This window comes from Bradyrhizobium sp. 154, from assembly GCF_023073875.1.
GTDB lineage: Bacteria > Pseudomonadota > Alphaproteobacteria > Rhizobiales > Xanthobacteraceae > Bradyrhizobium.
In genome coordinates, this window is sequence record NZ_JADPKG010000068.1 from 1 (window position 1) to 52,831 (window position 52,831).

Consider the following 52,831-nt stretch of genomic DNA (forward strand, 5'->3'; position numbering starts at 1 on the left):
ATCCAGCAACGGGCGGTTTTGCGAGAACCGCCCGTTTGCACATTCTGGCAGATTTCCCAGACACAAGAGCGCGACATAAGCCGTTCCAACCATCCGCGCAGGGAAGGCCGGGATGTCTCCGGTTGCCCTGTTGTCCGCTATGCATGAAGCACACGCAATCTGCTCTTGGCATGGCGGTCCATCGGAGCCAACCGGCTCCCGGTCTTCCCTGCGCCTTCTTTCATGAGAGGGCAAGGCATCGAGACAAAGCTCGGGCGAACAAGCCGCGAGGATGCGAAGATGTGTCTGCGATTGAGCTGGGCGTTAGAGGTCGCAATGCCGACGTTGATGCAGTTGCGCGACGCCGCGTCCACTTCAGCATGCGTAGAAGCGCAACCGTCATAGTCTCTAACGCCCACTAACCAACACCTGACTTAAAACTGTCATAATCACCGAACGGAACCTGCGCCTGTGCGCTCTTTACACGCCGTTAAGCGCACCTGCATTGGGATGCGCCCGCATAGTGCGTTGGGGACTGCCATGAGTGCCGCAAAGAAAGTGCCGGGAAAACCGGCCGCCGAAATGTTCGATGACATCCCGGTGCTTCAACGCAAATGGCGTGCCGCGTTGAAGCCGGGCGAACGGCTGCCGCGTTACGAGGACGTGATGCTCGGCAGCCTCGGACGACTCGCCGACCATATTGCGCTGCTGAAAGGTGACGGCGCGCTCGAACTGTCGCGCAGCGGACGTTACGTGCAGAAATGGCTCTGCGAGGAGCGCTGGGACATTCCCGTCGCGGAGCTGTCGCCCGACTGCGCCACAGCGCTGACGGAAGCGGCCGCGATCGCGCTCGCAACGGGGCGGCCGCATCACGCGAGCGCGCATTGCGTGCGCGACGGCATGGTCAGGACCTACGATCTACTGGCGCTGCCGACCGCCTCGCGCTGGAGCGCGACGCTGGTCGGCACCTACATCAACGAGCGCGGGACGCAATATAATCTCCTCGACGCAATTTTTTCCGCGACCGATGACGCGGTCGTCTCGCTGACGACGCTGCGCGACGCAAGCGGCAAGCCGTTCGATCTCCAGATCGTGCACCACAACAAGAGTGCGAGCGCGCTGCTGAAGGCCGCGACCGGAAGCCTGCTATGGCGGCGGGTCAGTGAGGCAGGCACGCTGCTGGCCGCGCCCGAGATTATGGACTTCCTGCTCAAGGCCGTCTCGGGCGGCCGCTGCGAGCAGCTCGAGATCGAGAGCGACGGACGACACCTGCGCCTCGGCACCACCGCCTTCGCCGACGTGGTCTCGTTGACGATCTCCGACGTCACCGCATTGAAGCGGCGCGACGCCTCGTTCCGCCTGCTGTTCGACAACAACCCGATGCCGATGTGGGTGTTCGACGCACAGACTAAGCAATTCCTTGGCGTCAATGACGCCGCGGTCCAGCATTACGGTTACAGTCGCGCCACCTTCCTGCGCATGAAGCTGCACGAGATCTGGCCCGAGGACGAGTGGAAGAGCCACGCCGAGGCGCTCGAGCGCGTCGGCGATGCCTATCATTCCTCGCGCAACTGGCGGCACTTACGCGCCGACGGCAGCGAGATCGAGGTGCTCACCTTCGGCCGGCGCGTCGCCTTCGACGATCGCGACGGCTATCTGGTCGCGGTGGTCGACATCACCGAACGGCGCAAGGCCGAGGCGCGGATCGCCCACATGGCCCATCACGACGGGCTCACGGACCTGCCGAACCGCGAATATTTCCAGGAGCGGCTGAAGCAGGCGCTCGACCAGGCCGGCGGAAAGCGGGTCGGCGTGCTCTACATCGATCTCGACCTGTTCAAGAACATCAACGATTCCTTCGGGCATCCGGCGGGCGACCGCCTGCTCAAGCAAGTTGCCGAACGCCTGACCAATGCGGTTCGCGGTGCCAATCTCGCGGCGAGGCTCGGTGGTGACGAGTTCGCCGTCATCCTGGCGGCCGACGTCTCGCCGAACGAGGCCAGCGCCTGCGCGACCCTGCTGATCGACATGTTGAAGGCGCCCTATGAGATCGATGGCCAGGAGATGGTGATCGGCGCCAGCATCGGGATCGCGCTGTCACCGGGGGATGGCATGACGTCCGAGGAATTGATGCGCAACGCCGACATGGCCCTGTACCGGGCGAAGTCCGACGGCGGCTGCGTGCACCATTTCTTCGAGCGCGAGATGGACCTTCAGGCGCAGAAGCGCCGCGACATGGAGCTCGACCTGCGCCGCGCCTTTGCCAATGGCGAGTTCGAGCTGCACTACCAGCCGTTGGTGTCGATCGCATCCGACCGCATCTCCGGCTTCGAGTCGCTGTTGCGCTGGCGGCACCCGGACAAGGGCATGATCTCGCCCGCCGAGTTCATTCCGGTCGCCGAGGACATCGGCCTGATCACCCAGCTTGGCGAATGGGTGTTGCGCGAGGCCTGCGCCGAAGCCGTCAAATGGCCTGGCGACGTCAAAGTCGCGGTCAATCTGTCGCCGGCGCAATTCCGCAGCCGCAATCTGGTTCAGGTCGTGATCTCCGCTCTGGCGCAGTCCGGCCTGTCGTCGAGGCGGCTCGAGCTCGAGATCACCGAGTCGATCTTCCTGGCGGAGACCGAATCCAACCTCGCCACGCTGCATCAATTGCGCGAGCTCGGCGTCGGCATCTCCATGGACGATTTCGGCACCGGCTATTCCAGCCTCAGCTATCTCCGCAGCTTCCCCTTCGACAAGATCAAGATCGACCGTTCCTTCATCAAGGATCTGGCGCAGCGGCCCGATTGCGGCGCGATCGTGCGCGCGATCTCCGGTCTTGGCCGCAGCCTCAACATCACCACCACGGCGGAAGGCGTCGAGACCGAGGATCAGCTCGACTGGCTGCGCGCCGAGGGCTGCAACGAGGTGCAGGGCTTCCTGTTCAGCGCAGCGCGGCCCGCCGCCGAGATCGCAAAGCTGCTCGCCGATTTCGGCCAGCGCGCCTCACGGGCGGCGTAGATCCGGAGGATAGCAATCGTAGACCAGTGCCTTGAAGGCGGGTGTGATGCGGCTGCGCTCGTTCTGGGTCTGCTGCATCATGAGGTAGGCCATGTCGAGCTTGGGATCGACGCCGAAATAGGTGCCGCTGCCACTGTCCCATTTCAACTCGCCGATCGAGCCCGGCGGCGGCGGTTTCGCGTTGCCGGGATCGGTGCGCACCGCAAGACCGTAGCCATAGCCGAAGCCGTCGCCCGGGAAATAGAAATAGTCGCGTCCGACGCCGGACCCTGGTCCGATGTGGTCGGTCGTCATGGCCTTGAACGCAGCCGGGCTCAGATAACGCTTGCCCTCGAACTGGCCGCCGTTGAGCAGCATCTGCGCGAAGCGCTGATAATCGGTGATGGTCGAGAGCAGCCCACCGCCGCCGGACTGCCATTCGGGATGGTCGAGGCGCTCGCGCTCGGCGGCGAGCAGGATGAAATCGTTCGGCAGCGGCCGCGCCATCCGCGCCAGCTCGTCCTCCGTCGCCAGCGCAAATTTGGTGCTGCTCATGCCGAGCGGATCGAAGATGCGTGCTTTCAGGAATTCGTACAGCGTCTGGCCCGAGATGATCTCGATGACGGCGCCGAGCACGTCGGTGGAATGACCGTAGCGCCACAACGTTCCCGGCTGCCGCGCCAGCGGCAGCTTCGCGATCCGATCGGCGAATTCCCTGTTGTTGAACTGACCTTCGAAGATATTGGCGGCCTTGTAGGCCTGCTCGACCCATTTGCCGCCAATATAATCGTAGCTGATGCCCGAGGTGTGCCGCAGCAGGTCCTCGATGTTGACGGGACGGACCGGCGGCACGAGATCGAGCTCCAGCTTGCCGTCGGGCTTGGTAATCTCGAGGCCCACCTTGGTATCGGCGAAGAGCGGGACGTATTTCGACACGGGGTCGGTGAGCGCGAGCTTGCCCTCATCGATCAGCATCATCGCGCCGAGGCATGTGATCGGCTTGGTCATCGAGTGGATGGCGAAGATCGTGTCCGGCGTCATGGCAAGGCCGGTCCGGACGTCGCGCACGCCGAACGTCTTGAAATAGACCGGCTTGCCGTGCTGCTGGACCAGGATGACGGCGCCCGGCAGCCGGCCGCTCGTTACCTCGTTGTTGAAATATGCGGTGATGCGATCGAGCCCGTCGGGCGACGGGGAAGGGATGTCGGCGGCGCGACCTCGCGCCATCGAGCCGGCGAGCACCGCGGCTCCGACCAGAAACTCACGCCGTCTCATCCGGGCTTCCTCCCTCGGCGGGATCAAAGCCGCAAGACGCCAAGGGCGTCAACAAGACATCGATTAAAAACGCGTCACGATCTCCGCAAGGAACGGTCGCGGACGGTCTTCGCTTGGCTTGGTCGGCGTGCCGATATGGACGAAGCCGGCGAGCTTTTCGTCCGGCTTGAGGCCGAGGCCGTCCAGCACGTCGCGATCGAAGGCGAACCAGCCGGTCAGCCAGCAGGCGCCGTAGCCGAGGGCGGTTGCGGCCGTGACGATGTTCATGGCGCTGGCGCCCGCCGACAATTCCTGCTCGAAGGCCGGCACCTTCGGATGCGGCTTGGTGAAGCTGACGACGCCGATCACCAGCGGCGCGTCGGTGAGGCGCTTGCGCTCGATCTCGATGTCGGCGGTGGGCGCGCCTGGATTCTTCCGGGCAAAGACTTTTGCGATCACCTCGCCGGCGCGCTGGCGGGCATCGCCCTCGAAAATGATGAAGCGCCAGGGCGCCAGCTTGCCATGATCAGGCACGCGCGCGCCGATGGTGAGGATGGTCTCGAGCTCGGCTGCGGAGGGGCCGGGCTCGGTCATTTCGCGCGGCTTCACCGAGCGGCGGGTCTTCAGGAGTTCGATGGCATCGGGCACTGCGATATCCTCTTCAGCTGGTCGGCGAACGTGCACACCCGAGATAGGCATGCACGCCCGCAACCGGAAGCGAATTTAGATCGATTTCAGGGATCAGAGGGCGCCACGCGCCCGCTGGACGTCCGGCGGCGTTGCCTCGTGGACCAGCGCGGCGATCGCCTCCTGCGTCGTCATCACCTTCTGGCCGTCGCTGCCGAGCCGGCGGACCGAGACCGAATGCGTCTCGGCTTCCTTCTTGCCGACCACGAGCAGCGCCGGGATCTTGGCCAGCGAGTGCTCGCGGACCTTGTAGTTGATCTTCTCGTTCCGCAGGTCGATCTCGACCCGAAGGCCTGCGCGCCGCGCCTGCTCAACGACCTGCTTGGCATATTCGTCGGCTTCCGAGGTGATGGTGGTGACCACCACTTGGACCGGCGAGAGCCAGAGCGGGAAGCTGCCGGCATAGTGCTCGATCAGGATGCCGATATAGCGTTCCATCGAGCCGCAAATCGCGCGGTGCACCATCACCGGCGGTTTCTTGCCGCCGTCATGGTCGATGTAGAACGCGCCGAACCGCTCGGGCAGGTTGAAGTCGACCTGGGTGGTGCCGCACTGCCAGTCGCGACCGATGGCGTCGCGCAGCACATATTCGAACTTCGGGCCGTAGAAGGCGCCTTCGCCCGGATTGATCTCGGTCTTGATGTGGTTGTTCTGCGACTGGATCTCGCGCAGCACCGTCGCCATCACACGCTCCGCGTGATCCCACATCGCGTCGGTGCCGACGCGTTTCTCCGGCCGGGTCGAGAGCTTCACGGTGAGATCGCCGGTGAAGCCGAAGTCGGCGTAGGTCGACAGGATCAGGTCGTTGATCTTCAGGCATTCCTCGGCGAGCTGATCCTCGGTGCAGAAGATGTGCGCATCGTCCTGGGTGAAGCCGCGCACGCGCATCAAGCCGTGCATGGCACCGGAGGGCTCATAGCGATGCACCACGCCGAACTCGGCAAGGCGCAAAGGCAGGTCGCGATAGCTTTTCAGGCCGTGCTTGAAGATCTGCACGTGACCGGGGCAGTTCATGGGCTTGAGCGCAAACCAGCGCTTATCCTCGGCCTCGTCGCCGGCCGACTGCGCCGCGAACATGTTCTCGCGATACCAGCCCCAATGGCCCGAGGTCTCCCACAGCACCTTGTCGAGGATCTGCGGCGCGTTGACCTCGCTGTAGTCGCCGGTCAGGCGTCGCCGCATATAGGCGATGAGCTGCTGGAAGATGGTCCAGCCCTTCGGGTGCCAGAACACGACGCCCGGACCTTCCTCCTGGAAATGGAAAAGGTCGAGCTCGCGTCCGAGCTTGCGATGGTCGCGCTTCTCGGCCTCCTCGATCTGCTTGAGGTAGGCGTCGAGGTCCTCCTGCTTGGCGAAAGCGGTGCCGTAGATGCGGGTCAGCATCGGGTTATTGCTGTCGCCGCGCCAATAGGCGCCGGCGACCTTCATCAGCTTGAAGGCATTGCCGACCTTGCCGGTCGAGGTCATGTGCGGGCCGCGGCAGAGATCGAACCAGTCGCCCTGGTAGTAGATCTTGATCGGCTCGTTGCCGGGAATGGCGTCGACCAGCTCGACCTTGAAGGCTTCGCCCTTGTCGCGGAACACCTGTTTGGTCTTTTCGCGATCCCACACCTCCTTGGTGAAAGGTTTGTCGCGCGCGATGATCTCGCGCATCTTCTTTTCGATCGCGGCAAAATCTTCCGGGGTGAACGGCTCGTTGCGGAAGAAGTCGTAGTAGAAACCGTTCTCGATCACCGGGCCGATCGTGACCTGGGTGCCCGGCCACAGCGATTGCACGGCTTCGGCCAGCACGTGCGCGCAGTCGTGGCGGATCAATTCGAGCGCGCGGGGATCATCGCGATGGACGAACTCGATCCGGGCGTCGGCCTCAATCGGGTCGTTGAGGTCGGCGAGCGTGCCGTCGAGTGCCATCGCCACAGTGCGCTTGGCCAGCGACGGCGAAATGCCCTTGGCGATATCGAGGCCGGTGATGCCCTTGTCGAACTGACGCTGGGCGCCGTCGGGGAAGATGAGGGTGACTCTGGGGGCGGGGGTCGCGGGCTTCAGATTGGAGAGGCTGTACTGGAAGCCGGACTCGGATTTGGGCTGGTCGGTCATTGCTTTACTCCTGAGGCTCACTCCTGCGAACGAGCGCAGGTAAGCGGGAACGAGCGATATATCAGCCGATTCGGCCTGCGCAATCCGGCAATTCCAAGAAAGTGGCGCGCAAAAGCCGGGACGGTGCACCAACTATTTCAGACCGTGCCCTTTAACAGACCGCAGCTCTGCTCTACATGCACTTGCATGGAAAGATCGCCTGCTGTCCGCCGCTTCGCGCCAACCGCTCTGATGCTCGGCAACATCGTCACCGGCTGCTCGGTGCTTGCGCCGGCGGGCATGCTGCCGGAATTGGCGACTGGGCTCGACGTCAGCATCCATGCGGCCGGGCTCCTGATCACCTTTGGCGCCATCACGCTGTGCATTGGTTCGCCGCTGACGGCCTGGCTCACCAGTCGCATCGAACGGCGGACGCTGCTCACGACGACGCTGGCCGTGCTTGCTCTCGGCAATCTTGCCTCGGCCTTTGCACCCGATTATGCGAGCCTCCTTGCAATCCGTCTGGTGATGCTCGCGATCGGCGCGCTCTATACGCCGCAGGCTGCCGGCACGGCGGCGCTGATCGTGCCGGTGGAGCGACGCGGCAGCACCATCGCCTACATCTTCCTCGGCTGGTCGCTCGCTGCCGCCGTCGGCCTGCCGCTGATCACCTTCATCGCCAGCCGCTATGGCTGGCGCGCCGCCTATGGCGAGATCGGCGCGCTCGGCTGCATCAGCTTCCTGTTGCTGCTGCTGCGCCTGCCGGCGGGCCTGAAGGGCGCGCCGGTGGACATCAAGACTTGGGCCGAGGTCGCCCGCAGCAGGGCCATCCTGCTCCTGCTCGCGATCACCATGCTGCAAATGTCCGGGCAGTTCGTGGTGTTCACCTTCATGGGCCCGCTGCTCAAGAAGCTCACCGGCGCCGGACCCGATGCCATCGGCATCGTGTTTGCCCTGTACGGGGTCTGCGGCTTCCTCGGCGTCGCCATCGCGACTCGCATCGTCGATACCTGGGGGCCTTATCGCACCTCGCTGCTGTTCACCTGCCTCCTGCTTGCGGGGGTCACGGGCTGGGCGCTCGGCGCCGGCACGCTTGTCTTGATGGCGGGCGCGGTCGCGGTCTGGGGCCTTGGCTTTGCCTCGACCAATTCGATGCAGCAGGTGCGGCTGGTCGCGGCCGCGCCATCACTGGCGTCGGCGACCGTCGCCCTCAACACGTCCGTCCTCTATATCGGTCAGGCGGTCGGCTCGGCCATCGGCGGATTACTGTTCGCCCGCGAGCTCCTGCACACGCTCGGCTTCGTCGCGGTCGGTTTCGTGGTGCTGGCGCTGCTGCTGGTGTTCCTGACCAGGCCCCGGCGAGCCGCCGCCGCAACAGCCTGAATCTCGCAGCTTCCTATGCGCAAGGTGCTTGGCAAACCGAGCATGAGGGCGCTAGAACGCCATGCATGGGGACCAAAGAGAGTTGACTGAAATGAGGATGATTCTGGCGGTTGCCGCGGTGCTCTATTCAGCCTCCGCATTTGCGCAAGCCGACAAGCCACCGATGGTGGGGGACAAGCCGCTGGTGCAGGTCAAGCCCAAAGGGACCAAAGAGGCTGCGGCCAAACCCGCTGCGGCGGCGAAGGGTAAGCCGCAATCGATCGCGGCGCGGCTCCAGGCCTGCCTCGAGATCGACGACGGCACCAAGGACCGCCTCAACTGCTACGACGCCGTGATCCCGCCGGCGCCGAAGCCGAAGCCGGCGAAGGCCAAGGGCTACGCAGACTGCCGTTTCTTCAAGGAAGAGGACGAGCGGCTGGCCTGCTTCAACGGCTTTGCCGAGAGCATTCCGAAGCTGCCGAAAACCTAAGCGAGAGACCGGGCCCCTCGGCGCCTTAGAGTCACGTCCGTTTAGCGGCTCGATGCGGGTGGATTGGTAGAGGCCACGCGCGTGAGCGCGGGCGTCGCCGACATCTTCACCAGCACGTCCTTGAGCGGATCCCGCGTCCAGGCCCTCGTCACGTAGTCGCGATGGGTGATGCCCTCGCCAGTCTCGACGAACACCACGCTGCCGGGCCGCAATGGCTCGTCCATGTCCTCGGAGACGCTGATGCCCTTCTGCCGCAGCAGGCTCATCAGCTCGCGGTCGCGCCGCGCGGTGTAGCGGGTGTAGGCGCTGACGAAGAAGCCGGAACGGTGGCTCTCGATCCAGGCCGCGAACTTGTCCATTTCGCCATAGACGGCGTCGAGCAGCACGACGCCGCGGACGCGGTCACTGATGCCGCCGACCTCCAGGCTCCAAGCCGTCGGCAGGAAGCCGCCGCTATAGCCGACGATCACGATCGGCATGTTGGCGAAGGCCCGCGCGCTGTTGGGATCGCCGGTCAGGCGGGCGAGGTGGTTGGCCGATTCCTCCATGAAGCGCTTGAAGCCGCCCGCCTGCCAGAATTTGCCGGCGCTGGAATCGGCGGCATCGACTGCCATCTGCGGCGCAAGCAGGACGGCATTGGCGCCGGAATCGGTGATCTGCTTCGGCACCAGCTGCCGGTCGCGCACATCGCGCTCGAGCGTGGCGCCATTGCCGTGGAAGAACACCACGATCACGCCCGGCTTGCGAACGTCGAAATGCTCTGGGACGTGCACCAGCACGCGGCTGTCGCTGTAGGTTTCGTCCTGCCAGTAGACGCGCCCCGAATAGCTGCGGTGGCCGCGGCGGTCACCCTTGGAGATGTTGAGGAAGGGTGCGTCGGAGGCGGGGTTGTTGCCGAAATAGGGAAAGGCCGACGACTTCATGCTGACGAGCGTCGTCAGGTCCTCACGGGGCGGGCGCTTGTAGGGGAGCTGCGGCTCGAGCGAAGCGACCTTGTAGGGCGCCTGCTCAGCCTGGGGCTGCTGCTGGACGGCGCGCTTGGGCGAGAAGTCCGACATCTGCCGTTGCAGCAAGCTCTCGCTCGCCGAGGGGAAACGCTCCTTGAACTGCGGGGCCGGAAAGCGATCTTCGAACGTGTCGCCGCTTGCCACCTGCGCATTTGTCTTTGCGACGACCTGCACGTTGGCCTGCGAGTTCGCCGCGAGCGCCGCCGGATTGGGGGCCTTGCCGCATTGAACCAGCGTCAGCGACAGCGGCACCAGGGCTAGAATCAAGCCGACCCGGAGCACACGACCGCGCGCGCCGGACGTCGTCCGATCGGCACGCGCGTTCGCTCTCAGTTTCGGAACGGCCCCGACCATCCACCCATGACCCCAAGTCACGTCCATCGGCAATTTCAAATCAATTCAGCCGACTGGCGTTTAGGTGACGTTAAGCGTCCAGAGAAATTTCCCCACATCCGGAACCGTCAAAGGGACCATACAATCGTGTCGTGATTGTGGGGAAGGGAAAAGGGATTCTCGGGGGTGGTGCAGCTTTATCGCCCAAGACCGTGCGTGAAAGGTGTCAACATACCCGTCACGCCTGCCTCATTTAACCCTTGTTAACCCTGCTTGAATTGACTGGATCAATCTGCACGATGCCTCCCGATGAGGCGTGACGCCTGAGGCTTGAGAACCCCGATGACGGCATCAGATGCGGGTACCGCGCCCTGGACTGGCCGGCTGACCGAAAGCGGGTCGGGGGTCTCTGTTCTGGTCGCAACCGCCATCGTCATTGCCGACATGATTGGGGTCGGCGTCTTCACCAGCCTCGGCTTCCAGGTCAAGGACATCCCGTCCGGCTTCTCGATCCTGCTGCTCTGGACGGTCGGCGGCATCGTCGCGCTGTGCGGGGTGTTCTCCTACAGCGAGTTGGGCGCGATGTTTCCGCGCTCGAGCGGGGAGTACAATTTCCTCGGCCGCGCCTATCATCCCGCCTTCGGCTTTCTCGCCGGCTGGGTCTCGGCCACGGTGGGGTTTGCGGCGCCAGTCGCGCTCGCCGCGATGGCGTTCGGCGAATATGCCAAATCGGTCGCGGACGATCTGCCTCCGATCCCGCTCGCCATCGGCGTGGTGTGGCTGGTCTCGCTCGTGCAACTGACCGGCGTCAGGCACTCCTCGACGTTCCAATTGATCTCGACGATTTTGAAGGTCGTGCTGATCGTCGCCTTCCTGGTGGCCGGCTTCGTCATCGGCGTGCCGCAGCAGATCGCCTTCACGCCGCAGCCGGGCGATCTCGCCCACATCGTCAGCGCGCCCTTCGCGATCGGGCTCGTCTTCGTGATGTACTCGTTCTCGGGCTGGAATGCCGCGACCTACATCATAGGCGAGATGACCACGCCGCAGCGGAGCCTGCCGCGCGCATTGCTTGTGGGCACGCTGATCGTGCTCGTCCTCTATGTCGCGCTGAACGCGGTGTTCCTCTACTCGACGCCGGTCAGTGCGCTGGCGGGCCAGCTCGACGTTGCCAGCGTCGCCGGCAGCGCCATCTTCGGCGGCCTCGGCGGCCGGATCGTCGGCGCGATGATCTGTGCCGGTCTGATCTCCTCGATCAGCGCGATGATGTGGATCGGCCCGCGGGTGATGATGACGATGGGCGAGGACATTCCGGCGCTGCGCGTGTTCTCGCAGCGATCGGCGAACGGTGCGCCGGCCTATGCCATCCTGTTTCAGCTCGCCGTCGCGACCCTGCTGCTGTTCACGCGCAGCTTCGAGGCGGTGCTCGACTTCATCCAGTTCGCGCTGCTGTTCTGCTCGTTCTTCACCGTCGCCGGCGTCATCAAGCTCCGCATCACCGATCCCGATTTGCCGCGGCCCTATCGCGCCTGGGGATACCCGTTCACGCCGCTCGTTTTCCTGCTCGTGACCGCGTTCATGATGTACTACCTCTTGATCGAGCGGCCGGTGCAGTCGCTGTCGGGGATGCTCGTCATGCTCTCGGGTCTGTTGATTTATGTCGTCTTCCGCAGGCGGCCGGTGGCCGCTGCCGCTTCACCACATCGCGAATCGACATGATCCGACCCCTGAGAATTGCGGCCGTCGCTCTTGCCTTGCTGGCTGCGGCTGTCTCGTCCGCACGCGCCGCCGACGTCACCTTCGACGACACTGCGCGCTTCCTTGCGGGCATGCAGCCGTCGGCGGACTCGCCGCTGGTGCCGCTCACGAAGGATCCAGGCTGGCAGCGTCATGCAAAATTCTTTGACAGCGCCTTCGCCCAGCTCGAGCAGCGGCAGCTCTCGAAGATCCGCAATTGGGCCGACGTCAATCTCGCCGCGCCGCGGCCAACCATGTTCTACATGTTCAGCGGCCCGGACTTCCTCTACGCCAATGCCTTCTATGCCAACGCCAGCACCTACGTGCTTGGCGCGCTGGAGCCGGTGGGAGCGGTGCCCGAGCTGACGCGGCTGCCGCGTAGTTCGATCGGCGCTGCGCTCTACAACGTCGAGCGCTCGCTCGGCTCGATCCTGAGCTTTTCCTTCTTCATTACCAAGCAGATGAAGGTCGACCTGCACGCCAATCAGGTCAACGGTACGCTGCCGATCCTCTATGTTTTCCTCGCGCGCTCCGGCAAGACCATCCGCAATGTCGAGATGATCGCGCTCGACAACAAGGGCGGGGTTCACACGGCCGGCGACAATCCGGGACCCAACGCGACGCATGGCGTCCGCATCACCTTCGCCGGCAGCGACGGGGAAGCGCGCACGCTGTATTATTTCTCTACTGATCTTTCCAATTCCGGTGCGCGCGCGGCCGGCTTCCTGAAATTCTGCGAGACGCTGGGCCCCGGCAACAGCCTGCTCAAGAGCGCGTCCTATCTGCTGCATTCCGGCAATTTTACCCTCGTGCGCGACTGGCTCCTCGCCAACAGCGCCACCATCATCCAGGACGATTCCGGCATTCCGCTCGCGAACTACAATGCACGGCAATGGCGGTTCTTTCCGTTCGGCCGCTATCTCGGTCCGATCGATGAATTCGCAAGCCGCTACCAGGAGCGCTATGCCGAATTGTTCACGCGCGCCCAGCCGATCGATTTCGGCGTGGGCTATCGCTGGCGGACGCACGAATCGAACTTGCTGCTGTCGGTGAAGGTGCCGGGCAGCGAGATCGCGCCGGCGGAGACCACCTCGTCCGCCGAGCCGTCGTCAAAGCCGCCGCGACCGAAGCGGCTACGCCCGCCGGAGTCGATCCCGCCGCCGTCCGGACGTTTCTTCTGGTTCCGCTAGCTACCAGTGCACATTCTGGCTCGGCACGATGAACGCCGTCGTGCTTGGCGGCGTGGCGAAGCTCGTCGCCAGATACCAGCCGGAGCCGAGCACGAACACCAGTAGGGCGACGATCGCGAGCAGATCGATGATTCTGGGATCGTGATGGCCTCTCCGACCAGAATTGAGACCAGGTCCGGAGGGAAAATGACGGCTGATTTTCCAGCGCATTGTTGTTTCCTCCCGATGGGAGCATCACATCAACGCGAGGCGAGAGTTCCGGTTCCGACCGCGACGGCACAGCACCGCAGCACTCAGGATGCGTTGACCCCGCGCCAGCGGCCGTAGCGCCAGGGCACATACCAGCGCGCGCCTTGCGGTGCGGTGAGCGGTACGTTGTCGATGCCCGAGGTGCCGAAGGGATTGCAGCGCAATAGGCGCGCGAGTGTCATCCAGCCGCCGGCCCAGAGTCCGAACCGTTCGATCGCTTCGTCGCCGTAGACGGAGCAGGTCGGCAGGTGCCGGCAATTGTAACCAACCAGAGGCGACAACGTGTGCCGATAGAGCCAGATCAGCGCGCGGCCGAATCGGCGCGGGAGCCGGAGCGCGCCCGCGACCGGGCTGGAACAGTGCTCGCAGGCTGAATGCTTCATGTGCGCTTTGCTGTCAGGTTAAGCGAAGTATTGCTCAGTTCCGCAGCAGGGAACTGTAAGCAGTTGTTTGCGCGCCATATTTTGCCTGCTTTCTGGGAGCAGTGCAGCAAGTATCTGTGGACGATCTGTATTCGCCCGGATACCATTTTTATGACGCCCGTGTGTAGAAACATACGCCTGTATGATGGACTCAGAGGGCGCTACCGGGGATTGTTTGGGGACCTTTTAGGGCTTGGGGAAGGAACCAGATTGAGACTTCTGAACTCCCTTAATCTTCGCGGCTGGTTGCTGGTGGGAACCGCCGTGTGTGGAGTCGCGCTGGCTGGCGCCGTCGCGACCCTTGGAACGTCAGCTCGAGCCGGTGCTGCGCTCGAAGAGCGCAAGCTGCCGATGAAGTTCAGCTGGGTGGCCTGCGAGCCGAACTGCCGCGGCTGGGTCAGCGCGGTCGGAATCATCACCGCCGATACGCCGAAGGCTTTTGAGGAGTTTTCTCGCGGGCGCCAGCTGGGCGGCGCCACGGTGGTGCTCGACTCCAGCGGCGGCTCGGTCAACGACGCGATCACGCTCGGCCGGCGCTTCCGCAACCTCGGACTTCTGACCACGGTCGGAATCAGCGTTCAGAACCGCGGCGGGCAAGGCGCCCGTCCGGCGGTCGCGCCGGGGGCCTATTGCGAATCGATGTGCGTGTTCCTGCTGCTCGCCGGCAAGAAGCGCTATGTGCCGGAAGCTGCCCATGTCCGGGTCCACCAGATCTGGATGGGCGACCGCGCTGACGATGCCAAGGCTGCGAGCTACAGCGCCCAGGACCTGATGATCGTGGAGCGCGACATCGGCCGGCTGGCCAAATACACGTTCGACATGGGGGGTGCCGGCGATCTGCTGTCGCTCGCACTCAGCGTGCCGCCGTGGGAAGATTTGCATGAGCTCGACGCCGGAGAGCTTAAGCTCACCAATCTCGTGACCACCGACCTCGTGGCCGACGTGTTGCCGCATGTGGACATCTCCGCACCGGCGATGGCGGAGCTTACATCGAAGACGCAGGCCAGGTACGGCGCGGAACCGGAGCAGCCGCAGCAATCTGCCAAATCAACCAAGACCGCGGAAGCCCTGGTGCCGACGGCCGGCGGCGTGGCGACACCAGCGGCGGCGGCGCAGAAGTAAACGATATGCTTTGATGGGTCATTCCGTGGCGCGCGACAGCGCCAGCCCGGAAGATCGGCAATCTCTGGATCCGGGTTCGATGCGGAGCATGTCGTCGACCCGGCCAATACGCCGGGTCCGGTGGCATCGCCCCGGAACGACGGAGAGCACTCAGCCCTGAGCCGCCGCCGGCTGCTTCGCCTTGGCCTCGATCTGGCCGATAGCATCGACCACCGCATCGAAGGTGAGAAGGGTCGAGGCATGCCGCGCCTTGTAGTCGCGGACCGGCTCGAGGAACTTGATCTCTTCCCATTTTCCTTCAGGAGGCGCACCGTTCTCCTTCAGCATCTTGCGAACGGTTTCGCGCAACTCACGGAGTTCGCTCGCAGTCGACCCCACGATCCGACTTGCCATGATGGACGAAGAGGCCTGTCCCAAGGCGCAGGCCTTCACGTCATGGGCGAAGTCGGTGACGGTGTTCCCGTTCATCTTGAGGTCGACCTTCACGGTCGAGCCGCACAGCTTGGAGTGGGCAGTGGCCGAGGCATCGGGGTCCGACAGCCGCCCGAGCCGCGGAATATTCCCGGCCAGTTCGATGATCCGCTTGTTGTAGATGTCGTTCAGCATGTGATGGAGTCCAGCACTTCCGCACCCGATCGGCCTTGGCGGGCGGCGTCCAGGGTCCTATATAGGGTCGGAACTCGCGGAAAAACAGTCCAGCGGCCCACCGGCGGTGATCCAGAATGGTGCGGCCGGCGTGGCGACGAGCGGACCTTTTTCGCCGAGACTGTTCTGTTCAGGCGTCCGGCGGCTTGCCGCCCCGTCTGCCGGTGACACTCCGGCCGTAAGGCCGTCGAACGGAGTCGATATGGACGCTGCAATCAAATCCATCCGCCCCAACAAGCCCTCGGACCGCCAGCCCGAGAGCCGCCCGGCCGAGCTTGATCCCGCTGAATTTCTCGCGGCCGCCGTCCGCGCCGACCAGCCGCGCCCTGCGCGCGCCGAGGCGGAAGCAGCGGTGAAGACGCTGCTCGCCTATATCGGCGAGGATACCGAGCGCGAAGGCCTGCTCGACACGCCGCGCCGCGTGGTCGAGGCCTTCGACGAGCTCTATCAGGGCTACCATCAATGCCCGGCCGAGGTCCTGGACCGCACCTTCGGCGAGACGGCGGGCTATGACGATTTCGTCCTGGTGCGGGATATCGAGTTCACCTCGCAATGCGAGCATCACATGATGCCGTTCTACGGCAAGGCGCACATCGCCTATACGCCGGTGGAGCGCGTCGTCGGCCTATCCAAGCTCGCGCGCCTGACCGATATCTTCGCCCGCCGGCTCCAGACCCAGGAACATCTGACGGCGCAGATCGCGGCCGCCATCGACGAGGTCCTCAAGCCGCGCGGCGTGGCCGTGCTGATCGAGGCCGAGCATACCTGCATGTCGGTGCGCGGTGTCGCCAAGCATGGCGCTTCCACCTTCACCAGCCGCTTCACCGGCATGTTCCGGGACAATCCGGCGGAACAGGCCCGTTTCCTGTCCCTTGTGCGAGGCCTGCAGCGCTGACCTCGCCAACGTTTTAAGCGAGGACGCTCGTGTCCGCCCACTCTCACGAAGTCGAGGAAGGTCTCGCCTTCCTGCCGAAATTCGACGCCGCGGGCCTTGTGACGTGCGTGGCAACCGACGTCGTCAATGGCGACGTCCTCATGGTCGCGCACATGAATGACGAGGCGCTGCGCAAGACGATCGCGACCGGCGAAGCCTGGTACTTCAGCCGCTCGCGCAACGCCTTGTGGCGAAAAGGTGAGACATCGGGTCAGACCCAGCGCGTGGTCGAGATACGCACCGATTGCGACCAGGACGCGGTCTGGATCCGCGTCGAGCAGATCGGCGCGGCCTGCCATACCGGGCGACGTTCGTGCTTCTACCGCAAGGTCGAGGCCGAGGGCGGCGGCGCTAGGCTCGTCTTCGTTGATGCCGAGCGGCTGTTCGATCCGGGCGACATCTACAAGAAGTAGCCATCCGTCATTCTGGGGCATGTGAAGCACGAGCCCGGAATCGATCGTGCGATATCATGTGCGGTGGAATGGATTCTGGGGCTCGCAGCTTCGGTGCGCCCCCGAACGACTCGGTTCGGCAGGGCGAGAGCCAAATTTACCCCGCATTAACCATACCTGTTCCACGGTGAGACGACTGGGCGCCGAATTGCCGGCGCCGCTCAATGCCGCGCGGGGCGGGCACTTCATCATGTCGGTCGACAAGTTCAGTGCGACGCAGACGGCCGGTCTCGATCCGTCGCGGGCGCGCGTCGCCGGCGCGATCAAGCAGGCCTCCAATATCTCCGGCGTCGGCTTCCAGTACATGTTGACCACCGCCAAGATGGAATCGGATTTCAATCCGACGGCCGGTGCCACCACCTCGTCCGCGCACGGGCTCTATCAGTTCATCGATCAGACCTGGCTTGGCACAGTGAAGGAGGCGGGCACTCAGCTCGGCTATGGCAGCTATGCCGACGCCATTACGAAGACCGCGTCGGGCAGCTACATCGTCGATGATCCGATGATCAAGCGGTCGATCATGAAGCTGCGCGACGATCCCGAGGCCGCGTCCAGCATGGCGGCGGCGCTGACGCAGTCGAACAGTTTCAAGCTCACCGGCCTGCTCGGGCGCAGGCCGAGCGACAGCGAACTCTACATGGCGCATTTCATGGGTGTCGGCGGCGCCGCGAAACTGATCGCCAATGCCGAGGACAATCCGCAAGCCGTCGGCGCGCGGCTCTTTCCGAACGCGGCCGCCGCCAACCGCTCGATCTTCTACGCCAATGACGGCCGGGCGCGCAGCGTCTCCGAAGTCTACTCGGTGCTGGACGCGCGCTATGCCAGCGCGGCGAATTCCAAGATCACCCGCAGTGCGATGGCGATGTATGGCGGCACGCCCTCGACTACGCAGGTGGCGGGCGCCAACGGCGTACAGCCGACAGCGCCGGTGATCGACAACGCCGCTTATCTCCAAACCTTCCCCAATACCCGCGCCGTGACGCCCGTCAGTGCGACGTCACCTACGACGCTCGCGGACAATGCGCCGACCACGCCGGCGTTTCGTTCGATCTATCAGCCTGGCGACGCCACGCAGCCGGTCTCGACCGCTGTGCAGAAATTGTGGGGCAACAACGCCACGCTCACCTCGGTGGCCTCAGCAACGCCGGACATGCGTCCGCCGCAGCCGCTCGATCTCTTCAGCGATCGCAGCGGCACGTTCTCGAGCTAGCATCTGCTCTCGTGCCCGGACGCTCTGCAGCGTACAACGCTTGCGGCGCTGAGCTGGGACCCAGGCGCAGCAAATCCTTCCGAACAAATAGGCCCGGCTTAGCGGCGCAGCGCTCGCGCGCCGCACCGTGTGCGGGATACAAGAAAAGCGCGGCTTTGTTCCCTTAACAAAACGTCAATAAAACCAGCCAGTTATGGTGAACGCTTTGTTAAGCGTCGTGGTTTATTTTGTGTTGCAGGTGACAAGCCGTCACTATTTTTCGTTTTCGTTGCGTAGGCCGGAAGCACCATGATTGTTCGGCAGTTCATCAATTGGATCAGGACGGCGTCCGCGGGCGAGCGGGCCGAGGCGACGCGGGCGTTGGCCCGGGCCTGGCTGATTTCAGACCTTTCTCATGATGACCGCGTCGCCGCCGAAGGCGCGCTTTTGATGTTGCTCGACGATCCCTCGCCGCTGGTGCGGCGGGCGATGGCCGAGGCCTTTGCGCGCAGCACCGAGGCGCCGGCTGCAATCGTGCGGGCGCTGTCGGCGGATCAGCCGACGGTTGCGCTGCCCGTGCTCGAACATTCTCCGCTGCTGATCGATGCCGATCTCGTCGACATCGTCGCCACCGGCAATGACGAGGTGCAGTGCGCGGTCGCCCGCCGTATCGCGCTGCCGGTCTCGGTCTGCGCCGCCATCGCCGAGGTCGGCTGCGCGGCGGCCGCGCTGGAGCTGATCGAAAATCCCCATGCCGAGCTCGCGCCGTTCTCGTGGAATCGTATCGTCGAGCGCCACGGCCACCTCGCCGCGATCCGCGAAGCGATGCTGGTGCTGGAGGATCTGCCGGCCGCAACGCGCGCGGCGCTGGTGGCCAAGCTTTCCGAGACCCTTGCGCAATTCGTCGTGGCCCGAAACTGGCTGAGTGCCGATCGTGCCGAACGCATCACGATCGAGGCGCGCGACCGCTCCACCATCAACATCGCGGCGCGCTCGCGCGGTGGGGACATGCAGGGCCTGGTGCGGCACCTGCGCATCACCGGCCAGCTCACGGCGGGTCTGATTTTGCGCGCGCTGCTGTCGAGCAATCTCGACCTGTTCGACGCGGCGCTCGCCGAACTCGCCGATCTGCCGCTGGCGCGCGTCTCGGCGCTGCTGCACGAGCGCGGCGGCAACACCCTGCACGCGTTGCTCCGCCGCGCCGGGCTGCCCGAGGCGACATTTGCGGCATTCCAAGTCGCGCTCGACGCCTGCCACGAGCAGGGTTTTGTCGACACCGATGACCGCGCGGTACGGCTGCGCCGTCGCATGGTGGAGCGCGTGCTCACCCATTGTGAGACCGACCGCGGCGCTACCGAACCGTTGATGGTCCTGCTCCGCCGCTTCGCCACCGAGTCCGCGCGCGAAGAGGCGCGGCTGTTCTGCGACGAGCTCGTCGCCGAGGACGCGGTCGATCCGCTCTATGACGATCTGATCGCGGCGTAGCAGGTCCTGCGAATTCCGTCACTGCGAGCGCAGCGAAGCAATCCAGAGTCTCACCGCGGAGACAGTTCTGGATTGCTTCGCTGCGCTCGCAACGACGAGAGGGAAGAGCTGGGCCTTATTCCGCCGGCGCAATGCTTGGCGCCAGGATCACCTCGAGATGTTCGGGGCGATCACGGTTGACATGGGCGAGATATTCGTCGGCGACCTTGCGCAGGCGCCGGCTGAGCTCCGCGGAGACGCTGATGCTGTCAAGCCTGGTGTTCTCGTGCGCGATGGCGAGGATTGCGTTGATGTGGTGCGTGAACAGCTCGGCCGGCACCTTCGAAAGATCCGGCGCATGCTCGATGATGCGGCACAGGCTCTCGGCGATTCCCGCTGCCGAAGGAAAGCCGAAAGTCGCCGCATCGCCTTTGATGTCGTGTGCGGCGTGGAACAGCTCGTCGCGCAGCTTCCTGGTGAAACCATCCTGCTGCACCTCGGTCCAGGCGGCGGACAGTCTCTCGACCTCGATCCTCATCCAGTCCTTGAATTGGCCGGACAGGCCCGCCAGCGCCTGCTCGGCGCGGGCGACCGGATCGTCCATGTCTTTTGCTTCGACCCGGCGCAGCACTTTTCGCAAGGGATTGGGCTGCGTGATGACGTGATGCGTGGCGAAGGCCTTGACCTCGATGTCCTTTGCGCTGTTCTTCGCCATGATGCCTGCCTCGTGTGAGACGCTGCGCTAGATGGAGGAGCGGGCCTTGTCGAGCAGCGAGGGCTGCTGGAGCACCTCGTGCTTTTCGCCGACGCGACGCTCCGGGCCCATATAGGCAGAGTTGGTGTTACGGCGCCGGTCCGGGCCGAAATAGGTCTTGGTCTTGATGAAGGGGCGGGGATTGGCAACCACGTTGAGGATGCGCTGGTAGAGTCCCTTGGCCGAGATCGGCTTGGCCAGGAATTCGGTGACGCCGGCATCGCGCGCGACCGTGACGCGGCGCTTCTCGGAATGGCCGGTCAGCATGATGATCGGCGCGTAGGGGTTGCCCTTGGATTCGGGCTGCCGGATCATTTGCGCGAGCTCGAGCCCGTCGAAGATCGGCATCGCCCAATCGGTGATGACGATGTCTGGCACGTAATGGCTGTACATTTCCAGCGCCGTGGCGCCATCCTCGGCCTCGTAGACTTCGCGTGCGCCGAACGAATGCAGCAGCGTCCGCAGGATGCGGCGCATGTGCGGATTGTCGTCGCAGACGAGGAAGCGCAGCTTGTTGAAGTCGATACGGAACATGACGCCCGGGCCAAAGCGGTCAACCTTCGTTAACCATATCGTGGCGGGGGTTAACGAAGGGTTGCGATCGGCCTTTTGAGAGGGGCGGGCCGGCGGCTCAGTAGCCGAACTGTTCGCGCAGGATCCGCTCTTCCAGGCTGTGGCCGGGGTCGAACAGCATGCGCATCGAGATGGTCTTGTCGGAGAGGACCTCGACACGGCGAACGTCGCGCACCTCGTCATGATCGGCGACCGCCGCCACGGGGCGCTTGTCGCCCTCGAGCACCTCGATCACGACATAGGCCGTGTTGGGCAGCAGCGCGCCGCGCCACCGGCGCGGGCGGAAGGCGCTGATCGGCGTCAGCGCGAGCAGCGCGGCGTTGATCGGCAGGATCGGCCCTTGGGCGGAGAGGTTGTAGGCGGTAGAGCCGGCCGGCGTCGCCACCATGATGCCGTCGGCGATCAGCTCGGCCATGCGCTCGCGCTCGTCGATCAGAATCCTTAAGCGTGCGGCCTGGTAGGTTTGCCGGAACAGTGCGACCTCGTTGATGGCGTGGTGCAGGTGGACGCGGTCGTTGACGTCGGTCGCGCGCATTAAGAGCGGATGGATTTCGGATTCATGCGCCGCCTCGAGCCGCGTGCGCAGATCGTGCGTCGAGTATTCGTTCATCAGGAAGCCGACCGTGCCGCGGTGCATGCCGTAGATCGGCTTTCCCGTGTGCATGTTCCGGTGCAGCGTCTGGAGCATCAAGCCGTCGCCGCCGAGCGCGACGACGACATCGGCTTCCCTGGGGTCGTAATTGCCATAATCCCGGGTGAGCTGGCCGAAGGCGGCCTGCGCCTCGCTGCTCGGGCTGGCGACGAAGGCGATCCGGTCGTATCGCGAGGGTTTGGTCATGGCTTCCCGGGCAGGTGCCGCTGGCTCGAGTAAGTTCCGCCGGGCTCGTCTATACGACCTGGGCCTGGATTGTCGAGGAGGACCGCCTTTCAAGGCAAACGGGGGATTGCCCCATCCCGATTCAGGACGAAACGGGAGCGCTTCGGGCCCGAAAGACCTCTCCATGCGCCGCCGAACCCATGATCCCCCAAACCGTCGCAATTCCTGGCTAATGATCGGTGCGCACCGGCCTTCAGAGCCGGGCACGGAGAACGATCATGGTATTGAGTTTGCCGGCGCTCCGCCACGCGATGCTGGTGATGGCGGTGTCGGCTTTCGCCTTCGCAGGATGGGCGCGCGCGGAGGATCCGCCGCAGCCGCGCTCCGAGACGACATCGCCGGCCGGACAGAAAGGCGGGCGTGGCGGTGGCGCGCAAAGCTCTGCGCCTGGTTCGCCGTCGGCGGCCGAGCTGCATCGTCTGCCGCCGGACTCCACCACGAAGCAGACGCTCGATCTGCCTGGCCGCACTCTCAACTTCGCCGCGACCGCCGGCTCGATCCGCGTGTTCGACGGCAAGGGCGACCCGCTGGCCGACATCGCCGTGACCTCCTATGAGCTCGACGGTGCCGATCGCGCGACGCGCCCCGTGACCTTCCTGTTCAACGGTGGGCCCGGCGCATCTTCGGCATGGCTCCAGTTCGGCGCCGCGGGGCCGTGGCGGCTGCCGCTCGATGGCGAAGCCCTGTCGCCGTCCGCCTCGCCCGAGGTGAAGCCGAACGCGGAGACATGGCTCGACTTCACCGATCTCGTCTTCATCGATCCCGTCAGCACCGGCTACAGCCGCTTCGTCGCCAGCGGCGAGGACGCGCGCAAGTCCTTCTATTCCGTCGACGGCGACGCCAATTCGATCGCGCTGGTGATCCGCCGCTGGCTCGAGAAGCACGACCGGCTGATCTCGCCGAAATACGTAGCAGGCGAAAGCTATGGCGGGATTCGCGGACCGAAGGTGGTGCGCCAGTTGCAGCTGCAGCATGGAGTCGGCGTCAGGGGATTGATCCTGGTCTCGCCGCTGTTCGACTTCCGCGAGTTCGCCGGCACGAGCTTGCTGCAATATGTCGCGACGCTGCCGAGCTATGTCGCGGTGGCGCGCGAAGCCAAGGCACCGGTCACGCGCGCCGATCTCGCCGACGTCGAGGCCTACGCGCGCGGCGAATTCCTGGCTGACCTCGTCAAGGGCGAGGCGGACAAGGAGGCGACCAACCGGCTGGCCGACAAAGTCGCCGAGCTCACCGGCATCGACCAGGCGGTGAGCCGCAGGCTCGCCGGCCGGCTCGACGTCGGTGAATTCCGCCGCGAGTTCGATCGCAAGAACGGCAAGGTGACGGGACGCTACGACGGCTCCGTGCGCGGCTTCGATCCCTACCCGGATTCCAGCAGCTCCCGCTTCGGCGACCCCTCGGGCGATGCACTCCAGGCGCCGCTGACGAGTGCCGCGGTCGACGTGTTGACACGCAAGCTCAACTGGCGGCCGGACGGCTCCTATGAAGTCCTGAACGGCAGCGTCGAGGGCCACTGGGATTTCGGCCGCGGCCTCAACCCGCCGCAATCGGTGTCGGAACTGCGCCAGATTCTCGCCACCGATGCAAAGCTGAACCTGCTGGTCGCGCACGGCCTGTTCGATCTCGCCACGCCCTATTTCGGATCGAAGCGCGTGCTCGACCAGTTACCGGCCTTCGTTACGCAACGCGTGAAATTCGTCGTCTATCCCGGCGGCCACATGTTTTATTCGCGCGACGGTTCGCGGCAGTCGATGCGCAGTGAGGTCGAGGCGCTTATCCGCGAGTAGGCCGCCGCTTGCGTGGCGGATACCGGCGCGCGATCTCGCGCGCCACGACGCTTGCAGGCTTGACGTTGGCACCGGCGATCCAGATGTCGCTCACCTTGCCGCGCTTGTCCCGGACGCGGCGGACCGGCTCGCCATGGCTGGAGTAACCGGCGGCCCAGGCGAGCTTGCCCCTGTCGCGGCCGGTGACCTCGATCTCGGCGGCATCCATGAATGGGTTGTTGAACTGCGGGTTGGCGACGAGCACGCGGTTGCCCGCCGGCACGAGATCTGTGGCTCCCCAGATCGTCCACCACCGGCCGGTCCAGTCGCGCACGCGCCGGTCGGGCGCGCCGCGTGTCTTGAACGCGCGCAGGATCTGCATCGAGCCGTCCATCCAGAATGGCGCCGCGCCGTCAATGGAATTGCTGAGGATGCTGATCGCGAGCTCGCAAGCGGGGATGGAGCAGGTCCGGGAGATGTAACCCTGGAAGCCGCCGCCATGGCCGAACCAGTCCCAGCCGTCGGTCTTGCCGGCGTTGACGCCTAACCCGTAATAGCCCTCGAAGCTCTGCGGGATGCGCCAGTGGTGTCGCGTCATCTCGCGGCGGCTCGCGACCGAGAGAACGCTCTTCTTCGCATTGGGCGCGAGCTGCGCGAAGAAACGGGCGGTATCGCCGGCGGTCGCGACGAAGCCCGCCGCGGACGCCATGGCGTGCGCGGGATTGTCGCCGGGGATTACGCAGCGCTCGCCGAGCGGCAGCTTTCGGGTATGGCCGCGCGCGAACGGCGTGCTCTTGGCAAGCGGCGCATCCGGTTCGGTCTCACGCAAGCCCACGGGTTCGACGATTTCGCGCTTGATCCAGACAGGGTAGGGCTCCTTGGTCACGGCTTCGATGACGAGGCCGATCAGGCCAAAGCCATGATTGGAATATTTGAAGCGGGTGCCGGGCTCGATTGCGGCCGGCAGCTTCAATTCCGCGAGCAGCTCCTTCGCATCGAGATAGGGCCGGCTATCGATGAACTGGCCTGAATCGGCGCCGTCACGCGTCAGTCCCGCGCTGTGCGAGAGCACCTGCGCGATCGTCGTCTCTGCCACGCGCGGATGCAGGCCGCCGACGTATTGACCGATCGGATCGTCGAGTCGGAGCTTGCGCTGCTCGCGCAGCTTCATGATGCCGGCGGAGGTGAAGCTCTTCGAGTGCGAGGCAATGCGGAAGCGGTGCCGCGGAGTGAGCTTCTCGCCGGTGTCGAGATTGGCAAGGCCGAATGCGTGCTCGGCGACGACCTCGCCGCGATGGGCAAAGGCGATGATGACGCCGGGCTGTTGGAATGTCCTCTGTTGGAATTCGATCCAGGAGCCGATGTAGTCGATCGCGGATCGCAGCCACGTATCCATTGCACACCAATTGCGAGGGATGCTGCGCAAGGCTAGCCGAGAAAGTGGAACGGGCACAACCCCAAGGTTGTGCGCGCTCGCTTCATTCAAATAGTGATGTCTTAGTAGACCAGCGTCGCGCCGGTAGGCCTGTCGAGCGCGGCGGCGAGCGAGCGATATTCGGAGCTGTCGGTGCCGGCGAGCGAGGCGATCTTGTTCAGGTGGTACTGCGCCTGTTCGCGGTTGCCCTGCTCGAGCTGCCAGAGGCCGTAATACTGCCAGGTGCGGACGTGGTTCGGATCGTCCTTCAGCGCCAGCTCGTAATAGGCCTTCGACGACTGGTAATCGCCGAGCTTGCGATAGGAGTAGCCGATCAGGTTCGCGACATCGGCAACGTCGTCGCGCTTGAGCGACTTCAGTTGGTCGATCGCGCCGTTGTAGTCGTGACGGTCGTAGATCGCAGTGTAGGCGGCGCGATAGGCCGCCACGAATTTGGGATCGCTGACGGATGAGCTCTTCTTCTTGCCTTTTTTGGTCGAAGTGTCCGACTTCGGCGGCGGCGAAGGTTCATCGCTGCCGGCGGCATAGGCGCTGGTCAGCGTCGGCCCGGCCGCCAGCGCCATCGAGACCAGTCCCGGCACCAGAAGCGTTGAGAGTCTGCGCATTGATGTTCTCCCGTATGAAACGTGGCGATCCTACACGATTGCCCGAAGACCGGAACACCCATGGGGCAAAAACATTCCCGCTTCGCACGATCTATTCGTCCCGGCGCAGATGACAAACTTGTCATCGAGATGAACGGGAGCCCGCAATGGGCTTCAGACTGGGTTCAGTGGCTGCTCTCTAGGCTCGGACTTACGATCGAAGGGGTGACGAGAGGGCGCCGCCTCAAGATCCTTCCCAGAGGAGACCAACCATGTTGAAGACCATTTCCGCAGCCTTGCTCGCAGCCTCCGTGATCGCAGCCCCGGCTTTCGCCGCCGAGGCGGGCAAGACCACCACGACCGCGCCGGTGATCAAGGCGGACCAGAGCCAGACCAAGGCGGCGGATACTGCGGTCAAATCGGATGCGGGCGTCAAGCCCGACACGAAGGCTTCCGACGTCAAGGCGAATGCCAAGGTGGACACCAAGTCGAACGCGATGAACGCCAACGCCGCCGCCACGCCCGACGAGCACAAGTCCGTGCGCAAGCATCGCCATCACCACAAGCAGGTCACGGCCAAGGAATCGCTGAAGGCGCAGCCGGACGTGACCAAGCCGGCGACATCGGACAAGCGCAACTGACCACTGATCCCGCGCGGCGGCATCCCTGGCATTGCCCCGCCGCCGCGTGCGGAGTTCAGGCCCGGTCCGTTCGCCATGCCTCGTGCGAAAGCCCGAGGTGTCGGCGGCGGACCGGCGCGCCGTTTGCGCCGCTGCAAGCGAATTCCCTTTGTGCAAGCTTAGATCATGCAGGCTTGGGTTCGTGGAAGCTTGGGGCTAGAACACCTCCGAGTCTGATCGAGCGGAGAGCGGTGCCTGTGGGGCGATTGGCGAGATATGCAGTGATCATGGCGTTGCCGTTGGCGCTTGCGGCATGCTTCGGCAGCGACGGTGACCGTCCAACGCTGATGGGCGGGACCCAGGCCGGAGGGCCGCAGCCGTTTCCCGACAACTTCCGCAGCGACACGCTGGCCTTGATGCGCAGCTATCTGAACAACCCGGTCGGGGTGCGCGACGCCAGCATGGCCGATCCGGTGCTGCGCGAAGTTGGCGGGCGCCAGTTCTACGTGAGCTGCCTGCATTTCACCCCGCGCGAGACCGATGGCAGCTACAAGGGCATGCGCGAGCGCGCCGTGATTTTCGTCAACGGGCGGAGCGACCGCGTTATCGATCGGACGAGCGAGCTCTGTGCCGGTGCGGTTTACGCACCCTTTCCGGAACTGGAAAAGATGACGCGGTAGCGCAAAGCCCGCCTTCATCGCCTCATGATAGGACAGACCGCGCCGGAGCCGCTGGATCACATCTTGGCGAGCTTTGAACGGGCGGTTTCGTCTCGCGACAAATCGTTACGGCTCGCCCTGCGCCGACGACGAGAACGGCCGGCGCAAGGGACGTGACGGAACAAAATCGCGTTGTTGCCAACCCGTCACAGTAACGAACGATCAACGTTCCGGCATCGCCGCGAAGCAACCAAATTCACGCCACGTTGTTTGCGGAGGGTCGAATTTGAGAGAACGGGGATGATCATGAAAACGATTTTGCTCGGTGCAGTCGCGCTGCTGGCGCTGGCCGCGCCAGCCGCTGCAGCCGACATGCAGCCGCGCCCTTACACCAAGGCACCGGCCTATACGCCGCCACAGGTGATCTACAACTGGACAGGTTTCTACATCGGCGGCCATGTCGGCGGCGCCTTTGCCGGTGACAATGGCTTCCAGTCGAGCGATGCCCGCTTCCTCGGCGGCGTGCAGGGCGGCTTCGACTACCAGTTCGCGCCCAATTGGGTGGTGGGTATCGAGGCCCAGTATTCCTGGCTGCCGACCAACAACAACGGCGTCACGTTCCCGCTGGGCACGCAGGTGACGTCCAACACCGACCAGCTCGGGTCGGTGACCGGTCGCATCGGCTACACCTGGGGACCGACGCTGCTCTACGCCAAGGGCGGTTATGCCTGGCGCAATAACGGCCTTGGCGTGAACATCGCCGGGGTGCCGCAGGCCTTCACCACCACCGGCAACAGCAAGGACGGCTACACCGTCGGCGCCGGCCTCGAATACATGTTCGCGCCGAGCTGGTCGGCCAAGGCCGAGTATCAGTATTACAACTTTGGCAGCACCACCTTCACCTCCGGCCCAGCCGATATCGTCGGCGTCCGCGGCCGGGAGGATGAACATACCGTCAAGGTCGGCGTGAACTACCGGTTCGGCTGGGGCGGTCCGTCGGCGTCGCGCTACTGACCTCTGCCAACGACGCGATCTGACAAGGCCGGCTTTCCCGCCGGCCTTTCGTTTGCCCGCCTCTTGCTCGCCGGCCTGTTGTTCGCTTTGCGTCAACCATCTGGCGCATCGCTTGCAAGCAAACGTTCCGGCGCGCGTCTTCTCACGCGCGTCATGGCCGCGGGGTAAAGCAAAAATAATTTTTGCCGCTTACGGAACTCGCTCCGGAACGCGTTATATGAGAATTGCCGGGCTGGTGGGACGACGAACATGCGTATCTTGGTGTCGGCAGGGGTGCTCGCGTGCGTCATCTGCTTGCCGTGCTCTGCACAGACAATCCTTAAATCCGAGCCTCTGATGCTGGCGCCCTACGAGGTGGCCTTCGTCAAGGACGCTTCCTGTCCGTCGGGCAAGGTGCTGAAGGTCACCGGCGCGATCCGCGGGCTGCATCGCCGGAAGGCCTGCGTGGCCCTGGCGGGCGAGCAGGCGTCTCTCGCGACCGCGACGCCCTGAGCCTTCGCTCAGGTTTCCCGCCCCGGAGCTCCGGACCTCAAGTGTTCAGCTCAAGCTCCATCCTCGACTGCTGCTCGGCCTCAGCTTTGTTCTTGGCGGGGTCCTCGCCCTGGGCTGCCTGGCAGGGCGCGATCTCGTAGTCATTGTCGAGCACCCGGCGCGGTCCCGGCCGCTCGTCGTCCGCGGTCACGTCCACGACGAGACCACTTCGCTGCGCGAGTTTCCAGACGTCGGACTCGCTCGGATAGGCCTTGCTGATCTGGGCGTCGTTGCAGAACAGGGCGTAGGGCATTCTTCCCGCTCCAGGAAAGCCCGTTAACGACTTTGCGCGGAACGGGTTCCGGCCGGCTGGTCGATCACGGCGCCGTGATCGGGCAGTTCGTGTCCTGAGTCGTAAACGAGTCCTGAATCCGTAAAAAAAGAATCCCTGGGACTCTCCGGCTGGAATCAGCGGATGTTTTCGGCCATGACGAGCGACCTGAAAACCTCCTGCGGGCACATGCTCCTGCCCCTGACGTTGGCGCTGTTTGGCGCCTGCGCGGCCAATCTCTGGCTGGTGTGGTCCTGGCTGTAAGCCCCGATTGGAGCGCCGGCCCTACTTTTCGGCCGGTGGGCGGGGGGAGGCGTCGCTCATGGCGGCGCGCAATTTGCTCAGGGTGGCCGCGCAATACTCCTCGCGCTCGCGCGCGAACCGCTCCTGATGCTTGCGGAAATTGGCGATCCGGGCCTGCATCTCGCTGCGAAAATCGCCGCTTGTCCGTGCCGGCGGGAGCTTGACGAACTGAGCCTGCGGAGCGGGCTGGAGCGGTCCGATCTCGACCGGGGCGGTCTCGACGGTCGCCGCCGGCGAATCCGACAGCGCGGCCGGCTGAAGGAAATCATCCTTTTTGCCCGTCACCGATTGAACGAAGGCCAGTGTCTGCGCGATCAGTGCGTCGCGTTCCCTGATCCACTTCATGATCCACCTCTGCCGCGCTCCATTCCAGCAAAGCGGCCGCGCCGAATCAAGGTCGTTTGAAAGGGATTGCATATTTTTCCCGATCGCCCGACATTGGTCGGATGAATGACGAAGACGAACGGGTGGACGAAGCGGAGGGCTTAAGGCTCGTCCGCGCGTTCCTGTCGCTGCCGCCCGACAAGCGGGCGGAGGTGATCGCGTTCGTCGAGGAATTGGCGCGGGCCCATGGCCGGCCCGAGAAGGGCACGGAGGCATCGCCGACGTGATGGTTATCGCTGGCGCGGATTGACGTTGGGCTCGAAGGGTGCGCCGACCACCCGAACCGGTGTCGGAGCGGTGGCGTCGATTGCCATCCGCTCGGCCACCTGCTTTGCAGGAGTCGGTGCTGGCGCCGGTTCGAACAGCGCAACTGTGCCGGCCACGACGCCACAGCACAGCGTCACGCTCGCCAGCAAAAATATGTTTCGATTTTCTTCCCTGATCCGCATGGGTCGAGAACGAGCGACGCACGGCTTTGGTTCCGACCCCCATCGGATCAGCGTCTCCGACTCTGCCCAACGCTAACGATCAGATCGGATGGCACGCTGCGATTCCGGAGGCTCGAATCGCCTGTACACTGGGCTTCCGACTTGCCTAGAGGCTCACCCGATGACCGCCCACCGTCCTCCCGTGCTCGCCCACCAACGTTTCCTCGCCGACCGCGAGAATTTCGCGGACCTCGATCTCGCCGCCCGGTTCGAACGCATCGAGCGGACCAACCTTTGGGGCGCGCCAACTTCCGTCTCCGGCCTCGGCTCTGAGGACCCAGCGACCGCCGCGATCCGAGAGGGGCTTCCTCCACTGCTGCAACGCCTCGGTGCCCGCTCGCTGCTCGACGCGCCCTGCGGCGATGCCGGCTGGATCAGCCGCATGACGCTCGATGTCGATTACACCGGCATCGACATCGTGCCGTCGCTGATCGAGGCCAACCGCCGGCGTGTGGCAGGCGGGTCGTCGGGCCGGTTTCTCGTTGCCGACATCACGCGCGATGCACTGCCGCGTGCGGATGTCATTCTCTGCCGGGACTGTCTGGTGCATCTGAGCTTTGCGAATATCGATCGCGCCCTCGCGCAATTTCAGATGAGCGGCGCGCGCTTCCTGCTCGCCACCACCTTTCCGGAATGGGAGGCAAATCGCGATTGCGAGGATGGCGACTGGCGGGCGCTGAACATGGAGAAGCCGCCGTTCGACTGGCCGGCGCCGCACGCGCTGATCAGCGAGCGTTGCGAGGAGGGCGGTGGCGGCTGGCGCGACAAGAGCCTCGGGCTCTGGCAGCTGGATCAATTGCCTGATCGTGTCTGCCTTGCCACGGAGGAGCGTTTTCGATGATTGATGCCAGATGCAGTTGTGGCGCGCTTGCGCTGTCGCTTCCGGGGCCGTCGCGTCTCGTCGTTGCCTGTCACTGCACCGACTGCCAGCGCCGAACCGGCGCGCCGTTCGGCGTCGGCGCCTTCTATCCAGCTGACGCCGTCACGTTCTCAGGGACGCCGAAGGAGTTCGTCCGCGCTGCCGCAAGCGGTGGCAAGGTCCGCAGCTATTTCTGCACCGACTGCGGTTCGACGGTCTATTGGAAAGCCGACAATCTACCCGCGATGATCGCCGTTGCCGTCGGTGCGATCGCGGACCCGAACTACCCCGCTCCCGTCAGATCGGTGTTCGAGCAGGCGAAGCATGTGTGGGTGAAGATCGCTGACGCCGAGCACTTCCAGCAAAGCAGCGCGCCGAAGAATTCGAGGTGAGAGCCGTGCGGCAAAAGCTGGTGCGGCTGAGGGGATTGCTAAATCGATCTAAGGCATTGAATTTTATTGTAAAGTCTATTCTCGAATTGCCAGTCTACCAACGGAGCTACCAACATCTTCCGGACGCTAGCGGAGATTTGGGCGGGGATAATGGTGTCGGGAGCATGCCCGGACAGCGACGCTGCGGGTATTGTTGAGCAGCACCAACCCTGAAAGGAAGGCGCGCCAGTCCAATGCGAACGACAGTTCCGGCCGCCGTTCTGACCGCGGCAGCACTCGCCTTGATGCCCTGTTCAACGGCCTTTGCGGCAGAAGACGGCCCTGAGTGCTTCTCCCAATACACCAAGACCAACGTTTGCGACTACGCGCGATCGGCACAAGCCGCGGTGGCACCGACACTGCCGATGAAAGCCAGCGCGAACCTCACCATAGTGTCGGTAGCGGTTGCGGGACCGCGCCTCGTCTACGTGGCTGCAATGAGTTCATCCGCTGCCGAAGCAGAGGCGACGGCGGCGGCGCGCGGCATAACCATGCAGAACTGGGCTGCGCAGGTGGAAGACTACACGCGAAATTCGGTGTGCAGCATGGAAGCACTCGCAGCGTTCGTCGGGTTGGGCGGTGAGGTGCAGTATTTCTACAAGGGCGCGGACGGGCGAGTTCTGTTCTCGCCGCTGGTTGGGCGCAACGATTGCTTGAAGCGCCGGTAAACGGGAAGTTCCGGCGACCGGATACCGAAGGTTGGAGTTCGATGAAGGCTGATCGCTTTCCCTATGAAGCGTCGCGATGGTCGCCGGCGCAGCCGGACGAAGCCAGACGCTGGTTCGAAGAACTGGAAACGCAAAGTCCCCTGAACGTGCGCAATAGGCTGACGCAAACCGACGCCGGCCCTGCCGGCACGGTTACGATCGGCACGACGCAAATGACGATCGGCTTCGCCGAAGACTGGCTGGCTTGGCACGATCGCAGGCGTGAGGCATCGGAAGGCAAGCCAAAGAAGCACTGGCTCGATTGGGCTGGTTGGGCAATTGCGGTGATATCCCTGTGCATCACCGGGTTCACGGCCTACCGCACGCTGCTAATCCAACGCGACGACATCCGGGTCGTTGTCGACGGCACGCTGGCAGTGCGGCCCGATAAGGGCGATTTGCTGCTGGATCAGGATCAGCAATTCACGTTCATCAATTCGGGAAACCGCGCGGCGGTCATCACCGAAATCTATGGAGAATTGGTGCTGGTCACCGATCCTAAGACTGGCTGCGATGGCCGCTTCGCCAAATCGATCGTCTTCAACCCGACCCAGATCGTCGTAAAGCCGGGAGACATTTTGCCTGTGCACGCGAACGTGGTGGAGCGTTATCCTTGGGTGAAGGACGGCAACGCACTCCGGTTTCGGCGGAGCAAGGGAGAACAGAACGACAGCTACATCCTCTGCCTACAGCTGTACGTGACGACACCGGACAGTACATCGATCCGGTGGGTTCAAAAGCTGTATTCGGTCCCGACGAAGGACGACCAGGCCCTGGACGCCCCCGATAGGGGCCGGCCGCCGTTGAACGTGATCCAACAGATGCACTGGGGCTTAAACTGACAAAGCGGGTCTTGAGTTCGATCCTCACGCTTCTGCTGTGGCCGATCTTCATCACCAAGAATGCTGCGGTCTACGCGAGTTTGTATCCCAGACGGCTCGCAAAGGTCGCTGTCTTCGTCGTGTTCATTCCACTAATTGCGATCACCTCGCTGATGTGGGCCGGTCTCTGGATCGTCGGGGTTGGAAGGGCGATGAACTTGTTCAGGTAGTCCGCTGACGGCCGCGAGCGCCGGCGTCGGGTCGTATTGAAGCCCCCCAGCCGGTCCCCTGAGATTTGACGTGGAAAACGGCACCGGGAGCATGCCCGGTTCGCGGTATCGCGTGTAGTATCGGTGCCTGCAACCGGGGGGCAAGTCATGGCGCGGACGCGGGTCACAGAAGATCAGTTTCGGGTCGACGAAAACGGGGTGACCCATACCCCGACCAACGCCCGCTGGACGGCCTATCCCGGCCGCCCGGAGCCAGCCGTCTACTCTTCCGGCATGCTGGGAAGCGTCCTTCCGAACGGTGATGACTACTGGCGCGAAGACGTCGAACCGATCGCGCTGAAGCTTCTCGCCGCGCGGCCCGCGGCATCAGAACCATGACCCATCGCCTTGGGACCGCCGATCTGATCGAGTACGCCAATCGGAAACGCGCGTGGATTGCTGCTGCCCGAATGGCCTTCGAACCTAGGCGTCGCGAGGCCTGCTTTGTTTGCGGCAAGTTTCAGTCCATCGCTCAGGCTCACCATGTCGTACCATTGGGGGAACAGTTCGACCGTGGCTTTCCCGCCGCTGACCACGAGCACCAGTTCCTTTGCCCGAACCACCACTTCATCCTCCATCTCTGGATCGATGATGACATCTCCCACCAGCGGCGCGGCCGGCGCGCCGCTCCCACCGTCGACGATCTGACGAACGAAGAAATCGAGCGAATGCTTCAGCTGTCGGGCCGCGCCGACGTTTAGAGGAACAGAATGAACCGACTTCAAAAATTCGTGGAACGGGGCGCTTTTGGTGAAGGCACCGGACGCGCTGCGTACGTGCTTGATCCGACGAAGCTGCCAGAACCTGGCAGCGGCTTCGATTGGCAGATCGTGGATGACTTCCTGCCGGGCGATGCCGTCCTTGCCGACCCGGGCCTGAAGCAACTATTCGAGGTGGCATTGAAACGCGGCTGCGCAGTGGTGGCGCGAGCTACAGAAGCATGACGTTCGGGTTAGGCATTATCACGACGATCGTTGCCATCGCCGGCGCGGCGATTGCCTACTTCCAATTTGTCACGGCTCGCCGGAAGCTGATGCTTGATCTTTTCGACCGCCGGCTGAAGGTGGTTGAAATGGTTGAACGGGCCGTCGGAGCGTTCCAATCGAGCGGAAAGGTCACCGGTCAAAACTTCAACGACTTGCTGACCGCGAAAGCTGGCGCGCGTTTCCTATTCGGCAGCGACGTCCAAGATTACTTGAACTCCCTGCATCGGGACTTCGCTTTTTGCCTAACCTACTCCGATGCGATGCTTGCTGATCTTGCAACGGCTAACCGAGATGCGCTGATCGATCAGAAATACCAGATCGAACTGCGGCTGGCCCAACAGCCCGCGCAGCTGACGGTCGCCTTCGGGCCTTATCTGAAGTTCACCGACAAGCAGACGAAGCCGTGGCTGCCGTGGTGAAAGGGGGCCTCACCCGGTCAGGTGCGCGCGAAAAGAAGAAAGGCGAGAAGTTGGAAACAGACGACGAAAGAACGCGGCGCCAAAACGCGGAGCGAGAAGCCGAACTGGAACGCGTGCCCCTTCAGACGATCGACAAGAGCCAGTGGCCAAAGGGCGTTAGACCTATCGCGCTTTCCGAAACGAACGGTCTTGGCATCGACAACGACGGGCGTTTGCACTGGAATGGAAAGCCGGTCGAAATCATTGGGCGTCGAGTTGATCTGACCCGCGGCCAATCCGCGTTCGCCATTGTAGTTGCTATCTTCACGATCTTCGGCGCGATCGGCGCAGCCGCCCAGGGTTGGGCGGCCTACCACGATTGGGCTTGCAAAAATAAGCAGCCAGCGCTGCTAAGTTGCCCCTCGAATTGAGCCTCAGCGTAAGATGACCTCACTTCCTCAATTACTCCCTGACGTCGACTATCTACTCAGCCTAGAGGCCGAGGAACTGGCAAGCTATCTTCTGATCGCCCTTTCGGCGCAGCGGCAAAACGGAAATGTCCATGCAACGAACTTCCTGAGTGGCTTGTTCAACCACCATCCCCATTCAGGCTCGTACGCTGATCGATCCAGGCAGGATCAGATCGAATTGGCGATAGCTGAGGCTTGGAATTGGCTTGAGGTGCAAGGGTTGTTAGTCCCAGCTTCAGGGACGAACGGAAGCCACGGCTGGAAGCGCTTTAGCCGTCGCGCCGAAATCATGGCTTCGCCGTCTGACGTCACTACGTTCGCGCGTTCTCGTCGGATCGAAAGGGAGAAGTTGCACCCCCGGATCGCCCAATCCGTGTGGTCTGCCTATCTGCGCGGCGAGTACGATGTAGCTGTCTTTCAGGCGATGAAAGCAGTTGAGGTTTACGTCCGCGAGGCCGGCGATTTTTCGGCGGCTGATCTCGGCACGGATTTAATGCGGCGCGCTTTCCACGAAGAGACCGGCCCTCTGACAGACAAGTCGGTTGAAAAAAGCGAGCGGCTAGCAAGATCGGCGCTGTTTGCCGGCGCAATTGGATCGTACAAAAATCCGCACTCACACCGAGACGTGGACCTGAATGATCCCAACGAAGCGATGGAGATCGTCCTTCTTGCGAACCACCTACTTCGCATTGTTGATGGTCGCGCCGCGGTCAGAGGCGCCCCTCAGGCGTGAACTCCTCAGGTTGAAAATGAGCGACAGCGAGATAGATCGAGTACCTAAGACAACTCTCGACTGTTGGAAGGCTGAGCTTTCAGAATGGATGGTCCCCGGCGCGTTCCGCAGTCGTGTCGACGCGATCATACGACCTCTTCCTCGTCATATTTTCTTTCGCCAAGGAGGGTTGGCGTTCCTGCGTGACGCTTGGATAGCTGGCAAGGTCGCGAACGCGCTTTCATCGCGACTAGTGCGGCTCGTGCCACACGCGCGGCCCGACTTCGAAGTGCAGACCGACATGCAGACGAACCAGCAATTTGAGGTAACAGAAGCTGATATGGACGGGCGTCGGCGCGGTGACGAGATCGATCTCCCTTCTCTGGAACCCGACCCGGTCGAGAACTGGCGGAGGAGGTTTGAGGCTATTCCGGCGGCCCTAGATCGTGTCGTCACAAAGAAAGTAGCGAAAGATTATTCCTCCGACGTCAGTCTGGTGATCTACTTAAATCTTAGCTGCTACGGTGCCTACACAGCCGAAGGTCTGCCAATCATCCGCGAGAGCACCTCGGCTGCACGTGAAAAATTCCGATCCGTTTTCGTCATGTGGGAGGGCATTCTCTACAAATTCTGGGAAGACGGAAAGCCGGCGACTGAGCGATGGCCAATTGCTCAGCTTGACGATTTTTGATGTGATCCGAGATGAGTTCTAAGTCATCAGCCGCCCTTCTTTGTTCAGCATTTCTGGTATTGATCGCCGTCAACGCCGTTAAGGCCGGCGAGCGCTCGGCCGAAACCCCCGAATGCAAGAAAATAACGGCGCGGATCATCGAGCGAACGAATACGCATTTCGATCACTTCTCACCGTCCGGCGGCAGCGTTTTCTTCAAGCGCCCCGACATGGTCCTGATCTGCGACCCCAAGTTCGTGACCTACGTCTCACTGAACTGGGACGCGAGCGGCTTTCCGCCGAACGAATGGTTCACTCTTGCTGCAACGGCGGGAAACGCCGTCACCGGCATCGATCCGACCACACTGGAGGCGGCGGCGCATCGGTGTCACCGCGCTGCTTTGAAGGATAAGAACGAATTGGCCAGCGTGTATCTCCACGTTGCGACGGTAGAATGTCAGGCGTTCACAAGGGACGGGGGTGGTCTCGTGATCACTTTTGCTCGGCCATTGAGCCGGTAAAGGCGCAAAAGACAATCCGGCCCTCTCGCAAACCGATCCCGGCCCATGCCTACTTCTTTTTCGCTTTTCGGCGTGGCTTTCGGGCCGGCACAGTTTGACGTAGAGTGGCGCTTTTTTCAGTAAGTTTCGCCTCCAGCGCAGGCGCAACGAAAGTTCGATGAACGAAGTGCTCTAGGATATCAACCATCGTTGACAAATCGGACGGCGTTGGGAGCCAGCCACGATGCATTGAGGCGCTGCCAGCCTCCGTCAAAGCCTCTAAGCGTTCGCGATCGACGGCGTTGATACGACTTGATGCGACCAGTTCATCAAGCTTTTCTTTGAATGTCAGATCGGCATTCACACCGAGTAGTTCGGACGCAATGTCAAAAACAGTCCTCACGCCCGCGGATGCCAATCGAACTAGGTCGTTATCAAGCGCGACATACAGCTCTCTCATCGCGTCATACAAGCGATCATGAGCGCCGATAAATCCGATTGGGCCGAACCAGTCCGGTGACTTGCGCTTAGAGATGGCAGGCCAATAGGCTATCTTCTCGTCGTAGACCAAGACATCTTGCTGGGTCGCAGCATCCCATTCGTGATTATAGTCCTCAGAGAAGACTTTGACCGTTTGACAAAAGACGTGCTCACACCCCCTGCATTGTAAGATGGACCATGTGGTCTGCCCCCAGACCATTCCGCCGGCATCATCCCAGCTTTCGACCATACTGCCCTTAGTATCGCAATTCCGTTCACCCCCGCATTGTGAACACATGGCCTTCTGTACCGTTATGGGTTCACTTGTCTCCGTACCTTGCGACGTCATCTTTACTCTCCGATGGATGGCATAGCGCTACCTACTCGGCTGCTCGCTTTATCAGGATTATCGCAGTTGTCAGCCCATCAACAGTAAGGCTGTGGACCGCTTCGGTCCCGCAGCTCCCGCGCCGTTCGCACTCAACGAAGAGCGAGCAGCAGCACAGGCCCGCCGCGTTGTTGCCCGCGAAATAACCAGAGCCTGCCAGAATTGGTTAGCGGGTTGTTAATCGGTGGTCGGCAGGCTTGCCGTCAAGCGCCGCCTGATTACCCCCAGCCCAAAGGCAGCGCGAAGCGATGGCCGGCGGCAGTGATGCCCGCCGGCCATTCTTAAGGATGCCGTCGAGCGCGTCCGCCAACGTGCCGAGAAGAATTTGATGCCAGCCGTCGTCCGCCGGCACCTGCCACTGCCTCAGGCTGGCGACTTAGCTGGTCAGTGCCATGACGCCACCGATCGTCGTCGGTTCTAAACGGATCAGCACGGCTGCATGATCTTGGAGAGCTTGGCTGCTTTGCGCGCTGACGTCGTCGACCGCGACGATCGTCCCGTCGGCTTCGACGACGACCGCCGCGATCCCGGCACAGTGCATGAAATGGATCGGCATGTTCGCGGTTCAGTCCCCAGACTTTCGGCAGCAATCGCAATGCCGTTCCGGAAACGTTTTTCACCTTTCTGGAAACTACTTTCCGGCGTGAACGTCGGCGGAACGCAATAAGGCGACCGCGTCGACGTGCGCCTTGATCTCCGCTTCCTCATCCAACTGAACCGCGCTGCCCGGGCCGCCCATAGGCTTCACCGTGAACGGCTTGAAAGCGTCGACCAAGCCGCGAAGGGCGGCGCGCAGGCGCAGGTTTTCCGCCGCGACTTGGCTGTCCCGATCCATCCCATGGCTGATCGCAAAACTATCCACACCCCCAAGGTCCAGTAGTTCAGCCGCATACCGCCCCACGATCGATTGATAATTTGCCGGCCTCATTAGATGGCGCTTTGATGCGATATGCCCAATCTTACCCGCCGCCGCAGCAAGGACGATCCAGATCGCGAAACGTGGCTGATCTGTTTCGGCGACGTGCGGGTCGGCATCATCGGCCGGCGCGCTGGCGTTCCAAATTCAGCCCCGCAATGGGGGTGGTCTTGCGGCTTTTACCCCGGCATTGACCCGGGCAAACATCGAACTGGGATCGCCGAAACGTTTGACGGGGCACGCGCCGACTTCCACGCCGCGTGGGAGGAGTTGGCGGGCACGCGTACGGAGGCCGATTTCGAGGCGTGGCGCCGCGAGCGAGACTGGACGACTTGGAAACACCAAATGCACGATCTGGCGCTACCGTTGCCCACACAGCGCCCGGAAGGGATTGCGCGCTGCTTCTGCGGCGAGGTAGTTACCACTCGCACTCTCGACGCCCACGTCCGCACCGCTCACCGCCTGACCGCCGCATGAAGCTCACCACCGAACGTCCTTTCGCCGATCCGGAAGCCGCTGCCCGCAAGCTGGTCGAGATTACCGCCGGCATCGAGCCCGTCCAGGACGGTCGCATCCATATCGAGAAGATCAACGCCCCGTTCCTCTACGCGCTGAAGGCTAGCGGCGAGGAGTTTGGCGCAGGGATCAAGCATGCGGTAGAGAGGGGCTGGCTGGAACTGCACGAGAGCGGTAGTTATGTCCGCCTCTTGTAATCGTAGACTTTCGCAGGCGGGACCTTCACTCGTAACGGTCGAAAATGCCACGCCTGTGCAACGCGCTTTCGGCAAGCTTGTCCCACTCGGCCGCTAGGCGCAGCCATGCTCCCTTGTCCTCTTCGCTAATGGCCTCCTCCGCCAAACGGCGGCATTCCTCAGCCCTGCCTTTGAACCGGTCGGCGTCAGATTGAACCACGGCACTTCCTCAGCTTCACGCTCAACTTGCCAGAACAAGTGCGCGTTCCCGGGATGCGCTATTCTGACGGCTACCTCTGGGGAACCCCGCACCTCGCACAGTCGTTGGCTTTAGTCAGCAGTGGAGTTGCGTAATGCGTCACGGCCCCTCGATCGTGCCTTCCGATCGTCTCGATCGGGACATCTATCTCGTGTTGGAAGATTTCGGCGCCCGCGCAGGCTGCGCCTGGCGCGAGACCGACGAGGCCGAGACCGACCGGGAGACCGTGCTGAGCGACATCCTCGCGGGCCAGTACGCCTATCCCTTGCGGATCGTCGCGTTCAACGCCGTCGAGGGCTGGTCGCGAGATGCCACGGCCGATATCGCTGACGAGCTCGCGCAACGAGCCACGGACAGCGCAATCGACGTCTCACCTGCGCTGCAAGCCTTTATCGAGGGTAATGCGACACGGCCCTTTGCCGTGCAGCTTGCGCTGCCACTGCGCCAAAGCGCTTGATCCGTGAAGCTCTGCGCACGATGGGGCGACAGCCGGTGGGTTCGCGAAGCACACCTGACCGGCCATTCTGGGGTAGCGAGAGCCGGCCCTGTCGGCGCTCCCGGCTAACAGTGCCCAGTCTGCAATCGGATGGACCCCGGCAATCCCGACGATGTGCCGCAGATGCCGAACGCCTTCGTCGTCGATGCAAAAAGGGAAGCTCTAATCGGGGTTCCTGCCTCGCAAACTAGCCGCAAACACCTATTTCTGGTCCATGCGTATGGCATACGAACTCTGCCTGGCAACGGCCGGCAAGCAGGTCCCATCGGGCCCGGACTGGCTCCATGAAGTAAAGCACGACGGCTACCGAATGCTGGTCATTCGGGAGGACAAGCGCGTGCGTCTACTCTCCCGCAACGGGACCGACTGGACCAAGCGCTATTCCTGGATCGCCGAGGCCGCGCTGAAGAACCGCCAGAAGCACTTCGTCATCGATGGTGAAGCCGTGATCCTCGGCGTCGACGGTATCTCTGATTTCAACGCCCTGCACTCCCGCAGGCACGACCATGAAGTCCAGCTCTACGCTTTCGACGTGCTGGCAGTTGGTGGCAACGACCTACGCGACCAACCGCTCCACCTGCGAAAGACGAACCTCGCGCGGCTGCTGGCGCGCCGGCCCGACGGCATCACCGTTGCGCCGTTTGAGCGCGGCGAGATCGGCCCGGAGCTATTCCGGGCCGCCTGTCGCATGGGCCTTGAGGGGCTGGTCTCAAAGCATCGCGAGCGGCCGTACCGCGGTGGGCGTCAGAAGCACTGGACCAAGGTGAAGAACCGCAGACATCCGGCAATGGATCGCGAGTTGTAAGCTTTCTGGAACCGACCAAGGCAGCGCCAGTTGATCGTCATGGCCCTGAAGGAAGTCCGAGGCTGGTTGACAAATATCGGCGTGCTTGCCTCGCGGCCAGCCGCGTTCGTCGTCTTTCTCATTTATGCCGCGCTTTGGGTCGTCTTCGGCAATGGCCTAGAGTGGCATTCGTTTGCCACTCTCGCGACCTGGGGAATGACCCTCGTGATCCAGCGCGCCGAGCACCGCGACACGCAGGCCATTCATGCGAAGCTCGACGAACTGCTGAAGGTTCACGGCGATGCCAAGAACTCCCTAATGACTATAGACGATAAAGACGCTGAGGAAGTCGAGCGGCAACGAGCACAGGTCCGTGCGTCGTGAGCCTTGGCGGTCTGACCGGCTCGATCACGTTGAATGCTCCTGCCTCGCGGTTCCAGAATTAACCCGCCTCCGCGACATCAAGCTTAATTCCAGAGGTTGATTGCACCGAAGCTGCGGAGCGCTAGCTTCGTATGGCCGGACATTGCCCTTAGTCCGGGTCCCCAGTGGCGAAGCCGTCGCGCCATTATATTCGACGCGGCGGCTTCGTTTGGTTGCAGGCCATTCTATTTGAAACAGCAGTCAGACCACGGAAAACTTGATCTTATCGAGATGCGTCGGCAACTCACGGCCCTGCGCTCGCAACACTCGGACAACCTCGCGATAGCATCGCTACTGAACCGCTTCCTGGTAAAGGTTGCATTCCTCTCGGAGCCTACAGACCGGAAGCACGAACAATATCTCCGATCTGAGTTTGCACAGACGCTGAAGAAGGTAGAGGCGATCACCTCGCGCAGGCCAGCAGCCAAGCCACCAGCGGCCACTAAGCCCTCCAAGTAACACTAACGATCGTATCTCATTGCGCTTGCCAGGGACGGCGCCGATGCTAGATGCAGTCGCGAGGTCGTCCTTGTTTCGCGTACTGACGCCTTCGCGGCGAGGGGTCGCCGGCCCCCCGGCCGGCGGCCCCGCCCATGGGTGTTAGGGCCTGCGCTTTCTTTTATGGGCTGCTCCTAAGTTCGCGGGCTGATGCGGCGCCAGTACTTGGGTCGCGTCGCAAATGCCATATTGATGGTCGAAGAAAGCGCGGACAGCGCCCGTGTATCGACCGCCCATCAAGCCGTCGATTTTTGGGAAGCCCCGTCCTTCGAGCAAAGTAACGACGGCCCGCCAATGGGTGTATTTGCCGGGCCCTAAAAGGGCCTCGCTCAGCGACCATTCGTCGGCGAACAAGGGAAGTTGCTCAAGAGTGACTATTGATCTGCGTGCCTTGTCCTTTGCCCGGCGCTTCGGTTGCCCGCGAGCCGCGTCAGGTCCGCTCACGCGCCGACGCCTTGTCGTGATCGGTTGCGACGGCCTGCCGAGCATGTCCCCAAATCTGCGCCGTACGCTGCCTGTTTGGGGATCGTTTGTGCCGAGCGTTTCGAGCCAGGCGTCCAGCCGCGCGCGCACCCATCGATGCCCACGGCTGGACGGCGTGAACCGGATCGGCTTGACCGGCCAGACTGCCTTGAACGTGTCGACCGACAACCCGCAATGGGTCGGCCTGATCCAATCGAAGCGCTGCGGGCCAAAATGGCAGATCGGAAAAATTCGATCATGGGCGCCCCTTACTGGAAAACATCCGCCTCACTGGCCTGATCGACCGCGCAGGCCGCAGCTACCGATCACCTTTGATCAACTCCGTGACGTCGCCGTGGCAAGCGCGGCGATCGGCTGGGGTTGGACGACCTTCCACAAGGTAGCACAGGCGGTCGGGCCGGCATAACATCGACCGCTATTTCGAACAGGTCGTCGATCCGACGATCGCGGACTTCGTCGGTCCGGCATGCGTTCTTGGGCGATGTCTAAGCCAGCAGAAGGCCATCAAAGAATTACCTGCGACGGGCTTCGCTCATACGCCACCGAGCGACGGCGCCGATCGCGAGAACGACTAAAATTATTGCCGCCCAGACATACCCGTTGAGTTTCTCGCCAGACGGAAGCCGAAATTCCCCCGCTTCAAGAACAACCAGCACAACGGCAATGACGATGCCAACAGCCGCACGGTACCAGCGAGCGAAAAGCCATTCGGCATGAGCAAGGGCACCGAACCAGATTAGAGCGCCAACTAGAAACGCGAGCGGCGCGACAATAACGATCCACCCAAAAAATGCGCTCCAGCCAGTACCACGCGTAGCGGCCCAAAACGCCGTGAGGCTGATTGTGCAGATCAAGGCCACCGTTCCCGGAAGCGAAGAATATCGCTTTCCATTCACGTGAATTTCGATCCCTTCGGCCCCAAATCGGATCGGACTTCCCATTGCAACAACCTTTAACTGTTCGCGAGCAGCGGGGGCGCATCAGGAAAGCCAAGATGCGCCGCCTAAACGTGCCGTATCAAATCGGCAATGTCGATCCCTTCGTCGCAGCCCGAACAATAATCACCGTTCTTGATATCCCGCCAGCACCGGCGCGCGATCGTAACGAAGCAGTAGGGCTTCCCACGCGCCGGGCCGGTATGACATCCGTAGCACTCTCTCAGTCGTCCATTCGACGTGCAGGACGGTCTTGCCGTCGAACCGGATGTCCAGCGCGGACGTCCGCTCCCCATCGTCGATCGGTCGCGACAGCGTGAGCCGGAATTCGTTATGACGGACGTCCGACAGCCGCCAGCGGCCGTCCGCGCGATCGATACAGAAACGCTCGCCGCACCGGCTGACAATGCCCAGCGCCAGCTTGCTGAGGGCTTTCATCCGATCGGTGCGGTCCGCTGTCATGCGCGCGTCTACAGCTGGGCGAGGCCGCGGACTTCCTGAACGAAGCGCGTCAGGTCTTGCGGCCGGTAGTGAAGCAGGTCCGCCGGATCGGCACCGCGCGACAAGAGAACTTGAGCCTGAATGGCAACGTCCGCCTTCGAAGCGAAGGGGGTGGCAAGGATCGCATCGGCGATCGCCTCCACAGCGTCATACGCTGCGTCGCATGCGGCTTCGGCCGCTTCAGGGTCGCCGGCGGCGGCTTGGTCCGCCAGAGCATAGACGCGCTGCTTTTCGCTGGCCGCGGACTGAAATTCGTTCCAAAGCAGTTCGATCGGCGTGAAGGAGTGCGCCCAAGGCCCGACAATGATATTGGTTTGTTCAGCTTGCTGCATGATCTCATCCATCGTGTTGCAGGTTAGGACCGCTGGCAGCGCGAACTGCCGGCGGTCCGCTTAGCCCTAGCGGAAAGCGAGACCGGGACACAACGGGGAAGATCGGCGGGGACAACGCGGGAATGTACCCGGTCTGTCACCGGTTCGCGCCCATCATTACCCGGACTTGTCGTTCGATCTTGTCGGCAAGTTTTGCGACGAATTCTTCCACCAATAGGACGAACGGATCATTCGGCTGATCCTCTTGAACGTGTAGGTCTCGCCGTATCTGATCAATCAACTCTGCCGAGATATTAGGGCCAGCTTTGACGCAAAGCAGGGCCAACACTTGCGTGACCATGGCTTCCGTCGCGATCTGCCGTGCCCGGAGTTGATCGATTTCGCGGATGACGCTTTCGCGGAAGGCGCTTTGATCGTCCACGCTCACCAACTCCCGCTTGCGGCGCCGCTAGTGCCCGTCGACGGTCGCGGCGAGGGCGCTGACGCGTCCGGGGACGACAGCCCGACCGATCCCGGACCGCTAGAGTTTAGCGTGCCAAACAGTTTCACCGCATTCTGCGCCTGCCTCACTACTTCCAGAAGCGTCGAGCTTGCTTCGACGATGATCTTCGCTTCGCCGTGAACTTCGGCCGATCCGGTCAGTTGCGCCTGAACCAGCTTGTCGCCGGCGACGCCGGTCCCGTAGGTCATCGTTGGCGACACTTCGGGGGAAGACAGTTCGTCGTAACCAAAGGCCCGGCGATAGACGTCGCGCATCGATCCGCGCTGAAGCCGTAGCCGCTCGCCGCTGGTCAAGCCGGAATAGCCGGCGTCCTCTACGGACTTGTGCATCGCGTAGAGCCCGCCGATGGTCGCTGCGCCGGCGCCTAGCCACGGCACGGCAGCTGCTCCTAAAGCCCACCATGACGACGCGGCGGCGCTCGTTGCGGCCGGCGCAGCGTTCTTGACTGCGTCGGGAATGCTCTTGACACCCGCGGCCGCGGATAGCTCCGCGGCGGCCGCCGTGAGCGCCGCGGCGGACCCATCCAGCGCGACCGCCGACGACGACAGGCCGAAGCCGCCAAAAATGGTCTGGGCAAACTTGACGCCGCCGTAGATGCCGCCGCCAGCAGCGGCGGCGGCGCCCGCACCGACTGCCCACGGCGGAAGTTCTGCGGTGCCCTGCACGCCCTTGCCAAGCATGTCGGTGGCCCATGTCAGCGGCCCCCCTTTACCATCGTTATCGAAGGCGCGGCCGATCGCGGTTTCGAGGTTCTTTATCGAACCTTCCAGACGGGAAACGGCGCCGTCAAAGCCGGACATGCGCTCGCCGGCGATCTTCTCCGAATAGCCGGACGAATTCTTTTCGATTTCCTCAATGACGTGCCGCAGCGTCCCTTCGTCGGACAGCGCGGTCGCGATGCGGCCGCCCTGCTTCGATCCGAACAGCGCGTTCGCCAGCGGCAGGTTGCCGGCCAGCTTCGGCATCAGGTCCTTGATCAGCGCGTTTGCGTCGACCGACTGGACGCTGGCGTTCCGGTAGCGCTGCGCGGCGCCTGCGATGCTTTTCAGCGATTTCGCATCGTTGCCTTCAAGGCTGTCACGAAGAAGCGACGTCACGGCGGGGCCGAACTTCGCCGGGTCCGCGATCACGTCCTTATTGCTGAAGATTTTCCCCAGACCGGCCTTCGTCGCGCCATTCAGCTTGACGCCGTACCGCGCCGCGACGTCGGCGGCGAACGGGTCGACGTCCAGATGGTCACGCATGGTCTGGTAGTTTTTGTAATCCATGCCGGCCGCGAGCAATGCGGTTTTGGCGCCGGCGGTCGGCGCCTGCGTCATCGCGGTCAGCGCGCGAAATGCGGTGCCCGCTTCGTCGCCGCGGATATTCGCCTTCTTCAAGACGCCGCCGAAGCCGAGCAGGGATGCTTCCGAGATACCCGCCAGCCGCGCCGGCGTCGCGCCGAACTTATACAGCTGCGAGATATCCTCCGGCGTCATGCCGGTGACTTTCGCCGCCTTGACCTGATAGTCCGCGGTCTGGCGCGCGGCCGCCAGCGCGGCTTCCTGCGTCGACGTGTCCTTCCGGAAGCCGAAGATCGCGCCTTCCATCTGCTTCACCGCGTCCGGCAGCGTCAGGTCCATAGACATGCCGAGCGACGCGGCCGGTTCCATCATGCCCATGACCTGATTTTTATTCAGGCCGCGCGCGGCAAGTTCGCGCTGCGCTTCCAGAACCTGAACGTCGTTATATTTGGTCTTGGCGCCCATGTGGATCGCCTGCGCGACAAGCGGTGCCTGTTCGGCATCGGACAGGCCCATGACCGCCTTACCGAAGCGGCGTTCCTTGTCGAACTCGCGGTAAGTATGCAGCACATTGCCGGCGCCGCGCTTGGCTTCATGCGCAAGGAAGCCGCCGGCCAGCCCGGCGGCGTTGGAAATCATCTGCCGCCGGCGCGCCGACCGTTCCGACTTCGCCGCCTGCCGGTCCAGCGCCGCGTTCGTCCGGTCGACGGCAGCGCGCAGCTTTTCTTGCTGTGAAACCGCCCGGTTGATCGGGACGCCGAATTCTTCAAGGCCACGCTTGGCGCCGACGAAGGCGGATCGCTGCCGTTCGAACGCAGCGGAGGCCCGCGAGACTGCGGCTTGCGCCTTCTCATAGCTACGCGCGAGCGCGTCCGCGTCGCCCTGTCCGCGCTTCATCGCGACCGCCGCCTTTTCAACGGCGACCTGCGCTTCGCGGAATTTCGTCCGGGCGCTGGAAAAGCCGTCTTTCGCCGCGCCGAAGCGATCGATCGCCGCCATTTGCTGTTGCGCCCGGGACAGCGACTTCGTCAGCGCGTCGACTTCCTTCGATGACTTCGCCGATTTGGCGATCCCTTCGATCTTCTTCGCGATCTTGTCGAAGACCGCTCCGGTCTTGTCTTCGGCGCTGATGACCGCCTTGGCCTCGATTATCTTAGCGATTGTCGCCTCCCATTACTTCGGTCTGCGGGTCTCCACCGCTTTCGATGATGGCCAAAATCCATGCATGTCTTTGGACTTCCAGTCCGGCGGACTTAAGAGCAGCGTCCCACGCGGCGTATTTTTCTGCGGTTGCGAGCGAACTACACTCAGCACGCAAGAGCGTTTTGACATTTTCCTCGGCCGCAAAGAGGTCCCGACGTGCGCGGGACAACTTTTCATTCTGCTGTTCAAGAGCGGTCATCAGCCGTCGTTCGCTCAATGCCATCTTGGATACCTGATTTGGAGTGGAGAAAAATGGCCGCGGACGCCCTCCCGGCCTCCGCGGCCCAGCACGATGCTAGCGGCGACGGAAGCCGCTGACCGCGTGTGGGTGGGAAAAGGCTTGGGCCGCGGGTCGTTCTTGCTTCGACCCGCGGCCGTGACAGAGCATCGCCGGAACGAGACCGAGAAAACGGCGACGCTCCGAAGATCATCGTAGCGCCGAATTCCGATCGGCTTCGCTCTTTGCGTCAGCCGGCGGCCATGCTGGGTCGACTGGGACCAATTCGATTTGCGTCGACCGCGGCGTCTTTTTCCGCGGCGCCACCGCGGCGGCGACGTCAAGATCGGCAACGGCCTCAGGCACCATGAGGCTGCCGTCGAAAAGGCAACCCTGTGCGTCGAAGCGCGGCAACCGGAGCAATTCATAGAAGCTCCCGGGCCAATCGAAGGATGTAGCCGGATGAAACTCCGTCTCACGGAAGCGGCGCTTGACGCATTTCCACCGCATTGACCCGCCGAAGACGTGCACTTGACCATTAATGCCATCATCGGACGCGACTGCATCTTGACCGCCAATGATGTCCCCGCTGGTCTCAGCGACCCAGAGATCGACGGTGCGCGACGCAATATCCTTGCGTGGTTCGGCGCCGAAGTCGCGAGCGATGATGTCGGCCGCCGGGATCGGTGCTTCGCCGTCGGGCAGAGTTTCGTTCAAGCGCTTGGCATCAAGGGCCTGTTGCGCGGCGTCCTTCGCCAGCTGCAACAGTTCGGCGGCGATCCGCTGCCCGTCCGTCCTGATGCGCGCCGCCAGATCGTTCGCGGCTTTGCGAGCCGCCGCAATTTCCCGGCGCGTGGCGGCATCGGCTTCTGCCTTCCGCGCGGTCTCTGCTTCGGTTTCGTTGGTTTCAATCAGACCCGTCAAGCGATCGACTTCAAGCGCAGCGGCGTTGCGCTCGGCGCTCCACTTCGCGAAGGCAACGCTGTCAACCTGAGCGGCCACTTTGCCGGCGTCGAGGTCGGCGAGCTTTGCGCACGCGGCCTTCAATTCTGCCTGCAACGCGGCGGCGCGCTTGTCGTTCTCCGTTCGTTTGAAAGGATTTCGCATTCACTTGCCCCCGCCGACCTTCATTCCGCGCGACGCCAGAGACTTGTCCCACAGGGACGACGCGTCGGCGCCGCTGGCTTCCGCCGTCGGCTGTGCGATCGAAAGACCGAGAGGGCTTGCGCCGGCGCGGCCCGAAGCCGGAACGGCCGTCGCGGCAGCCAGAGCGGCCCGCGCTTGATCGACCGACTGGCTAGTCGTCGTGGCGAGGGTCAGCGCCAGACCTTCGCGGCCGGCGGCTTCTGGCGCGCCCATGATCGCGGCGAGCCGGCGCCGTTCGTCTGCCACCGCAGCAGCGACTGCCGCCTGAAGTTTGGATTTGGTGTAAGTTTCTTCGCTCATGAAGACGTCTCCAAAAAAATGTCAGGACAGGTCTACGCCCGAAAGGATTTCGTCCGGCGTCTCCCTAACGTGGATCGACGCGGCGTAACCCTGGTTATTGCGGCCCGCGAACATGAGCCACGATCCACCGGTTTCGTATCGGTAGATGTGCGTGACGGTTTCAAGGTTCACGAAGTACGTGGTCCCGTCGTGGTTCGTCAGTTTTCGCCAAGCCATCGCGTCCGCTCCTTCGACGCAATCAGCATCTCTGCTTCGACCATCGCCGATCAACGCGGAAGACGTCTCAACGCGTCTCAGGTCCCGGCTTTTTCGTCTCGTTACGTCTCATTCGAAGCGGCCGGCTTTGCAGAAAGCGTTCCAGGCGGGACTGGGAAATCAGGAAGCGCTGTTCGTCCACACGCCACAGCGAAAAGCCTTCTGGACTTCCGATCGGATGATCCTTGCAGAGCCGGTAGAGGGTCGGACGCGCGACACCGGTCAGGTGGACGGCGCGGCCGGGCGTGATCAAGTCGGCGATCGAGCTGTCCGAAATAGGTTCGGCGACGGTCGGGATGCGCGCTGCCGCGCGCAACGCCGCGAACCTATCGGCGATCGCCGACAGCAATTCCTGTTCTGCGGCGGTGATCAGCGCTTCGACGTCGATGATTGCCTGACAGTCGACCGCCGGCGGGTCAATCTGCGCCGCGGGGAACAGCGGCTTGCAGTGATCGGCCGCAATTTCGAACATGCGCAACCGCGCAAGTCGTGCTGAACGTTGAAACATTGCTTAGTCTCCGTCAAATGGATCGCGGCCGTTGGACAAAGCGCGCTCGGCGCGCGCGAAACGCGCGCGGCAACGGTCCATCGCGTCGTCGATTTGCTGCTGGATCGCGGTCCGGATCGCCAGATCGCGTGTCGAACCGGGCGCCACGCCCTCAAGCTCTGATCGGTACGTCCCTAAGATATCTTCGATGGCCGCCTTGGTGGCTTCAGCATCCCACAGCTGGCCTTCTTCGCGGGCCGTCCGCAGTTCGATCGCCTTCGCGCGCGCGTCTTGGACGCGCGCCGCGGCCGCCGACTGTGAGGACTTCCTCGTTTCGTCGCGCAGCCAGCGAATATAGGCGATCCGGCATGCGTCCAGATCAAGTTTCCGGCTCGGCAGCGGCTTGAACACGCCTTCGCCGACAAACTGCGCGACGCGGGGCTGGCTGATGTCGAGATGTGTCGCGATCTGCGCCTGAGAGGCACCGGGCGCGCCGGAAGGCCGCTTCGGTTTAGGCGGTTTTGAAGGCATCTTTCGTCGTTCTCCAATTACATAAACGGGAATTCAACCGGACTGGACATGCTCAGAAATCGGGGCGCTTCGTGCCGCACCTCATGCACTGGCCTCCACACGTTCCTTTGATGAGGGGGGAGGGGGGTAGGCCTTGCAGCCGCGGCCGTCTGTGCGTTTGCAGAAGCAGGCCACGGCAAAGGACCGTCGATCGGCGCGCGCATCAGCGGGCTCCCTAACGGCCCTGCCGCGCTACTGCGTCTCATCGCGGTGGCCCTGATCGTCCGCGACGGCGTCGTTCGTCTGTTCTGCCGTCGACTGGATCAGCTTGGGCGGTCGACCGCGGGGTGACGGGGCGACAGGCTTGATCGGTTCGCGGTGCTCGCCAGTTTCCCAGTCGGTCTTGTCAACGTTGGTCATCATTGTCCCTTTCGATCGCGAAGGTCTCCGGAATGTCATCGTTCATGGTGTGGTCTTCGTACCAACCGTCTTGATCCGCCGGACGCGCCGGAAGGCGCGCCGGCGCCGACGTGCAGCTTGATCGATCTTGGCTTGGACTGTGCAATGTGACGACCCACACGTCCCGACGGCTTCGGCCGCGGGTCATTGAGACCAAAGCGTCGCCCATCGTTCCAAAGAACGCGGCGTCGCCGTCTGGGGTCTTCCGCTGATAGAGCCGGAGGAGTTGGACGCCGTCGGTCATGATCTGACCGCGGTTCTGGCGGTGTCCATCTTCGGTCCGGGTGTCTGCCCGTCGCCGGCGCGCCCGAAGGCGCGTCCGGCGCTCGCAGGACCTGTTGCGACCTGATGCGGGCGAGGTGCGCGCGGCCGAAAGGTGCCCAGCGAGTTGGCAGCAATCTTCTTTAAGTAAGAAGAATTGGTGGACACGCGATTTGGATATCGATATCCGACTTGCGTGCGCAGCCTCAAATTCAGGCTGCGCACGGCTTTATGATATCGTGCGGATATCGATATCAAGAAACGTGTCCAGCCTGAAATTTGATAAGTCATAAGCATCAGCGGGCGCTTCGTTTGGCGATCTGCGCGATCGGCATCTTCGGCCCGGGTAGGACGCGCTTTTGAAGCCAGCCTTCGCTGATGCCGTGTTCGATCGCGCGATGGACGGCAGCGGCGAGGGTTTTGCCGGTCAAGCGGCCAAAGGCGATCGTCTTTCCGCGCCCCAGTTCACCGCAGATTGCCCGGACGTCGATCCATTCGCCGGGAGGCAACATCTGGCCTATCGCGTCCGCCCGGCGGGCGGCCGCGGTTACATCAGGCTTTCGGCGAAGGCGTTCGCGAAGCCGGCGCCGCTGCTCGCGTTCGCGCTGCTTTTCTTTCCGGATCGCCTTTCGCCCGGCGGCGTCGACGTCGATCGAACCGATCGTCGTGAGCCCTAACGCGGTGCGCTTGGCATATGTGATCCCAAAATCGAATGCGAGTTCGTCTGCGCCCCAGAACTTGGTCGACGCGAAAGCGGCTTCCTTCGCGGCGCTGCGCTCCGCGATCGACATCCAATGGGCGCGAAATTCCAGAAAGCTGTCCATGCGCTGCTCTGCGCCGGCCCCAGTCCGGGCCGTGTGAACCAGCCACACATGAGCGGCGTATCGGCCGTCATCGGACGGCGGCAGTACCAGGCCGTAGCTGTCGCGATAGACCTTGTTCAGATCGCGTACCCGAAGCGGCGCGATATTGTCGCGATCCGTTTCCTTGTCGGCTGCTTTGGTCGTCTCATTCGCCGGGGCAAGCCGGCGAGCGGCTGCGGTGCTCATTGTTCACCGCCCGGCGTCAGAACCTGCTTCCATAGCTCGGCGCGAACGCGCCCTTCGATGTTTCGCACCTCCCGATCGGCATCAGCCGGGTCGACACCCAGTTCGTCCAGCACGCGGCGGATGGCGAGCAGGTTCCTTTGAACGTGGGCTTCACCGCGCTCGGCGTCCAAGCTCAGCACGAATTCGACGTGACGGCGCACGTAGGCTTCATCGCGGAAGCGGCCGGGCAAGAGCACGACCTTCTTCGGCTGGGCGATGTGAACACGAAGCCTTGCGGGGTCTCCATGTTGGCGATGCGGGGCCAATTCGCGCCGCGCATCCCGCACCGCGCGCAGCACGGTTGTCTTCTCGGTCATGCCACACCCCACGCTGGCCGGTCTTGCAGCACGATCCGCCAAGCGGACCGCGCGAAGTCGCGAGTGTGACGGTCGATTTCATCGTCACCGATGCCGAGGTCGGAAAGCCGCGATGCTTCAAGCCAAAGATGGTCGAACAATTCCTGTTCGGCGCCTTCCAGCGTCGATCGCTTGCGCATCTGCCCGACAACGAATGCCACGACCTTGCGATGTCGGGCCGGAGGGACGACAAAGACCTGCGCGATCGCGGCTTTACGGCGTCGGCCGCGCCGTCGGGCGCGGCTTCGATCAGTCGGGAATTTCAGAAGATCGCCCATCTTGAACCTCGCGTCAGGGAAGGGCGGCGCGCTGGTGAAAGAGGGAAACCCGGCGCGCCGCCGGTGCGCCGCCGTACATCCGGGCGGGCAAACGCCGGCGGTCACGCCCCGCCGGCGCAGAGGGTCAGGCGCCGCGTTGGGCCTTGATCCGTTCAAGCCGATCGGCGGACACCTCGTACACCGCACTGACATTTTCCGGATCGCCGCGGAGCAGCTGATATAGGTCCTCGACCGGAACGGCCGATGACCTGCCGTTCTTGCGAAGGCGGATCGTGCCGTCTTTGACCAAGTCGTAGAACCGGGTCATGCCGATCCCGGCGACCTGACAGAACTGCTTCGGGCTAACGTTGAGTGGCAAATTGTAGATCTTGATGACGTCTGCGATCGTCATATCGCTGTTCATTTTTGTCGCTCATTTCCGCAATCACGCGCTGTCGATCGCTGAAAGGTGCAGAGCTTCGACATGAATTTCAACGGGGACAAGCCCGGGACAAATTCCTGAGTAAGCTTGGCGTTGTCGTTGTGATTTTCGCTAAAGCGTTCGATGTCCGATCAAATCAGACGGACCGCAAAAACCTGACCTGTCTTAAAATTATTTTTGTCCCCCCATAATGTCCCGCTCTTGTCCCCCATTTGTCCCCCTAAT

At 63.1% G+C, this 52,831-nt stretch carries 68 protein-coding genes; 32 read left to right on the top strand and 36 right to left on the bottom strand.

Annotated features, from left to right (window positions below):
• Positions 1–519 precede the first annotated feature (519 nt).
• Positions 520–2,982 (top strand): EAL domain-containing protein, encoded by a 2,463-nt coding sequence (locus IVA92_RS17255; protein ID WP_247280870.1) that lies wholly within the window; start codon positions 520–522, stop codon positions 2,980–2,982.
• Here IVA92_RS17255 and IVA92_RS17260 read toward each other — a convergent pair.
• The 3 genes from IVA92_RS17260 to thrS all read right to left on the bottom strand — a co-directional run bounded on the left by IVA92_RS17260 (position 2,968) and on the right by thrS (position 6,999).
• Positions 2,968–4,236: a serine hydrolase domain-containing protein gene (locus tag IVA92_RS17260; protein ID WP_247280871.1), complete on the bottom strand. Its 1,269-nt coding sequence runs from the start codon at positions 4,234–4,236 to the stop codon at positions 2,968–2,970. The two genes, IVA92_RS17255 and IVA92_RS17260, sit on opposite strands and share 15 nt — an antisense overlap.
• 63 nt (positions 4,237–4,299) lie before the next feature.
• Positions 4,300–4,863 (bottom strand): nitroreductase, encoded by a 564-nt coding sequence (locus IVA92_RS17265; RefSeq protein WP_247280872.1) that lies wholly within the window; start codon positions 4,861–4,863, stop codon positions 4,300–4,302.
• A 93-nt stretch (positions 4,864–4,956) separates the two neighbouring features.
• Positions 4,957–6,999 carry a threonine--tRNA ligase gene (gene thrS / locus IVA92_RS17270; protein ID WP_247280873.1) on the bottom strand — a complete coding sequence of 681 codons (2,043 nt, stop codon included), beginning with the start codon at positions 6,997–6,999 and terminating at the stop codon, positions 4,957–4,959.
• Positions 7,000–7,185: 186 nt separating this feature from the next.
• Here thrS and IVA92_RS17275 point away from each other — a divergent pair, with 186 nt between their 5' ends.
• Positions 7,186–8,361 (top strand): MFS transporter, encoded by a 1,176-nt coding sequence (locus tag IVA92_RS17275; RefSeq protein ID WP_247280874.1) that lies wholly within the window; start codon positions 7,186–7,188, stop codon positions 8,359–8,361.
• Between the two features lie 91 nt (positions 8,362–8,452).
• Positions 8,453–8,830 carry a hypothetical protein gene (locus IVA92_RS17280; RefSeq protein WP_091889385.1) on the top strand — a complete coding sequence of 126 codons (378 nt, stop codon included), beginning with the start codon at positions 8,453–8,455 and terminating at the stop codon, positions 8,828–8,830.
• A 41-nt stretch (positions 8,831–8,871) separates the two neighbouring features.
• Here IVA92_RS17280 and IVA92_RS17285 read toward each other — a convergent pair whose 3' ends face one another.
• Positions 8,872–10,191, bottom strand: a complete 1,320-nt coding sequence (locus IVA92_RS17285; protein WP_247280875.1) for an alpha/beta hydrolase — start codon at positions 10,189–10,191, stop codon at positions 8,872–8,874.
• A 321-nt stretch (positions 10,192–10,512) separates the two neighbouring features.
• Between IVA92_RS17285 and IVA92_RS17290 the strand changes: the two genes are divergently transcribed.
• The gene (locus IVA92_RS17290; RefSeq protein ID WP_247280876.1) at positions 10,513–11,886 is read left to right on the top strand and encodes an amino acid permease; all 1,374 of its coding nucleotides are present in this window, start codon (positions 10,513–10,515) and stop codon (positions 11,884–11,886) included.
• A complete protein-coding gene (locus tag IVA92_RS17295; RefSeq protein ID WP_247280877.1) occupies positions 11,883–13,094 on the top strand; it encodes a hypothetical protein in 1,212 nt (403 codons plus the stop codon). Before IVA92_RS17290 ends, IVA92_RS17295 begins: the two co-directional genes overlap by 4 nt.
• Here the strand turns inward: IVA92_RS17295 and IVA92_RS17300 are convergent, their stop codons facing one another.
• Together IVA92_RS17300 and yidD are read right to left on the bottom strand one after the other, a co-directional pair.
• Positions 13,095–13,304: a hypothetical protein gene (locus IVA92_RS17300; protein WP_247280878.1), complete on the bottom strand. Its 210-nt coding sequence runs from the start codon at positions 13,302–13,304 to the stop codon at positions 13,095–13,097.
• A gap of 83 nt (positions 13,305–13,387) precedes the next feature.
• Positions 13,388–13,726, bottom strand: coding sequence for a membrane protein insertion efficiency factor YidD (gene yidD, locus IVA92_RS17305; RefSeq protein WP_247280879.1), 339 nt, complete (start codon positions 13,724–13,726; stop codon positions 13,388–13,390).
• Between the two features lie 249 nt (positions 13,727–13,975).
• Between yidD and IVA92_RS17310 the strand changes: the two genes are divergently transcribed.
• Positions 13,976–14,887, top strand: a complete 912-nt coding sequence (locus IVA92_RS17310; protein WP_247280956.1) for a hypothetical protein — start codon at positions 13,976–13,978, stop codon at positions 14,885–14,887.
• A 150-nt stretch (positions 14,888–15,037) separates the two neighbouring features.
• Here IVA92_RS17310 and IVA92_RS17315 read toward each other — a convergent pair whose 3' ends face one another.
• Entirely contained in the window at positions 15,038–15,493 is a 456-nt protein-coding gene (locus tag IVA92_RS17315) for an iron-sulfur cluster assembly scaffold protein (RefSeq protein WP_247280880.1), read from the bottom strand.
• Positions 15,494–15,734: 241 nt separating this feature from the next.
• Here IVA92_RS17315 and folE point away from each other — a divergent pair, with 241 nt between their 5' ends.
• The 4 genes from folE (at position 15,735) to IVA92_RS17335 (ending at position 19,592) form a co-directional block, all read left to right on the top strand.
• Positions 15,735–16,427, top strand: coding sequence for a GTP cyclohydrolase I FolE (folE, locus tag IVA92_RS17320; protein WP_247280881.1), 693 nt, complete (start codon positions 15,735–15,737; stop codon positions 16,425–16,427).
• 29 nt (positions 16,428–16,456) lie between these two features.
• The gene (gene hisI / locus IVA92_RS17325; RefSeq protein ID WP_247280882.1) at positions 16,457–16,879 is read left to right on the top strand and encodes a phosphoribosyl-AMP cyclohydrolase; all 423 of its coding nucleotides are present in this window, start codon (positions 16,457–16,459) and stop codon (positions 16,877–16,879) included.
• A gap of 187 nt (positions 16,880–17,066) precedes the next feature.
• Positions 17,067–18,128, top strand: a complete 1,062-nt coding sequence (locus IVA92_RS17330; protein ID WP_247280957.1) for a lytic transglycosylase domain-containing protein — start codon at positions 17,067–17,069, stop codon at positions 18,126–18,128.
• 288 nt (positions 18,129–18,416) lie between these two features.
• Positions 18,417–19,592, top strand: coding sequence for a DUF2336 domain-containing protein (locus IVA92_RS17335; RefSeq protein ID WP_247280883.1), 1,176 nt, complete (start codon positions 18,417–18,419; stop codon positions 19,590–19,592).
• A gap of 115 nt (positions 19,593–19,707) precedes the next feature.
• On the opposite strand, the gene IVA92_RS17340 is transcribed toward IVA92_RS17335, so the two are convergent.
• From IVA92_RS17340 to IVA92_RS17350, 3 genes are all read right to left on the bottom strand, one after another.
• On the bottom strand, positions 19,708–20,286 hold the full coding sequence (locus IVA92_RS17340) for an Hpt domain-containing protein (RefSeq protein ID WP_247280884.1): 579 nt from the start codon (positions 20,284–20,286) through the stop codon (positions 19,708–19,710).
• A 27-nt stretch (positions 20,287–20,313) separates the two neighbouring features.
• Positions 20,314–20,859: a response regulator gene (locus IVA92_RS17345; protein ID WP_008549760.1), complete on the bottom strand. Its 546-nt coding sequence runs from the start codon at positions 20,857–20,859 to the stop codon at positions 20,314–20,316.
• A 97-nt stretch (positions 20,860–20,956) separates the two neighbouring features.
• Entirely contained in the window at positions 20,957–21,736 is a 780-nt protein-coding gene (locus tag IVA92_RS17350; protein WP_247280885.1) for an NAD kinase, read from the bottom strand.
• A gap of 257 nt (positions 21,737–21,993) precedes the next feature.
• On the opposite strand from IVA92_RS17350, the gene IVA92_RS17355 reads away from it, so the two are divergent.
• Positions 21,994–23,562, top strand: coding sequence for a peptidase S10 (locus IVA92_RS17355; RefSeq protein ID WP_247280886.1), 1,569 nt, complete (start codon positions 21,994–21,996; stop codon positions 23,560–23,562).
• On the opposite strand, the gene IVA92_RS17360 is transcribed toward IVA92_RS17355, so the two are convergent.
• Positions 23,549–24,937, bottom strand: a complete 1,389-nt coding sequence (locus IVA92_RS17360) for a serine hydrolase domain-containing protein (RefSeq protein ID WP_247280887.1) — start codon at positions 24,935–24,937, stop codon at positions 23,549–23,551. The two genes, IVA92_RS17355 and IVA92_RS17360, sit on opposite strands and share 14 nt — an antisense overlap.
• 101 nt (positions 24,938–25,038) lie before the next feature.
• The gene (locus tag IVA92_RS17365) at positions 25,039–25,581 is read right to left on the bottom strand and encodes a tetratricopeptide repeat protein (RefSeq protein ID WP_247280888.1); all 543 of its coding nucleotides are present in this window, start codon (positions 25,579–25,581) and stop codon (positions 25,039–25,041) included.
• A gap of 251 nt (positions 25,582–25,832) precedes the next feature.
• Here IVA92_RS17365 and IVA92_RS17370 point away from each other — a divergent pair, with 251 nt between their 5' ends.
• The 4 genes from IVA92_RS17370 to IVA92_RS36050 all read left to right on the top strand — a co-directional run bounded on the left by IVA92_RS17370 (position 25,833) and on the right by IVA92_RS36050 (position 28,345).
• The gene (locus IVA92_RS17370; RefSeq protein WP_247280889.1) at positions 25,833–26,201 is read left to right on the top strand and encodes a hypothetical protein; all 369 of its coding nucleotides are present in this window, start codon (positions 25,833–25,835) and stop codon (positions 26,199–26,201) included.
• A 263-nt stretch (positions 26,202–26,464) separates the two neighbouring features.
• Positions 26,465–26,860: a hypothetical protein gene (locus tag IVA92_RS17375; RefSeq protein ID WP_247280958.1), complete on the top strand. Its 396-nt coding sequence runs from the start codon at positions 26,465–26,467 to the stop codon at positions 26,858–26,860.
• A gap of 285 nt (positions 26,861–27,145) precedes the next feature.
• Entirely contained in the window at positions 27,146–27,853 is a 708-nt protein-coding gene (locus IVA92_RS17380) for an outer membrane protein (protein WP_247280890.1), read from the top strand.
• 249 nt (positions 27,854–28,102) lie between these two features.
• On the top strand, positions 28,103–28,345 hold the full coding sequence (locus tag IVA92_RS36050; RefSeq protein WP_346015482.1) for a hypothetical protein: 243 nt from the start codon (positions 28,103–28,105) through the stop codon (positions 28,343–28,345).
• Between the two features lie 37 nt (positions 28,346–28,382).
• Here IVA92_RS36050 and IVA92_RS17390 read toward each other — a convergent pair whose 3' ends face one another.
• Positions 28,383–28,637, bottom strand: coding sequence for a hypothetical protein (locus IVA92_RS17390; RefSeq protein ID WP_247280891.1), 255 nt, complete (start codon positions 28,635–28,637; stop codon positions 28,383–28,385).
• A gap of 303 nt (positions 28,638–28,940) precedes the next feature.
• Positions 28,941–29,303, bottom strand: a complete 363-nt coding sequence (locus IVA92_RS17395; RefSeq protein WP_247280892.1) for a hypothetical protein — start codon at positions 29,301–29,303, stop codon at positions 28,941–28,943.
• Between the two features lie 101 nt (positions 29,304–29,404).
• Between IVA92_RS17395 and IVA92_RS17400 the strand changes: the two genes are divergently transcribed.
• Entirely contained in the window at positions 29,405–29,569 is a 165-nt protein-coding gene (locus IVA92_RS17400; RefSeq protein ID WP_247280893.1) for a hypothetical protein, read from the top strand.
• Positions 29,570–29,572: 3 nt separating this feature from the next.
• On the opposite strand, the gene IVA92_RS17405 is transcribed toward IVA92_RS17400, so the two are convergent.
• Complete coding sequence (locus IVA92_RS17405) at positions 29,573–29,791, bottom strand: hypothetical protein (protein WP_247280894.1); 219 nt, start codon at positions 29,789–29,791, stop codon at positions 29,573–29,575.
• 160 nt (positions 29,792–29,951) lie between these two features.
• Between IVA92_RS17405 and IVA92_RS17410 the strand changes: the two genes are divergently transcribed.
• The 5 genes from IVA92_RS17410 (at position 29,952) to IVA92_RS17430 (ending at position 32,878) form a co-directional block, all read left to right on the top strand.
• The gene (locus IVA92_RS17410; RefSeq protein ID WP_247280895.1) at positions 29,952–30,671 is read left to right on the top strand and encodes a class I SAM-dependent methyltransferase; all 720 of its coding nucleotides are present in this window, start codon (positions 29,952–29,954) and stop codon (positions 30,669–30,671) included.
• The gene (locus tag IVA92_RS17415) at positions 30,668–31,081 is read left to right on the top strand and encodes a GFA family protein (protein WP_247280896.1); all 414 of its coding nucleotides are present in this window, start codon (positions 30,668–30,670) and stop codon (positions 31,079–31,081) included. The genes IVA92_RS17410 and IVA92_RS17415 overlap by 4 nt, the downstream gene beginning before the upstream one ends.
• Before the next feature lie 233 nt (positions 31,082–31,314).
• Positions 31,315–31,788 (top strand): hypothetical protein, encoded by a 474-nt coding sequence (locus IVA92_RS17420; RefSeq protein ID WP_247534277.1) that lies wholly within the window; start codon positions 31,315–31,317, stop codon positions 31,786–31,788.
• A 41-nt stretch (positions 31,789–31,829) separates the two neighbouring features.
• The gene (locus tag IVA92_RS17425) at positions 31,830–32,669 is read left to right on the top strand and encodes a hypothetical protein (protein WP_247280898.1); all 840 of its coding nucleotides are present in this window, start codon (positions 31,830–31,832) and stop codon (positions 32,667–32,669) included.
• An 11-nt stretch (positions 32,670–32,680) separates the two neighbouring features.
• On the top strand, positions 32,681–32,878 hold the full coding sequence (locus IVA92_RS17430) for a hypothetical protein (RefSeq protein WP_247280899.1): 198 nt from the start codon (positions 32,681–32,683) through the stop codon (positions 32,876–32,878).
• A 305-nt stretch (positions 32,879–33,183) separates the two neighbouring features.
• Here the strand turns inward: IVA92_RS17430 and IVA92_RS17435 are convergent, their stop codons facing one another.
• On the bottom strand, positions 33,184–33,801 hold the full coding sequence (locus tag IVA92_RS17435; protein ID WP_247280900.1) for a hypothetical protein: 618 nt from the start codon (positions 33,799–33,801) through the stop codon (positions 33,184–33,186).
• A 56-nt stretch (positions 33,802–33,857) separates the two neighbouring features.
• On the opposite strand from IVA92_RS17435, the gene IVA92_RS17440 reads away from it, so the two are divergent.
• The 5 genes from IVA92_RS17440 to IVA92_RS17460 are packed head-to-tail and all read left to right on the top strand — an operon-like array spanning position 33,858 to position 36,674.
• Positions 33,858–34,322 carry a hypothetical protein gene (locus IVA92_RS17440; protein WP_247280901.1) on the top strand — a complete coding sequence of 155 codons (465 nt, stop codon included), beginning with the start codon at positions 33,858–33,860 and terminating at the stop codon, positions 34,320–34,322.
• Positions 34,307–34,732: a hypothetical protein gene (locus IVA92_RS17445; protein ID WP_247280902.1), complete on the top strand. Its 426-nt coding sequence runs from the start codon at positions 34,307–34,309 to the stop codon at positions 34,730–34,732. Before IVA92_RS17440 ends, IVA92_RS17445 begins: the two co-directional genes overlap by 16 nt.
• A gap of 13 nt (positions 34,733–34,745) precedes the next feature.
• Positions 34,746–35,504, top strand: coding sequence for a TIGR02391 family protein (locus tag IVA92_RS17450; protein ID WP_247280903.1), 759 nt, complete (start codon positions 34,746–34,748; stop codon positions 35,502–35,504).
• Between the two features lie 16 nt (positions 35,505–35,520).
• Positions 35,521–36,174 (top strand): hypothetical protein, encoded by a 654-nt coding sequence (locus tag IVA92_RS17455; RefSeq protein ID WP_247280904.1) that lies wholly within the window; start codon positions 35,521–35,523, stop codon positions 36,172–36,174.
• A 59-nt stretch (positions 36,175–36,233) separates the two neighbouring features.
• Positions 36,234–36,674 (top strand): hypothetical protein, encoded by a 441-nt coding sequence (locus IVA92_RS17460; RefSeq protein WP_247280905.1) that lies wholly within the window; start codon positions 36,234–36,236, stop codon positions 36,672–36,674.
• Between the two features lie 49 nt (positions 36,675–36,723).
• Here IVA92_RS17460 and IVA92_RS17465 read toward each other — a convergent pair whose 3' ends face one another.
• From IVA92_RS17465 to IVA92_RS17475, 3 genes are all read right to left on the bottom strand, one after another.
• A complete protein-coding gene (locus IVA92_RS17465) occupies positions 36,724–37,383 on the bottom strand; it encodes a DUF4145 domain-containing protein (protein ID WP_247280906.1) in 660 nt (219 codons plus the stop codon).
• A 514-nt stretch (positions 37,384–37,897) separates the two neighbouring features.
• Positions 37,898–38,077 carry a hypothetical protein gene (locus tag IVA92_RS17470; RefSeq protein WP_247280907.1) on the bottom strand — a complete coding sequence of 60 codons (180 nt, stop codon included), beginning with the start codon at positions 38,075–38,077 and terminating at the stop codon, positions 37,898–37,900.
• A 75-nt stretch (positions 38,078–38,152) separates the two neighbouring features.
• The gene (locus IVA92_RS17475; protein ID WP_247280908.1) at positions 38,153–38,356 is read right to left on the bottom strand and encodes a hypothetical protein; all 204 of its coding nucleotides are present in this window, start codon (positions 38,354–38,356) and stop codon (positions 38,153–38,155) included.
• A 114-nt stretch (positions 38,357–38,470) separates the two neighbouring features.
• On the opposite strand from IVA92_RS17475, the gene IVA92_RS17480 reads away from it, so the two are divergent.
• The 5 genes from IVA92_RS17480 to IVA92_RS17500 all read left to right on the top strand — a co-directional run bounded on the left by IVA92_RS17480 (position 38,471) and on the right by IVA92_RS17500 (position 41,052).
• Positions 38,471–38,914: a hypothetical protein gene (locus IVA92_RS17480; RefSeq protein ID WP_247280909.1), complete on the top strand. Its 444-nt coding sequence runs from the start codon at positions 38,471–38,473 to the stop codon at positions 38,912–38,914.
• Positions 38,911–39,150 (top strand): hypothetical protein, encoded by a 240-nt coding sequence (locus tag IVA92_RS17485; protein ID WP_247280910.1) that lies wholly within the window; start codon positions 38,911–38,913, stop codon positions 39,148–39,150. Before IVA92_RS17480 ends, IVA92_RS17485 begins: the two co-directional genes overlap by 4 nt.
• Before the next feature lie 332 nt (positions 39,151–39,482).
• Positions 39,483–39,845 (top strand): hypothetical protein, encoded by a 363-nt coding sequence (locus IVA92_RS17490; protein WP_247280911.1) that lies wholly within the window; start codon positions 39,483–39,485, stop codon positions 39,843–39,845.
• A gap of 253 nt (positions 39,846–40,098) precedes the next feature.
• Positions 40,099–40,689: an RNA ligase family protein gene (locus IVA92_RS17495; protein ID WP_247280912.1), complete on the top strand. Its 591-nt coding sequence runs from the start codon at positions 40,099–40,101 to the stop codon at positions 40,687–40,689.
• A 39-nt stretch (positions 40,690–40,728) separates the two neighbouring features.
• Positions 40,729–41,052 carry a low affinity iron permease family protein gene (locus IVA92_RS17500; protein ID WP_247280959.1) on the top strand — a complete coding sequence of 108 codons (324 nt, stop codon included), beginning with the start codon at positions 40,729–40,731 and terminating at the stop codon, positions 41,050–41,052.
• A 639-nt stretch (positions 41,053–41,691) separates the two neighbouring features.
• Here the strand turns inward: IVA92_RS17500 and IVA92_RS17505 are convergent.
• The gene (locus IVA92_RS17505) at positions 41,692–41,943 is read right to left on the bottom strand and encodes a hypothetical protein (RefSeq protein ID WP_247280913.1); all 252 of its coding nucleotides are present in this window, start codon (positions 41,941–41,943) and stop codon (positions 41,692–41,694) included.
• A 16-nt stretch (positions 41,944–41,959) separates the two neighbouring features.
• Between IVA92_RS17505 and IVA92_RS17510 the strand changes: the two genes are divergently transcribed.
• The gene (locus IVA92_RS17510; protein WP_247280914.1) at positions 41,960–42,478 is read left to right on the top strand and encodes a hypothetical protein; all 519 of its coding nucleotides are present in this window, start codon (positions 41,960–41,962) and stop codon (positions 42,476–42,478) included.
• Positions 42,479–42,584: 106 nt separating this feature from the next.
• Here IVA92_RS17510 and IVA92_RS17515 read toward each other — a convergent pair whose 3' ends face one another.
• The 16 genes from IVA92_RS17515 to IVA92_RS17590 all read right to left on the bottom strand — a co-directional run bounded on the left by IVA92_RS17515 (position 42,585) and on the right by IVA92_RS17590 (position 52,588).
• Complete coding sequence (locus tag IVA92_RS17515) at positions 42,585–43,013, bottom strand: hypothetical protein (RefSeq protein ID WP_247280915.1); 429 nt, start codon at positions 43,011–43,013, stop codon at positions 42,585–42,587.
• A gap of 120 nt (positions 43,014–43,133) precedes the next feature.
• Positions 43,134–43,469 carry a hypothetical protein gene (locus tag IVA92_RS17520; protein ID WP_247280916.1) on the bottom strand — a complete coding sequence of 112 codons (336 nt, stop codon included), beginning with the start codon at positions 43,467–43,469 and terminating at the stop codon, positions 43,134–43,136.
• 8 nt (positions 43,470–43,477) lie between these two features.
• Positions 43,478–43,840 (bottom strand): hypothetical protein, encoded by a 363-nt coding sequence (locus IVA92_RS17525; protein ID WP_247280917.1) that lies wholly within the window; start codon positions 43,838–43,840, stop codon positions 43,478–43,480.
• A gap of 136 nt (positions 43,841–43,976) precedes the next feature.
• The gene (locus IVA92_RS17530; protein ID WP_247280918.1) at positions 43,977–44,261 is read right to left on the bottom strand and encodes a hypothetical protein; all 285 of its coding nucleotides are present in this window, start codon (positions 44,259–44,261) and stop codon (positions 43,977–43,979) included.
• 2 nt (positions 44,262–44,263) lie between these two features.
• Positions 44,264–46,624 carry a phage tail tape measure protein gene (locus tag IVA92_RS17535; protein ID WP_247280919.1) on the bottom strand — a complete coding sequence of 787 codons (2,361 nt, stop codon included), beginning with the start codon at positions 46,622–46,624 and terminating at the stop codon, positions 44,264–44,266.
• Between the two features lie 154 nt (positions 46,625–46,778).
• A complete protein-coding gene (locus IVA92_RS17540; protein WP_247280920.1) occupies positions 46,779–47,051 on the bottom strand; it encodes a hypothetical protein in 273 nt (90 codons plus the stop codon).
• A 204-nt stretch (positions 47,052–47,255) separates the two neighbouring features.
• Positions 47,256–48,152, bottom strand: a complete 897-nt coding sequence (locus tag IVA92_RS17545; RefSeq protein ID WP_247280921.1) for a hypothetical protein — start codon at positions 48,150–48,152, stop codon at positions 47,256–47,258.
• Positions 48,153–48,491, bottom strand: a complete 339-nt coding sequence (locus tag IVA92_RS17550) for a hypothetical protein (RefSeq protein ID WP_247280922.1) — start codon at positions 48,489–48,491, stop codon at positions 48,153–48,155. It lies immediately after the preceding gene.
• Between the two features lie 21 nt (positions 48,492–48,512).
• The gene (locus IVA92_RS17555) at positions 48,513–48,707 is read right to left on the bottom strand and encodes a hypothetical protein (protein WP_247280923.1); all 195 of its coding nucleotides are present in this window, start codon (positions 48,705–48,707) and stop codon (positions 48,513–48,515) included.
• Between the two features lie 67 nt (positions 48,708–48,774).
• Positions 48,775–49,218, bottom strand: a complete 444-nt coding sequence (locus IVA92_RS17560) for a hypothetical protein (protein ID WP_247280924.1) — start codon at positions 49,216–49,218, stop codon at positions 48,775–48,777.
• 39 nt (positions 49,219–49,257) lie between these two features.
• Positions 49,258–49,764 (bottom strand): hypothetical protein, encoded by a 507-nt coding sequence (locus IVA92_RS17565; RefSeq protein WP_247280925.1) that lies wholly within the window; start codon positions 49,762–49,764, stop codon positions 49,258–49,260.
• Between the two features lie 231 nt (positions 49,765–49,995).
• Positions 49,996–50,166: a hypothetical protein gene (locus IVA92_RS17570; RefSeq protein WP_247280926.1), complete on the bottom strand. Its 171-nt coding sequence runs from the start codon at positions 50,164–50,166 to the stop codon at positions 49,996–49,998.
• A 593-nt stretch (positions 50,167–50,759) separates the two neighbouring features.
• A complete protein-coding gene (locus IVA92_RS17575) occupies positions 50,760–51,512 on the bottom strand; it encodes a hypothetical protein (RefSeq protein ID WP_247280927.1) in 753 nt (250 codons plus the stop codon).
• Complete coding sequence (locus IVA92_RS17580) at positions 51,509–51,868, bottom strand: DUF6074 family protein (RefSeq protein WP_247280928.1); 360 nt, start codon at positions 51,866–51,868, stop codon at positions 51,509–51,511. Before IVA92_RS17580 ends, IVA92_RS17575 begins: the two co-directional genes overlap by 4 nt.
• A complete protein-coding gene (locus IVA92_RS17585; protein WP_247280929.1) occupies positions 51,865–52,185 on the bottom strand; it encodes a hypothetical protein in 321 nt (106 codons plus the stop codon). The genes IVA92_RS17580 and IVA92_RS17585 overlap by 4 nt, the downstream gene beginning before the upstream one ends.
• Before the next feature lie 124 nt (positions 52,186–52,309).
• A complete protein-coding gene (locus IVA92_RS17590; protein ID WP_247280930.1) occupies positions 52,310–52,588 on the bottom strand; it encodes a hypothetical protein in 279 nt (92 codons plus the stop codon).
• Between the last annotated feature and the right edge of the window lie 243 nt (positions 52,589–52,831).

Coding starts and splice junctions, on each gene's coding strand:
- IVA92_RS17290 (WP_247280876.1), top strand. CDS start 10,513: ATGACGGCATCAGATGCGGGTACCGCGCCCTGGACTGGCCGGCTGACC.
- folE (WP_247280881.1), top strand. CDS start 15,735: ATGGACGCTGCAATCAAATCCATCCGCCCCAACAAGCCCTCGGACCGC.
- thrS (WP_247280873.1), bottom strand. CDS start 6,999: ATGACCGACCAGCCCAAATCCGAGTCCGGCTTCCAGTACAGCCTCTCC.
- IVA92_RS17495 (WP_247280912.1), top strand. CDS start 40,099: ATGCGTATGGCATACGAACTCTGCCTGGCAACGGCCGGCAAGCAGGTC.
- IVA92_RS17560 (WP_247280924.1), bottom strand. CDS start 49,218: ATGTTCGAAATTGCGGCCGATCACTGCAAGCCGCTGTTCCCCGCGGCG.
- IVA92_RS17285 (WP_247280875.1), bottom strand. CDS start 10,191: ATGGTCGGGGCCGTTCCGAAACTGAGAGCGAACGCGCGTGCCGATCGG.
- IVA92_RS17540 (WP_247280920.1), bottom strand. CDS start 47,051: ATGGCATTGAGCGAACGACGGCTGATGACCGCTCTTGAACAGCAGAAT.
- IVA92_RS17255 (WP_247280870.1), top strand. CDS start 520: ATGAGTGCCGCAAAGAAAGTGCCGGGAAAACCGGCCGCCGAAATGTTC.
- IVA92_RS17400 (WP_247280893.1), top strand. CDS start 29,405: ATGAATGACGAAGACGAACGGGTGGACGAAGCGGAGGGCTTAAGGCTC.
- IVA92_RS17355 (WP_247280886.1), top strand. CDS start 21,994: ATGGTATTGAGTTTGCCGGCGCTCCGCCACGCGATGCTGGTGATGGCG.
- IVA92_RS17565 (WP_247280925.1), bottom strand. CDS start 49,764: ATGCCTTCAAAACCGCCTAAACCGAAGCGGCCTTCCGGCGCGCCCGGT.
- IVA92_RS17440 (WP_247280901.1), top strand. CDS start 33,858: ATGACGTTCGGGTTAGGCATTATCACGACGATCGTTGCCATCGCCGGC.
- IVA92_RS17405 (WP_247280894.1), bottom strand. CDS start 29,791: ATGCGGATCAGGGAAGAAAATCGAAACATATTTTTGCTGGCGAGCGTG.
- IVA92_RS17450 (WP_247280903.1), top strand. CDS start 34,746: ATGACCTCACTTCCTCAATTACTCCCTGACGTCGACTATCTACTCAGC.
- IVA92_RS17590 (WP_247280930.1), bottom strand. CDS start 52,588: ATGAACAGCGATATGACGATCGCAGACGTCATCAAGATCTACAATTTG.
- IVA92_RS17340 (WP_247280884.1), bottom strand. CDS start 20,286: ATGGCGAAGAACAGCGCAAAGGACATCGAGGTCAAGGCCTTCGCCACG.
- IVA92_RS17425 (WP_247280898.1), top strand. CDS start 31,830: ATGAAGGCTGATCGCTTTCCCTATGAAGCGTCGCGATGGTCGCCGGCG.
- IVA92_RS17420 (WP_247534277.1), top strand. CDS start 31,315: ATGCGAACGACAGTTCCGGCCGCCGTTCTGACCGCGGCAGCACTCGCC.
- IVA92_RS17570 (WP_247280926.1), bottom strand. CDS start 50,166: ATGATGACCAACGTTGACAAGACCGACTGGGAAACTGGCGAGCACCGC.
- IVA92_RS17580 (WP_247280928.1), bottom strand. CDS start 51,868: ATGACCGAGAAGACAACCGTGCTGCGCGCGGTGCGGGATGCGCGGCGC.
- yidD (WP_247280879.1), bottom strand. CDS start 13,726: ATGAAGCATTCAGCCTGCGAGCACTGTTCCAGCCCGGTCGCGGGCGCG.
- IVA92_RS36050 (WP_346015482.1), top strand. CDS start 28,103: ATGCGTATCTTGGTGTCGGCAGGGGTGCTCGCGTGCGTCATCTGCTTG.
- IVA92_RS17365 (WP_247280888.1), bottom strand. CDS start 25,581: ATGCGCAGACTCTCAACGCTTCTGGTGCCGGGACTGGTCTCGATGGCG.
- IVA92_RS17550 (WP_247280922.1), bottom strand. CDS start 48,491: ATGAGCGAAGAAACTTACACCAAATCCAAACTTCAGGCGGCAGTCGCT.
- IVA92_RS17490 (WP_247280911.1), top strand. CDS start 39,483: ATGCGTCACGGCCCCTCGATCGTGCCTTCCGATCGTCTCGATCGGGAC.
- IVA92_RS17545 (WP_247280921.1), bottom strand. CDS start 48,152: ATGCGAAATCCTTTCAAACGAACGGAGAACGACAAGCGCGCCGCCGCG.
- IVA92_RS17525 (WP_247280917.1), bottom strand. CDS start 43,840: ATGCAGCAAGCTGAACAAACCAATATCATTGTCGGGCCTTGGGCGCAC.
- IVA92_RS17335 (WP_247280883.1), top strand. CDS start 18,417: ATGATTGTTCGGCAGTTCATCAATTGGATCAGGACGGCGTCCGCGGGC.
- IVA92_RS17395 (WP_247280892.1), bottom strand. CDS start 29,303: ATGAAGTGGATCAGGGAACGCGACGCACTGATCGCGCAGACACTGGCC.
- IVA92_RS17350 (WP_247280885.1), bottom strand. CDS start 21,736: ATGACCAAACCCTCGCGATACGACCGGATCGCCTTCGTCGCCAGCCCG.
- IVA92_RS17470 (WP_247280907.1), bottom strand. CDS start 38,077: ATGCCGATCCATTTCATGCACTGTGCCGGGATCGCGGCGGTCGTCGTC.
- IVA92_RS17415 (WP_247280896.1), top strand. CDS start 30,668: ATGATTGATGCCAGATGCAGTTGTGGCGCGCTTGCGCTGTCGCTTCCG.
- IVA92_RS17475 (WP_247280908.1), bottom strand. CDS start 38,356: ATGGATCGGGACAGCCAAGTCGCGGCGGAAAACCTGCGCCTGCGCGCC.
- IVA92_RS17585 (WP_247280929.1), bottom strand. CDS start 52,185: ATGGGCGATCTTCTGAAATTCCCGACTGATCGAAGCCGCGCCCGACGG.
- IVA92_RS17260 (WP_247280871.1), bottom strand. CDS start 4,236: ATGAGACGGCGTGAGTTTCTGGTCGGAGCCGCGGTGCTCGCCGGCTCG.
- IVA92_RS17300 (WP_247280878.1), bottom strand. CDS start 13,304: ATGCGCTGGAAAATCAGCCGTCATTTTCCCTCCGGACCTGGTCTCAAT.
- IVA92_RS17535 (WP_247280919.1), bottom strand. CDS start 46,624: ATGGCGGCGATCGATCGCTTCGGCGCGGCGAAAGACGGCTTTTCCAGC.
- IVA92_RS17295 (WP_247280877.1), top strand. CDS start 11,883: ATGATCCGACCCCTGAGAATTGCGGCCGTCGCTCTTGCCTTGCTGGCT.
- IVA92_RS17455 (WP_247280904.1), top strand. CDS start 35,521: ATGAGCGACAGCGAGATAGATCGAGTACCTAAGACAACTCTCGACTGT.
- IVA92_RS17480 (WP_247280909.1), top strand. CDS start 38,471: ATGCCCAATCTTACCCGCCGCCGCAGCAAGGACGATCCAGATCGCGAA.
- IVA92_RS17465 (WP_247280906.1), bottom strand. CDS start 37,383: ATGGTCGAAAGCTGGGATGATGCCGGCGGAATGGTCTGGGGGCAGACC.
- IVA92_RS17390 (WP_247280891.1), bottom strand. CDS start 28,637: ATGCCCTACGCCCTGTTCTGCAACGACGCCCAGATCAGCAAGGCCTAT.
- IVA92_RS17345 (WP_008549760.1), bottom strand. CDS start 20,859: ATGTTCCGTATCGACTTCAACAAGCTGCGCTTCCTCGTCTGCGACGAC.
- IVA92_RS17485 (WP_247280910.1), top strand. CDS start 38,911: ATGAAGCTCACCACCGAACGTCCTTTCGCCGATCCGGAAGCCGCTGCC.
- IVA92_RS17575 (WP_247280927.1), bottom strand. CDS start 51,512: ATGAGCACCGCAGCCGCTCGCCGGCTTGCCCCGGCGAATGAGACGACC.
- IVA92_RS17370 (WP_247280889.1), top strand. CDS start 25,833: ATGTTGAAGACCATTTCCGCAGCCTTGCTCGCAGCCTCCGTGATCGCA.
- IVA92_RS17380 (WP_247280890.1), top strand. CDS start 27,146: ATGAAAACGATTTTGCTCGGTGCAGTCGCGCTGCTGGCGCTGGCCGCG.
- IVA92_RS17410 (WP_247280895.1), top strand. CDS start 29,952: ATGACCGCCCACCGTCCTCCCGTGCTCGCCCACCAACGTTTCCTCGCC.
- IVA92_RS17280 (WP_091889385.1), top strand. CDS start 8,453: ATGAGGATGATTCTGGCGGTTGCCGCGGTGCTCTATTCAGCCTCCGCA.
- IVA92_RS17275 (WP_247280874.1), top strand. CDS start 7,186: ATGGAAAGATCGCCTGCTGTCCGCCGCTTCGCGCCAACCGCTCTGATG.
- IVA92_RS17360 (WP_247280887.1), bottom strand. CDS start 24,937: ATGGATACGTGGCTGCGATCCGCGATCGACTACATCGGCTCCTGGATC.
- IVA92_RS17500 (WP_247280959.1), top strand. CDS start 40,729: ATGGCCCTGAAGGAAGTCCGAGGCTGGTTGACAAATATCGGCGTGCTT.
- IVA92_RS17515 (WP_247280915.1), bottom strand. CDS start 43,013: ATGGGAAGTCCGATCCGATTTGGGGCCGAAGGGATCGAAATTCACGTG.
- IVA92_RS17520 (WP_247280916.1), bottom strand. CDS start 43,469: ATGACAGCGGACCGCACCGATCGGATGAAAGCCCTCAGCAAGCTGGCG.
- IVA92_RS17315 (WP_247280880.1), bottom strand. CDS start 15,493: ATGCTGAACGACATCTACAACAAGCGGATCATCGAACTGGCCGGGAAT.
- IVA92_RS17555 (WP_247280923.1), bottom strand. CDS start 48,707: ATGGCTTGGCGAAAACTGACGAACCACGACGGGACCACGTACTTCGTG.